The organism is Streptomyces hundungensis, assembly GCF_003627815.1.
GTDB lineage: Bacteria > Actinomycetota > Actinomycetes > Streptomycetales > Streptomycetaceae > Streptomyces > Streptomyces hundungensis_A.
Genome location: NZ_CP032698.1, coordinates 973,976 through 1,029,226, shown reverse-complemented (window position 1 = coordinate 1,029,226; position 55,251 = coordinate 973,976). Strand labels below are relative to the sequence as shown.

The following is a 55,251-nucleotide window of genomic DNA, read 5'->3' as shown; positions in this document are numbered from 1 at the left end:
CGCCTCGTCCCCCGCGCGTCCTGGCACACCCCCCGAACAGGGTGCGGGCGCGGACGCCCCCGGCCCTTCGGCCGAGGTCTCCGCGGGCGGCGACCAACAGCAGCTCTTCCTCAACACGTTCAGCATCGGCGTGTACTCGGAGCTCGTCCACGCCAGGGAGCGCCTGGAGAAGCGCATCGGCAAGTGGCCCGCGGTCTTCGTGGGCCTGGCCAAGGTCCTTGCCACGGGCAGCCCGCTCTCGGTCGTCATCAACGGCCGTCCCCGCCGCCTCTGGCTGCTCTTCGCGGGCAACGGGATCTACCACCCCGCCGGTTTCGCGCCCACGTACCGCACCCAGCTCGACGACGGGCTCCTCGACGTACGCGCTGTGGAGGCCGGCACCCCGTTCGCCCGCACCCGGCTGCTGCTGGCCGTTCTGACGGGCACCCTGCACAGCTCCCGGGTGCTGACGACGGCCCAGGTGCGTCGGCTGGACCTCGAAGTCCTGGAGGGGGAGCCGCACTTCGCGTACGACGGCGAAGTCACCGACGCCACGTACCGGCATCTGGTTCTCGACAAACTTCGTCAGGCGGTCACGCTGTACCGACCCGCCGATCAGGACCAGTGGCTGCGTTGACGCCCGGGCGGCCGGGAAGGCGGTAGGCCAATTCCGGCCGCCGGTCGCCGTGTTGCGCAGGTCACACGCATGGGGTGGGGGAGTGGGGGCATGAGGAAGTCACGGTCCGCGTGAACGGGGCTCCCCCCTCCCCGATCCGGGCTTGCGTGCCCCGCCATCCCTCTCCCCCCTGGGATGTGCGGGGCCGCCGCATGTCGGGGGTCAGCGGCCCAGGATGTTGCGCACAACCATCCAGGCGAGTGCCGTGCCCAGGACGAGAACGACCCCGCGGCGCCCGAGCGCGAGCCGATGGCCGCGTCCGCGCACTCCGGCCAGGGCCCAGCGGCCATAGGCGTACCCGGCGAAGGGAAGGGCGGCGAGGAGAACGGGGTTGGCGTGCAGAGCGCCGCCCAGGTCGCCGTGCAGCAGCGCGTAGGTCATCCGAGTCCCGCCGCAGGCCGGGCAGTTGAGGCCGGTCGCCCAGTGGAAGGGGCAGCGGGGTAGGAGTTGCGCGGGCTCGTACGGGGAGTGGCCGTAGAGATAGGCGAGGCCGGCCACCGCGCCCAGGGCGAGGACGAGCGGGGTCGCGACGGAGGGCGGGAGCAGACGGCGCCCAGGGAGCGACTCCCCGGGCGCCGTCCGGCGGTTGGGCTGTTCAGCCACGCAGCACGTGGCCGTCCGCGTCCGTCTTGCCTTCGCTGACCAGGAGCAGGACGCCGTCGATCAGCGCCCAGACGCCGAAGCCGCCGCAGGTGAGGAGCTGGGCGATGGCCATGCCGGTGTGCTTGGTGTAGAAGCGGCCGATGCCGAAGGTGCCGAGGAAGAGCTGGAGCACGCCCGCCACGATCTTCGACTTGTCCGAGTACGGGCGGCCGTAGGCGTCGTAGCCGTACGGAGTCGGAGCCGGAGGCATCCCGCCGGGCTGGGGAGCTCCGTGCGGGTTGGGGGACTGGGCGCTCATGAAATGTGTTCACTCTCAGAAATGGGTGACGCCCGGGGGCTGCCCGGACGCTGTTCGAACACCCTAGCCTTTGCTGATCCATCATCAAAAACTGACCTGAACCAGACCTTCCTGGTAGAGGGGGCTTCGGGTTCGTTCGGCGTCGCGCGGCGGTGGCCGTGACGGCGCGCACCCCGGCGAGCTCCGCTCAGGTCATGCCGCCCCCGATCTCCGCTGTTCGGCCGCGCGGGCCTGACGGCGCAGCTCGGTGCGGGCCGCCGGGGAGTGACCGGCTCCGGCGCTCCAGTACGCGTGCTGGGCGATGCGGCAGGACAGCAGTTGCAGGCGCCGCCGCAGCACGGTGCGGAACGGGGTGCGGGCGAGCGCCTCGTATGTGCGGATCCAGTCGCGCTGTGTTTCTACAAGGTCCGGAGGAAAGGTTCGCGCCATGGCTCGATTAGAGCACGTGTTCGAATTCTTGCGCACGTCCGGGATGCGGCGTTGCGCGACGGGGATCGGCACGCCCCTGCTCCTCCCGGATGACCCGCCGCGCCCGGCCGTCGAGGGGGCCGTAGCGTTTCGGCCATGTGCTGGAGTGCGACGGCCGATCTCATCGCCGGTGGCGCCATCACGGCCGTCGGCATGGCCTCGGTTGCCTCGGCGGCCCGGCGTCCGCTCGACCTGCCGCTGGCGGCGCTGCCCCTTCTGCTCGGCGGCCATCAGATCGTCGAAGTCGTGGTCTGGCACAACGGTGGCGGCACCGGCCCCGCCACGGTGATCTGGGCCGTCATCGCGCTTCCCCTGGTGGCGCTGTGGGTTCCGGCGGCCGTACTCTGCGCGGCGCCGCCCGGTGCCCGCCGCCGTCTGCTCATTCTCCTGGTGGCGGGGGTCGCGACGTGTGCGGCGCTCGCCCACGCCCTGGCGAGCCGTCCCGTGACGGCCGAGATCCGGGGCCATACCGTCGGGTACTCCCTCGGGCTGCCGTGGGCCGGCCTGATCGTGCTCGGCTACCTCTTCGCCACCATCGGCTCCCTGCTCCTCTCCGGTGACCGGGGCCTGGTCCTGTTCGGGGTGCTGGTGGCGGTCGGGGCCGCGGTCTCCTTCGGCCTGTGGCGCCAGGAGTACATCTCGACGTGGTGCGCCTTCGCCGCGCTCTGCTCGGTGGTCCTGTGGTTCTGGGTCGGGCGACGTCGTCCGCGCACACCGGTGCCGTCGGCAGAGCCCGCACCCTGAAGGACGTGCCGGGCTGTGCCATCCGCCTAGCCCGGGCCGGACCGGGGGTCAGCGGGCGCGGCGGATGCGGATCGGGCCACGAGCCGTCGTCGGCTCGACCGGGCTTCCGGCCTGGGTGATCTCCACCTCGCCGGCCGCGACCAGGCGCCGGGCCGCGCGGCGGGCCGGCTCCATGAGGGCGCGCCAGCCGTCGTCATCGCCTTCGTACGCCGCCCGCGCGGCGTCGGAAGGGCAGATCGAGGCGGTCGGGGCGCGGGACGCCAGGAGATCGAGGATGGTGCGTTCCAGGCGCCGCTCCGTCGCCCGTTCGATGTCCGTCACTCCGCCAGTGTCACACCGGGGCTCCCGCGCGTCAGGGCAGGACGGCTCAGTCGGCCTTCTCGTACGCGCGGGCGAGGTGGCGCTGGAGACGGGCGTGACGGAACTGGTAGACCGCGCCCGCCTGGCGCAGCACACCGCGCCGGTGCGCGTCCTCCAGGAACGCCACGACGGACCACGGAAGCCGGCCGGTCAGCGGCAGCCAGATGCGGGAGAAGACCGTCCACTGGCCCCAGGAGGTCAGGCAGAACATGTACCCGAGGGCGCCGCTGAGCCCGCTGATCACCCCGAGCTTGAGCGCGGCCGTCAGATGCCACACGACCGGCCCGAGCACCGCCGACAGGGGACCCATCATCGCCATGGACCCGACTCCGATGAGCAGGCCGAACACCGGTGTCCAGATGAGGAGTTGGGTCGCCACCGTCCGGCCGTTGGTCCGCAGGAGGCTGACCGGGTCGACGGCCGAGCGGATGTCCAGGGAGGTCTCGAAGAGCGTGAGCAGTCCGATGGTGGGGCCGGTCGCGACGGCGAACATGAGGCTGTAGATGAGGCCGTCGGTGAGGCTGCCGACCAGGACGTCATGGAGGGCGCCGTGGTAGGCGATGCCGTTGATCGCGCCGCGCACGAAGCCATAGCCGATCCCGAAGAGCACACCGCACAGGGCTCCGGTCACCAGGCGCCGGAGCATGTGCCGCAGTGATCCGCGCTGTCTGCCGCGCACCCTCATGCGGACGACGGACGGCTCCACCGCCGCGTCCCTGGCGGCGACCATCACCCAGTACGCGATCCCGAAAAGGAGCCCGGCCAGGGGCCCCGCCACCAGACCGTCCACGAGTTGGTAGGCGAGCGGATCGAAGGGGAGGCCCGCGACGCCGTCGACGACCGCGACGGCCAGACAGACCACCAGCGCGGTCACCGCGGTCCGGGCCAGGCGGCCCATTCCGTGCCCAAGCCGCCACCATTCGAGGTTGGGGGTGTCGAGCCGGTTCAGGTGGTGGGCGAGATACCCCAGCCAGTACCGGGCGCGCTCCGGATCCCAGGTGTGGTGCGGACCGCCGTCGCGGCGGTTCCCAGGGCGGGGGCGGTAGGCGGCCGTGGTGAAGTTGTCGAGAAGGTGCTCCTCCAGCGCCTCGGGGGTGCCGAAGCGGCCGGTGTCAAGGAGCGCCGCCGGGTCGCCGCCCGGGGTGTCGCTGTAGACGGCGCGGGCCAGGGTGACCATCAGCGGAGTGGTCAGGACCGCGGCGAGGTGGGCGGCCGCAGGGCCGGGACGGGGCTCGCGCAGTTCGTTCAGGACGGGCTCCCAGGCCGTCGCCGAACGGTCCCGGCCACCGGACTTGCGGGTGGTACGGGGGAGATAGGCGGCCAGATCGTCCAGGGTGAGGTCGGTCAGTTCGATCGCCGCGGCCGAGGTGAGGACATCGGTCTCCTCCACCGCGGCGGCGTACTCGGACGGACGGCTCGTCAGGAGCAGGGGCAGCGTGGTGGCGTTGAGGGCTTCCAGCGCCGGGCGGCGCAGACCGTCGGCTATCTCGTCGAACCCGTCGAGGACGGGGAGTATGTGGCCGGTCTCTACGAGTCCGCCGGCCAGGGTGGTTCCCCCGGGCCCCGGGACGACGAGACCGGGGTGGTCGCGGGTGAGCTGGGCGGCGAGCCAGTCCCGGAGGGTGAGCGCGGTCGGGTCCCAGGAGCCGACGCTGAAGATCACCGGGACGGGGTCGGCGCGCCCCCGGGACTTCAGGAAATCGAGGACGAAGCGCACCGCGAGGATCGTCTTGCCGGAGCCCGAGCGGCCCAGCACCACAAGACGCCCGGACGGGATCCGCCCGTACACGTCCACGATCGCGTCCAACTGCCCGCTGAGGTCCAGGGGTTGATGGCTGCTGCCCGGCGGCAGACGGCGGATGTTGGCCCAGTGGTCGGTCAGTTCCTCGGCGACCGGCCGCCAGCGCACCGGCAGCGGATAGGGGTCGTGGACCTGGCGCCGCTCCTCCTCGTGCCGCCACCGGCCGGCCACCGTCTGCGCGACCTCGTCGGCGACATCGGCCAGCACGTGGCGCAGCGGCGACACCGGCGGCACACCCGCGGAGCGTGGCGGCCCGCCCGGCCCGGAGGCATCGGCCGGAACAGATGATTCCGGCGGTGTGCCGGCGCCGTCCGCGGTCCGGCGGACGGCGGAGGCCAGCAACCGTTCACGGCCCTCGGAGTTCAGGCCGAGCGCGTCCGCCAGTAACCGGACGGTGGTCATCCGGGGGTCGGCGCGCTCACCGGTCTCCAGGCCGCGGATGGTACGGACGCCGACTCCGGCGCGTTCCGCCAACGCCTCCTGCGTCAGGTTCGCCTCGTGCCGCAGCTCCCTCAACAGGGCACTGAACTCACTGGTCACCGGTCGGCCTTCCCCCTCGGCATGGACGATTTCCCCAGGTGAGGGACTCTAGCGCGGCCACCGGCCGTAAACGGCCGGTCGGTCGGCCTGTCCCGTTCCACCCCCCACGACCAACGTCGACGGCAACAGCCCCCACCTCACCCCAGGAGGATCCGCGATGCCGACGACCTCGACCCGCGGCCGGCCGGCCGCCGCCGAGCTCACGTGCCAGGAGCGCGAGGTGCTCCGCGGAGTCGGCTGCGGCCTGACGGACCACGAGATCGCCCATGCCCTCGCGCTCCCCGAACGCGCGGTGCACGACCAACTCGGCCGGATCCTGACCAAACTCGGGCTGCGCGACCGGACCGCCGCCATCGTCCACGCCTTCGACAGCGGCCTCGTCGAGCCCGGCCGGGGCCGACGCGCGGCCTCCCGTCCGGCGCACCGGGCGCCCGTCCGTCCGTCCCGCACCCAGCGCGTACGGATCTCCGTGCTCGGGCCGCTGCGGGCGTGGCGCGACGGCCGGCCGGTGGACCTGGGGCATCTGCGCCAGCAGGCCGTGCTGGCGTCGCTGGCCCTGTGCTGGGACCGGACGGTGAGCAAGGACGAACTCCTCGACGGCATCTGGGGGATGGAGCCGCCGCTCACCAAAGTCGTGCCGGTGTACATCTACCGGCTGCGCCAGGTCCTGCACGTCGAGAACCGGGCGGACTCGGTCATCCGGCGCGACCGCTGCGGCTACCAACTGGTCCCGGACACGGTCGCGGTGGACGTCGAGCGCATGGAGGAACTGGTCGCCGACGCCGGGGCGGCCGAACGGGCCGGTGCGCTCGACGAAGCGGTCCGGGTCTGCGCCCAGGCGCTGGACCTGTTCCGCGGCGAGCCCCTGGCCGGGCTGCCGGGCCCTTTCGCGGAGCTGGAACGAGTACGCCTCACCGAACGCAGGACCGGTATCACCCTGCGCAAGCTGGACCTGCAACTGCGGCTGGGGCGCCACGCCCAGGCGGTCGGTGAGCTGTGGGCCCTGGCCGTGGCCCGGCCCCTGGACGAATCCGTCGCCGCGATGCTGATGCGCGCCTTGTGCCTCAGCGACCGGCAGGCCGACGCGCTGACCGTGTTCGAGCGCACCCGCCGCCGACTGGCCGACGAACTGGGCGTGACCCCGAGCCGGCTCCTGCGCGGGACACACCGCACGATCATGCTCGGCCGCGACATCGGCCCCACCCCGGCCACGCCATGACGGGCCCCACCACGCCCCGTACCTGCGACGACGAGCTGCTCCTGGCGCGGATCTCCGCCGCGGCGGGCCGCGCGGGCCTCGGCAAGCGGCTGGCCACCTATGCCGCGACCGCGTACCGCCCCCGCACCCGGGCCGGCCTGCATCGGGCGATCCGCCGCCTGTCGGCCCGCGCGCCGGACGGCCGCTACCGGGCGGCGGGGGCGCGACCCAACGCACGACTCGATCTGTACGAAGGCGGGATGACGGTGGCCGTGAAGGGCCGGATCCACATCGTCCGCTACGACGAGACCGCGGTGTTCCGGCGCAGCAGGCGATCGCGCGGCCCTTCCCCGTTCGAGACCGCCCTCATCCACCTGCTCACCGACGTCGAGCGCAAGCGCTTGGTGCTGCACGCCAACCCGGAAGGCGGTGACGCGGAGGCCTGGCAGCACGAACTGCGACGAGCCGTCACCCGTGCCCAACTGCCCGCCGCTCTCGCCGCCCTGCACCGGGGTGAGCGCGTCTTTTTCGCCGGCATCTGGCTGACCACCGAGCACATCGGCTTCCGCGACCTGCGTCTGCCGTGGCCGCAGGTGCAGCGGATCGGCATGAGCGGGGGGTTCCTCACCGTCACGGTGGGCGGGCGCCGACACCGACTCGGACCGGAGGCGTCGACCATCCCGAACGTCTTCGTCCTGCGCACCCTCGCCGAGTGCTGCCGCGCCGGCGGCAGCGGGGTCGCCGACGGCGGGTGACCCTCGCCGGTCACTCCTGGCCCCTCAACTGCGGTTGAGATCAAGCAGGTTCGGCTTCAGCACCTCCGCGCACCATCGGCGGAAGTCGGTCGGAGCGGCCGATGGGGTGGCCTTATGCTCGGCGTCGTAGATGCCGCCGTTCTGTGCGGCGGCCATGTCGACCAGGCCCTGCGCCCAGGCGGCGCTCATGCCGTACCGCGTCATCGTCTCCTGGTACGCCCGCTCGTCGACCTGCTGGAAGCCGATCGGGCGCTCCAGTACCTCGGACAGGACGTGTGCCATGGCGTCCGGGGACAGCGTGTCGCCGATCACCGGAACGGTGTCCTGCCCGCTCCAGGAACCGTCGACCAGCAGGGCGGCGGCGGTCGCGGCTATGTCGCGAGTGGCGACGGTGGCCAGCGGACGGTCGGCGGTGTTCGGGAGGGAGAACGTGCCATGGGCCTTGATCGACTCGGCCTGGTGCAGGAGATTCTCCATGAAGAACGGCATGGCCAGAGCGCGGTAGTGCACTCCGGTCCGCTCGATCATGTCGTCCATCGCGAACGCGGGCGACAGCAAGCCCGCGGGCCTGCCGTAGGCGCGACCCAGGCTGGTGACGCCGACGACGCGCTCGACGCCGTGGTCCGCGAGGGCCTCGCAGGCCGGGCGGGTGAAGCCGAGGTAGTGCTCGTGGATGTCGTCGGCGGCGGGGTTCGGGGGGACCAGCCACAGCATGCTGTCGGCTCCCCGCAGGGCATCGGCGAGCGTCGCCGGGTCACGGTGCGAGCCCCGTACGACCTCGGCGCGCTCGCGCGTGCGCGGGGTCAGGCGGGAGGGATCGCGAGCGATCACCCGGACCCGGACCGAATGCCCGCCGTCCAGCAGCGCATCGAGAACCTGGCTGCCGATCTGGCCGGTGGGAGCGGTGATGACGATCAAGGGGGGGCCTCCTGCGGTGCGGCGATCGCTGTTTCCATCGCTAACACTCACACGTTTCCGCTGTTTATGCAAACCGCTAACGGTGGTCGGTTATCATCGGAAACATGGCCATCGACCGCTCCGCCGCGCCGGAGAGCAACCGTGAACGGATCATCGCCGCCGCCGTCCACCTTCTCGCCGAGGGCGGGCGCGAAGCGGTGTCGACGCGTGCGGTGAGCAGCGCGGCAGGCGTGCAGGCGCCCACCATCTACCGCCTCTTCGGCGACAAACAGGGTCTGCTCGACGCCGTCGCCGCGCACGGCTTCGCGACGCACCTCGGCACCAAGGCCCGGCTCGAACCGTCGGATGATCCGGTCGAGGACCTCCGCGTCGGCTGGACCCTCAACCTGGAATTCGGCCTCGCCCACCCGGCCCTGTACACCCTCATGTACGCCGAACCCCGCCCGGGCGCCATGCCGCCCGCCGCCGTGGCCGCGCTGGAGATCCTCGGGGAGCACATCCACCGGATCGCCGAGGCCGGCCGGCTCCGGGTCGACGAAGCGCGGGCGGCCCAGCTGGTCCATGCCGTCGGCGGAGGCGTCACCCTCGCTCTGATCGCCACGCCCGAGGACCGCCGTGATCTCTCCGTGTCCCGACTGGCCAGGGAGGCGGTCATCGGCGCGATCACCACCGACGCCCCCGGCCCGACGCCACCGGGCCCCGCCGGCGCGGCCCTCGCCCTGCGCGCCCTCCTGCCGGCGACCGACGTACTGACACCGGGCGAGCGCGGCCTGCTCATCGAACTGCTCGACCGCATCGCGCGAGCCGGGTAGTCCCGGGCCCGCTGTGCGCGCGTTTTTCTACAGCTCCAACAGGGGCTCAAGGGCCCGCAGTTGGCGGCGGATGTCGTCCAGCGGAAGGGTCCGGTCGCGTTCCAGGACGAGATAGATGAAGATGCCGCCTTCGCGCAGACGCGGCAGTGGCCGGATTATGTGCAGCTCCGCGCCGAGTGTGATGAGGATGTCCTCGACGCTGTCCTGGGGGTAGCCGAGAAGCTCCAGGGTGTAGAGCTTGGCGCGCATGACGTCGCTGTCGCCGTAGGCCACCTTGTCCATGTCCAACCCGCTGCCGCGGTCCAGCGCGCCGAGAACCCGGCGCTGCTGGAAGTCGACGATCGCGACGCCCGTGGCCCCCTCGATCGCCAATGCCTTCATTAAGACACCGTTGAGGCTGTCCATCCGTGTACGCCCTTCTTCCACGGGAAGCGAAAAGGGGCGCGGTGCCGCCCGGACTCCCTGGTACTTCAAAGCCTGCACGCTGACGGGCGGGTCACACCTCGTGCGCCGGGCGCAGGAGTGTTCGGAGGGTCAGCGGTCGGCGAAGATGGGGCTCCGCCCGTTGGCCGTCCGAGCAGAGGAGTGCTTGCGCAGATGCCCGCTTCCGGTTCCCCCTCCGATGCACCCTCGGGTTCCAGTTCCAAGCCCCCGACGATCGCCGATGTCGCGCGCGTCGCGGGGGTGTCGCGTACGACGGTCTCGCACGCGCTCAACGGCCTGGGCAAGGTGGACCCCCGTACCAGGCAGCGGATCAAGGACATCGCCCTGGACCTGGGATACCGGCCCAACCTGCGGGCCCAGCGGCTGCGAACCGGCCAGGCGAAGGCCGTCGCCCTGGTGTCGTCGATGCCGTTCGCGGTGGCCGGGGGCCCGTCGCGGCTCGGCTTCTACATGGAGGTGGCCGCCGCCGCAGCCGAGAGCGCGCTCGTCCACGACTACGCCCTGGTGCTCGTGCCGCCCGTGCAGTCCGGGACCGCGCTCTACTCCCTGGACATCGACGGGGCCATCGTGGTCGAGCCCGACATCGACGACGCGGCGGTCACCCAACTACGCGCCCGGGGGCTGCCGTACGTCGCCCTGGGCCGGCCGGTCGCGGCGGACGACGACGCCCCGTACGTGGATCTGTGGGGCGACGAGGTGACGACCCTGCTCCTCGCGCACCTGCGGGAACAGGGCGCCGAACGGCCGGCGCTCATCGTGGGCTCGGGCTCGCGGCATTCGTCGGTCGACGCCCGGACCGCGTACGGACGGATGGCCGCGCAACAGGGCTGGCCCCCCGTCGTCGAGGCGTGGCCCGAGACGGGGGGCGAGAAGGAGGCGTACGAGCGCTGTACGGCGCTGCTCGCCGCGCACCCCGAGACCGACGCGATCTGCGCGCTGGTGGACGCGTTCGCGGTGGGGGCGGTCCGTGCCATCCAGGACAGCGGACGCTCCATCCCGGACGACGTCCTGGTCGCCACCCGCTACGACGGGCTGCGCGCCCGCACCTGTCAACCACCCCTCACCGCCGTCGATCTGCATCTGGACCGGGCGGCGTCCGACGCGGTGGAGCTGCTGCTCGCGGGGTTGCGCGGCGCGACGGCCGCGCCGGCTGCGGCCACGGCCCCCGCGCCCACGCTGATCGCGCGCGCCTCCTCACTCAGGGGACCACGCTGATCGCGCGCCTCCTCACTCAGGGGCTCGCGATGAGGACGGTCCCGGAGACCAGCGCGAAGACCAGCACGAACAGCCGCATCCTGCGGGCATCGATGCGCTGATGCACCACCCGGCTCAGCCACGCCCCCGCGGCGATCGCCGGGAGCAGGGCGACCGCCCAACCCAGATCCGCCGCACGCCCCTGTCCGGTGCCGAACAGGAGCGCCAGCGACGCCACTTCACCCACCAGGAAGCAGGCGGCGACGGTGGAGCGGAGCTCGGCGGGCGGCCGGTGCTGGTAGACCAGCGCGAGCGGGGGACCGCCGACTCCGGTCGCGGTCTCGGTGAGGCCGGTCACCAGTCCCGCGCCGACATACGCGACGCGGCCGGGGGCGAAGGCGGGCGCGGCCAGGCTGACGAGCGCCGCAAGCACCGTGGCGCCGCCCACGAACAGCCCGATGTCACGGTCCGGGATGAGCCGGAGCAACACGAGCCCGCCCGGCGTCGCGACCAGTCGGGCCACGGTGATCCAGCGGGCCCCGCGCAGATCCAGCGAACCGCGTTCACGCCAGGCGACGTACAGGTTCAGCGGAATCATCGACGCGAGGACGAACACGGGCAGCAGCGACGGATCGAGGATCCCGGCCACCGGGGCCACGACCAGCGCGAACCCGAGCCCGCTGCCGCCCTGGACGAACGCGGCGATCCCGACCGTGACGGCGAGGATCACCAGGGTCTGAAGGCTCACTGTGCTGTGCTCCCGTTCCGTGCCGTGGAGGTTCGTGCGACCCACTTCTCCGCGACCGTCCCTGCGGCGGACTCCCGAACGGCCTTGTTCCGCGCGGTCGTTGAGGTCGGGTGTGCGCGGGAGACGGGCGCCCGTGACACGGCGGTCCGGGCCAGGGCCGTGGCGCGGCGCACCAGCGCGGGCCCGTCCCAGTCGGTGGGCCGGCCGTGCCACATCCGCAGGCGGCCCGCCACGAACACGGCATTGATCTGGTCCCGGTTGCCGCGCCGCACCAACTCCCAGGGCAGGTCCCAGGACAACGCCAGCTCGGGCGTCGCTATGTCGACCAGGAGGAAGTCGGCCGCCATTCCGGCCGCGATGCTGCCGGTGTGCCCGCCGAGGCCGACCGCGTCCGCGCCCCCGGCGGTGGCGTGCTCCAGCCAGGTCCAGCCCGCCCCGCAGGACGAGTCGCCGGTGGTCAGCCCGTACGCCAGTCGCTGAGCGAACTCGGCCGCCTCGACGAGCCGGAACCCGTCGCCGCGGGTTCCGTCGCTGCCGATGCCGAACCGGACGCCGCGCTCGGTGAACGTGGTCGCGGGTGCCACCGCGTTGCCCTTCCAGGCGCTCGCAACGGGGTTGTAACTGACGGCAGTTCCCGTGTCGGCGAGCAGGGACACCTCGCGGGGCGTCAGGAGGGTGGTGTGGGCGGCGAGCAGGTGGGGGCCGAGCGCGCCGACGCCGGCCAGGTTCTCCAGCGGCCTGAGTCCATGGCGCAGCAGGGAGCGTTCGACCGCCGCCAGATGCTCGTTGACATGCATCTGGACCACCACCTTGGCTTCCGCGGCGAGGCGGTGCGTGGCATGCAGGGTGGCGGGGGTGGCGGCGTCGGGGATGGAGATCGCGAGGGAGGGATGGATCAGCGGATCGTCGGTGTACGCGGCCAGATGCCGCTCCGCCCGCCGCATCACCACCGCGGAATCGGTGTCCGCGCCGGTGCCGGTGTCGTCGCAGATCAGCCCGAGAACACAACGGATGCCGGCGTCCCGTGCGGCGCAGGCGACCACATCGGTGTCCACGGCGGCCCGCGTCCCGGCATCGGTGACGGTGGTGAATCCGCCGCGCAGGGACTCCAACGCGGCGAGTTTCGCCGCCACATAGGCCGATTCCTCGTCGAGGGCGCCTTCGAGCGGCACCCACACCCGGCGGAATATCTCCGAGGGCTCGCCAAAGGCGAGGGCCGCGCCGAAGCTCTGGGTCAGGTGGTGGTGGCTGTCGACGAAGCCCGGCATGAGCAGCTGACCGGGCAGCCGCAGGGCCTGGAGGTGCGGATGGGTACGCTCCACTTCCTCGGTCGGCCCGACCGCCTCGAACGAGCCCGCGGAGACGACCACCGCGTACAGCTCCATGACTCCTTCCGGCAGCAGGACCGCGTCGGGGACGAGGAGCAGCGGACCGCGCGTGCGCAGCCGCTCCCGGATGTGCTGGTTCATCGGTTGCCTTCGGTGCGCAGATCGGGGCCGGGGCGTACGGACAGCCGGGCGGCCAGGGCCGGCCCGACGTGATGGAAGAGGACGTTGAGGACGGCCGCCACGAACGCGCCGACCGCGACGCCGCTTTCGAGCAGGATGCGGACGGAGGCGGGGAACCCCTGGTAGACGTCGGGGACGAGGATCGGCAGCAGGCCGAGCGCGAGGGCGACGGCACAGATGAACGTGTTGGTGTGTCGGTCCAGGTCGCAGCGGGCGAGCATCTGCACACCGAGCACGGTGATCACCGCGAAGACGACCATGGCGGTGCCCCCGACGACCGGCGCCGGGACGACGCTGATGGCCCGGGTCACCGGTGCCAGGAACCCGATGGCGATGAGGAAGACCCCCGCGGCCGCCGTGACGAAGCGGCTGCGTACACCGGTGACGCGGACGATGCCGATGTTCTCGCCGCTCGTCACCATCAACGGCAGCCCGAACAGGCCGCCGAAGGCCGAGACCAGGGCGTCGCCGCGGATCGTTTTGGGCACGGCGACCCGTTGGTCGATCTCCTTGCCCACCGCCTCGGCGTTGATGACGGTCTGACCGGTCGCCTCCGCCATGGACGCCAGGCTGTAGAGCATGAGCGGCAGGGCGGCCAGCACGTCGAACCGCGGCGAGCCGAACGGCATCAGCCGCGGCACGTCGACCCAGCCGCCCTGGCCCAGGTGGCCGAGGCTCACGTCCCCGAGGGCCAGCGCGAGGACCGTACCGGCCACGAGGCCGAGCATGACCGAGAGTTGACGCAGTACGCCGCGCAGGAGCAGATGGCCGACGACCGTGAAGCCGATGGTCGCCAGGCCCAGCGCGAGATGGCCGGGCGCGGCGAAGTCGTGCTCGCCGGGGCGCCCGGTGACCAGCAGCGCCCCGACCTTGACCAGGTTGATGCCGACGATCACGATCATCGTGCCGATGACGAGGGGCGGGAAGTACGTCAACAGCCGTGCGAACAGGGGCAGTACGGCGAAGGTGAAGACGGCCGTCAGGACGACCGCGCCCGTCGCGACCCGCAACCCGTGCTCGTCGGCGATGGCCAGGAAGAGGATCAGGGGCGCGCCGCCCGGCAGCATGACGAACGGCAGCCGGGGCCCGAACTTCCAGAGCCCCAGGGACTGGATCAGCGATCCCACGCCGGACAGTACGAAGGCGGCGGAGAGCAGATCGACGGTCAGCCCCGCGTTGAGCCGCAAGGTGGCGCTCATCAGGAAGATGGCGGAGATGGGGGTGGCCGCCATGACGAGCACGTGCTGCACCCCGAAGAGCAGGATCCGCCCCAGCGGACGGCGCTCGTCCACCGGGTGGACGCCGGCGTTCCCGGCCGCCGAGGGGGGTGCGGGCGGGGGCGTGGGGTCGGTGGTTCCGGCTTCCGTACGGGGCGGAGAGGCGGGGGAGTGGTCCGGGGCGGTGGCTGGGTCGGGGGCGGCGGGCAGGGAGCGGCGGCGACGGGACACGTGCGAGCTCCATTCGGGGTCGCGAGCGCGAAATTCAGCCGTGGACCGGCCCGGACGGGAGCCACACACGATCGGCCAAATCGATTTGGCCGTCAGTATGGGGAGGGTGAAGAGGGGGAGTCAAGGGGTGGGGCGGGGCTCGGCGACACGGGAGGGGTGCGCTCGGCAGCCTGCCCTCGCGGGGGCCCCCGGCACGGCGTCGCGGGGCAGCGGCGTGCCGAGCGGGGCCCCGTCCATGGGACCGGCCGGTGGCGTGCCGAGGAGGCGGGCCCAACTCATGGAACCGGCGGGTGGCGTGCCGAGGAGGCGGGCCCAACTCATGGAACCGGCGGGTGGCGTGCCGAGGAGGCGGGCCCAACTCATGGAACCGGCGGGTGGCGTGCCGAGGAGGCGGGCCCAACTCATGGAACCGGCGGGTGGCGTGCCGAGGAGGCGGGCCCAACTCATGGAACCGGCGGGTGGCGTGCCGAGGAGGCGGGCCCAACTCATGGAACGGGTCGGCGGCCTATCGAGGGGGCGGGGTCCCACTCGTGGAACCGCCTGGTGGCGTGCCGAGCGGGGCGGGGGCCCGCCCATGGAACCGACCGGGGGCGCGCCGAGCGGCGGGGCCCCGCCCGTGGAACCGACCGGCGGCGTACCGACCCCGCGACGCCGCCCGGTCCCATGGCTGGGCCCCGCTCCCTACGCGCGCCGAGCCCTCGGCCCGCCGGGCTAACGGGACAGCAGCGCGCAGACGAAGTCCTCCTCGACGGCGCGCAGATGCGCGAGCAGGTCGGGGTTGGTCCTCTGGCTCACCTGGGTGGTGATGGAGAGGGTGAGGCTGCGGCGGCCGTCCGGGGTGCCCACGCCGAGTTGGGTGTAGCCCGCCGTGTTGCCGGTGTGCCCGTACACGACACCGCACCGGGTGGTGTACTCGAAGATCGCCAGCCCCGCCCGGTTGGCGCCGGGGCCCGCCGGCTCCGACGCGCCTTTCACGAAGGTCCGCTGCTGCCTGCGGGTCGCGTCGCTGATCAGCCTGCCACCCGCGTAGCCGGCCATGAAGGTGTTGAAGTCCGCCGGGGTGGAGACCAGGCCGCCCGATGCCCAGGAACCGGACGCGCCGAACAGGGTGGAGACGTCCTCGGGCCGTTCCCCCGGCTCGACGCCATAGCCGTGCAGATAGGGCTCGGGCAAGCGGTAGCCGGACGGGAGGCTGGTGCCGGTGAGGCCGAGCGGCTTGAAGACCTCCGAAGCCAGCAGCTCTTCGTAGCTGCGCCCGGTCGCCGCCTCGGCCAGGAGGGCGATGGCGATGTTGTCGGAGTTGGAGTACTGGTAGCGGGACCCGGGGGCGAACTCCAGGTCCTGGTCGGCGACGAAGTCGAGCAGGTGCCGGGGGTCGAACACATGGTGCGGATCGGCCCGGAGCAGATCGGCGAACTCCGGTGCCTGGCTGTAATCGGGCAACCCACTGGTGTGGTTGAGCAGTTGACGCAGCGTCACCTCGCCCCAGGAGGCAGGCAGGGAGGGCAGTCGGTGGGCGATGGTGTCGTTCAGGCGGAGCCGCCCGCGGTCGACCAGACGGAGCGCGACCGCGCCGCTGAACGCCTTCGCGGCGCTGGCCAGCCGCATGTGGTCGGTGGCGCGGGGCGGACGGCCGGTGTCGGTGTCGGCCACTCCGGCCCGGACCACCCGTACGCGTCCGCCCTCCCGGAGCACCGCGATGGCGCCGGGCGGCCCGTCCGGGCGGTGGACCAGTTCCCGCAGCTCGCCCTGGAGGGCATCGTCCCCGTTGCCGTGGGGGTGTGCTCCGGCCCGGCCGGTCGGAACCCCGGGCTCATGGGGCGCCGCCCCGGCCTGGCCGGTCAGCGCGAGCGAGGCGGCGAGCAGGACGACAACCCCGCGCCCGCCGTGGCGGGAGAGCGGCGAACGACGGCAGCGCAGTGACACGAAGGGCCTCCGAATGACGACGCGGCGGGAGCGGCGGCTGTTCCGGCCGCCCCGTACCACCCGCCGGTACGCCATGCATCACCTGTCACCCCGGCGCCGAAACGCCCCGACCTGCGAAGTGACCCGCCCAGCGCAGCACACGAGCCCCCGGGGGAGCGCGGGAAGTCACGGGCCCTGACCCAGGTCCCGACCCCGGCCCCGCCGCCGTCCGTACGTACTGCGTCCCCGGGGGACCCGCCACATAGGTGCGCGCCATAGATCCCGGACGAGGCCGGTGAGACCGGCACATGGTCCGGCCCGACGGCCCTCCCTACTGTGATCCGAATCCACCAGCTCATCCCGGTATCCGCCGGGCATCCGTCAACTCAGCCCCGCCGTACAGCACTTCACCCCCCCAGGAGAACCCATGACAGTTCACGCCACCGGCCCGGGCACCCATACCGGCCCCGGCCCGGGCACCCATACCGGCCCCGGCCCGGGCACCGGCACCCACACCGGCACCGGCCGTCAAAGGCGCAGGGCGTGGTTGCGCCGCGCGTCCGCGCCACTCGCGGTCGCGTTGCTCGCCCTGCTGGGGCCGGCGGCCTCGCCACAACAGGCCTCTGCCGCAAGCGAATTGACCCGAGTGACGAACTTCGGCTCCAATCCGGGCAACCTCGCCATGTACGCATACGCTCCGGCGAACCTCCCGGCCAACGCGCCTCTGGTCATAGCCCTGCACGGCTGCACGCAGTCGGCGGCCGACTACCACAGCCACGCGGGATGGCAGAAGTTCGCGGACCAATGGGGCTTCGCGGTGGTGTACCCGGAGACCAACAGCGCCAACAACAGCCTCTCGTGCTTCAGTTGGTTCGACGCGACCAAGAGCACGCGGGACAGGGGCGAGGCCGCCTCCGTCAAGCAGATGGTCGACCACGCCCTGGCCCAGTACCGGTCGGACCCGGGGCGCGTCTTCGTCACGGGCCTTTCCGCGGGTGGCGGCATGGCCGCCGACCTGCTCGCCGACTACCCGGACGTCTTCGCGGGCGGCTCCATCGACTCCGGCCTGCCCGCGCAGTGCGCCACCACGTCGTCCGGCGCCGGCGCCTGCCAGTACCAGAAGCAGAACCTCACGCCGAAGCAGTGGGGCGACAAGGTCCGGGGCTCCGACCCCGGCTATGCGGGGCCGTGGCCGCGGGTCGCGATCTGGCAGGGCGGCGCGGACACCACCGTGGTCCCGGCCAACGGCACCGAGTCGCGCGACCAGTGGACCGACGCCTGGGGCATCGGCCAGACCCCGTCCACCACCGAGAACCTGCCGGGCTCGACGACACGGATCACCTACAACGACAGCACCGGCCGAGCCGCCGTCGCGCTCTACTCGATCGCCGGTATGCAACACGGTCTGGCCGTTCACCCCGGCTCGGCCGCCGACCAGTGCGGCACGACCGGGACCTACTACCTCGACACCATTTGCTCGACCTACTACACCGCGAAGTTCTGGGACCTCGACGGATCCGACGGCACCCCCGGCGGGCTGCCCGCCCCCACCGGCTTGAAGGTCACCGCCGTCACCGATGCCTCCGTCTCGCTGTCCTGGGACGCGATGGACCGGGCCGGTTCCTATGTCGTCCTGCGCGACGGAGCCAGGGCAGGCACCACGAACACGACAACCTTCACCGAAGGCGCGCTCGCTCCGGGCACTTCCTACCGGTACACCGTCGCCGCCGTGGACTCCGCCGGGGTGCAGGGCCCGGCCTCCGCGGCCGTGACGGCGACCACCTCCGGCGGCGGCACGCACCCGTGCTTCACCGACAACAACTACCGCCAGGTGGCTGCCGGGCGCGCCCATCAGAGCGGCGGCTATGCCTACGCCGACGGCTCGAACCAGAACATGGGCCTGTACAACGTGGCCGTCACACACACCCTTGAGCAGACGTCCCCCGGCTCCTACATCATCGCCGACGCGGGCTGCCCCTCCCGGTGACGTCGAACGGCACCTCTTGGCGCGCGGGGCGCCAGGGCCGCCACGACCCCCCCGGGATGGTGGCGGCACCTACCCCCGTGGCGTCGAACATGGTGTGCCCAACCGTGTCGGCCCGCGCCGCTCGCGCCCTAACCTCCGGATCAACCCTTCCCCCCAGCGCCTGGAGGCTCCCCCGATGCCCCGATCCGTACCTCGCCCAAGGATCCGGCCGGCCGCGATCGCCGTCGCGGTCTGCGGGCTTGTGGCTCTCGCCGTTCCGGTGGCGGCCGCCGAGACCCCGCACGACCCCGCCGGGACAGGTCACTGCGCCCGAATGCAGGCGCTGCGCGTACCGGGCGCCGAGCGTCAACAAACCGCCTGCCTGGGGGAGTTGACCACTGCGGGCACGGTGGCGTCCGGGCACACCGATCCCGCCGACTGGGCCGGGCTCACCCCCAAGGACCTACCGACTCCCGCCGGGGTACCGGGCGTTCAGATCGACGGGTACTTCCCCGACAGGTCCACCAGCAACACCCATCACGGCTGGAACCACGACGCCCAGTACGTCATCCGGCTGCCCGACCACTGGAACGGCGGTCTCGTCGTCTCGGGCAGCTCGGGCGTGCGGGGACAGTACGCCAACGACCGGGCGATCGGCGACTGGGTCCTGTCCCGCGGATACGCCTTCGCCGCCACCGACAAGGGCAACACCGGCGCCGCCTTCTACCGCGACGGACGGGCACCCGGCGCCGCCCTGGCCGAGTGGAACGCGCGCCTCGCCCAGCTCACCCGGGCGGCCCGCTCCGTAGTGGCCCAGCGCTACCACCGCCCCCCTGTCCGCACCCTGGCCACCGGACTGTCCAACGGCGGTTACCTGGTGCGCTGGCAGCTGGAGAACCACCCCGAGCTGTACGACGGGGGAGTGGACTGGGAAGGCACCCTGTGGCGGGCCGACGGCCCGAACCTGTTCACGTTCCTGCCGCAGACGCTGCGCGACTATCCCGCCTACGCGGCGGGCGGAACGGATGCGGCCCGCGCCCACGATGCGATCGTCGCCGCCGGATTCCCGGCCGGATCGGAGTTCCTGTGGCCGTTCCACCACCAGTACTACTGGGACCTCACCCAGCGCATCTACCGGGAGGAGTTCGATCCGCGGTTCGACGGAGCGACCGAGGCCGGCACCCCCTTCTGCGCTTCCGGGACGCCCGCCTGCGACGCGGACTACGACTACGCCTCGCGCCCGGCCGCGGTACGCGCGGCCGTGGCGAAGATCGCGCTGACCGGCCGGATCGGCAAGCCCCTGATCACCCTGCACGGCACGCTCGACGTGCTGCTGCCCATCGCCCAGGACTCCGATGTGTACGCGCGCATGGTCCAGGAATCCGGCCGGGCCGGCCTGTTCCGCTACTACCGGATCCAGGACGGCACCCACGTGGACTCGCTGGTCGACGTCTTCCCCGACCGGCTACGGCCCCTGACCCCTTGTCACCATTCCGCCTTCGAGGCGATGGAGCGGTGGTTGGCACACGGCGAGCAGCCCCCGCCCAGCCACACCGTCACCAAGCCGGCCGCAGCCGACCAGGCCACTCTGCTGAACAGTTGCCCTCTTCTGTAGGCGGGCGCCGTACGTCCTCGCCTCGGATCGTCCCGGGTGGAGCGCGAGCGTGGGCCTAGGCGGCGGGTACGCGCACAGCGGCCAGCACCGGGAGGTGGTCCGTGGCCCGGCGCAGGTCGTGTTCCGCGACCCCGGGCAGCCCCATCGGCACCCCGCAGCCCAGCACCGACACCCCGGGCGTCGCGAAGACGGCGTCGATCCTCTGGAGGGGATCGCCGAGGCGGGTGGTGTGCTCCCGCCCCCAGGGCGCGGTCACCCAGCCGTCCTGCAAGGAGCGCGCGAGCAGACCGAAGGTGCGGCCGTCGGGCCGGTCGTTGAAGTCGCCCCCGACCACCGCGTACGGCACATCCAGGGCGGACAGCCGGTCGAGGAGCAGTCGGCCCTGCTCGTAGCGCTCCGTGTCGCTGATGCTCAGATGACAACTGAGCACCCCGAGCCGGGCCCGACCGAACCTCAACACGGCGGTGGAGAAGCCGCGTTGGTGCAATCCGGGGGTTCGCGGCAGCAGGACGTCCTCGGTGTGCTCCACATGGGCGCGGAGCGAGGAGAGAATCATGGGCCCCGAGGCGGTGGCGCCCCCCGAGACGTACACGAGCCCGGAGGACTTGGCGAGGCGGGCCGCGGCTTTGCGCCAGCGGAAGAACCGCGGCGCCTCCTGAACGCAGACGACATCCGGTCGGCAGGCCCGGATCACCCGGGCCAGGGCGGCGACGTCGTCGCGCAGGGAACGGACGTTGTAACTGAGCACCCGCACGACCGCGGACCCGTCGGGCTCCGTCGCGGACCCGGGCAGATCCCGCAGGCTCTCTCGCTCCACGCTCTCCACGCCTTCCACTTCAACGCCCTTTCCCGCCCGTGCCTGCCCGGCGCCGCCGGACGGCACTGTGGCCGTTCACATCCGCTCCACGGAGCACGTCGGCGGCCGACGCAGACAGGCCGCTCCCACCGTCGCGAGACTACCCCCGACCGAGGTCGCGGTCGGCGGTGTCCCGCGGCGATAGGGGTATGTCGGTGCCGGTGCCTAGGTGAAGAGGCGGTCGGCGCCGGTGGCCATGCGGTGGGTGGAGCCGTGCCGGTTGACCCAGTCCCGTACGAGGTTGATGGCGTTGGCGCACTGCCAGCTGTCGTCGTACTCGCGCACTCCGGTGAAGGCTCCGTAGCCGGCGATGATGCCGTCCACGCGCGCGTCACCCAGCAACTTGTCGACGTACCAGGGGTCGTTGTAGGTGGTCGTCCAGGACAGCGTGGCCGCGAGCCTCCCGGCGGCGCGGTCCGAGGCGCCCTTCTTCAGCTCCGCGCAGGTGACGCGGTCGGCTTCGGTGCAATTGCCGAACCCCTTGGTGATGTCGGAGTCGCCGTAGTCCATCACCCGGCGGCCGTTGGGGAAGCCCGAACCGGACCGGTTGAAGGCGCCCGTGACCTGGTCGCGGGTTCCGGTCGTCGTGATGCCCTCCAGGGGGCCGAGCCTGTTCTCCAGGCTCTGCCAGCCCCGGCCGCCGACGTCGGGCGTGCTGCCGCCGTGGTACTCGTAGAACCCGTAGAGCACCTGAATCCCGGCGGCCGTCAGGCGCTGCGCCTTGTCCCGGAGCCCGGCCACGCTGCACGTGCGGTTGGGCGCTTCGCCGCAGTAGTTGGGGTCCTTGATGTCCAGCCAGACCAGCGCCAGTCGGCGGCCTGCCTTGGCGTTGGACAGGATGCGGTCGATCATGCCGTCGAAGCTGGGACCGTGCCGGGTTTCACCGGCCGAGGAGCAGTCGTGATAGGCGCGCCACTCGTTCGGGTCGTACCAGGCGCAGACGTCGATCTCGATGCCGTTGGCGCCGTGCTTGAGCGCGGCGTCCACCCCGTCCAGGGTGTCGACACGGTGCGCGATGGCGTAGATCGCGTGCCGCTGGTCGGCTGCCGCGGCCGGGGTCGCGGCGAGCGCGGTGGCACCCACGAGGGCGCACAGAGCGGTGAGCAGCGCGAGTAACCTCCGCGCGCCGACGGTGTTTCGCAGTTGGGCGGTCAAGAAGCACACTCCTTCGTCGTCCCTCCGTCTGGCACGGCGCCCGGGGCGTCCTGCCACGCGACTAGATGCGACACGGGGCAGACGCGTTCCGCCCGCATGACGCATATGTCCGCCTGAACGCCCTTTGGCGGAAACGGAGTTGAGGATGGCGGGGACGGGAGGCGCGGGTCGGCGGGTGAGCCCTAGGGGACGTCCCAGAGGCTGACGTGCTCATCACCGAGCCGGGTGGTGCTTCCGCTCTCGGCCGCCAGGGTGGCGCCGTCAGGGCTGAAGACCACGTCGGTGATGGCCTGGTCGGACGCGGGTTGGCCGGGCCGGTCCATGGTCAGGGTCGCTGTGATCGTCTTGGTGGAGACGTTCCACAGTTCGACTTCGGAGCCGCGCGCGACGGCGAGCGCACCTCGGGAGCTGAAGGCGAGGGCGCGGGCCGTGCCCGTCAGGGGGCTCGCCTCATGGGTCCGGGTGTCCCACAGCTGCACCGAACCGGGTGTGGGCGCCGAGTTGTCGACCGTCCGGCTTGCGGTGGCCAGGGTCGTGCCGTCGGGGCTGTAGGCGAGGGAGTACACCAGGTTGCCGGTGGTGTGAAGGGTGGCGGTGGTGTGCGCGGTGGCGGGATCGAGCAGATCGACGCGCCCGCCGCCCTTGGAGTCCACGCCGTCGCCGCCACCGACCGCCAGGACGCGGCCATCGGGACTGAAGGCCACCTGATAGACCGTCTCCCCGGCGAAGGGCCGGGTGGCGCGAGCCGCGTGTGTGGTGGTGTCCCACACCTCCACCGTGTCCTGTGTGGTGGCGCTCGCGCCTGCGGCGGACAGGGCGAGGAGCCGGCCGTCGGAGCTGTAGACGATCGAGGACCCCTCGCTGACGCCGTTGGTTCCCGTGAGGGTGGTGATGGTGTCGCCGACCTGGCCCGTGGCCGAGTCCCGCAAGGTGAACACCAGGCTGCCGCCGCTGGACCCGGCTCCGCTGGCCACGGTTCGGCCGTCGGGGCTGAAGCCCACCGCGGACACTCCTCGTCCCGTCGTGGCGAAGGTGGCACCGGGTGTGCCGGTGGAGGCGTTCCACAGCTGGACGCTGTAGTCGCTGCCGTTCTGCTCCGGGCTGACCAGGGTGGCGAGCTGGGCGCCGTCGGGGCTGAAGGCAAGGGAGTTGTTGCCGACGAAGAAGCGGCTGAGGACCGTCCGGGGCGGCACCGGCCGGGCCGCGACGGTTGTCGCCGGGGGAGCGGAAGGCGTCGAGCGGGCGACCGGGGTGTCGCTGTCCCCCGAGGGGCGGTGCTGGTAGAGCGCGAAACCGAGGAGCAGAAGCAGGGGAAGGCCCATGGCGACCGGGACCCGCAGGCGCCGGCCGAGCGACCGGGCCGCGTTCTCCTCGCTCGACTCCGTCGTCCCGTCCTCGGGGGACCGCGGCGAACGGGGCACGCCGGGCAAGGGTGTTGAGGGTAGGGGCGTGCTGTCACCGACCTCGCGGAGCGTGTCCTGGAACCTGTCCCGCAGCTCGCCCGCGAAGACCAGCGGGAGGAGAGCGGGTGCGTAGCGGGCCACCAGGGTGGTCTGCAAGGGGCCGCACGTCCGGCAGTTTCCGCATTCGGGGCACGTGTCGAAGTGGCGGTGGATGTCCTCGCGGAGCCGCCGCGTGAACACCTCGCCGTCCCGCTCGATCGCCGCCCGCACCAGGGCGTCCAGCTCCGCGCACGCTCCTCTTCCCGCGGCATAGAGCGCGAAGGCGGCGAAGGCGCGTACGACCGTGGTGCGGACATGGTGCGCGTTGTTCTTCGCCCGGTCGGCGCTCATCCCCAGGGCTTCGGCGAGCGCTTCGCCCGTCAGACGCCGCCGCACCGTGTGGTCGTAGATCACTTGGTGGCGCGGATGGAGGGAGGGCACCACCTGCTCGTCCAGGAGCCGCCGCAACCGTTCGAGGCCGAGGTCGTCCTCCGCGTCGAGAAGCGCCGAGTCCGCCGCCGGGACATCCGGCACGTCCCCCAGGGCGAGCGGGTCCAGTACGGACTTGTGGCCTTTGCCCGGGGTGCCGCCGCGCATGTACGTCATGCACGCGCGGTGCGCGATCGTTCTCAGGTACGCGCCCAGCGCGGCCGGGTTCTGGAGGTGTCCGCCGCCGACGAAGTGTGCGGTGAGGGAGGCGAACGCGTCGTGCGCCGCGTCCAACGCGTGCTCCTTCTCCCGCAGTTCGCCGGCGCAGAACCGCAGGACGCGCCGCTCGTAGCGGTCGTAGATCGCGCTCAACGCGTCCCGTCTGCTCTCCCGGCGTTCGGCGAGCGCCACGAGCTCCGCGTCGGAAAGGTCCTCCAGCGCACCGTCGGACATCATCGTCACCCCACCTGACCAGGAGGTTCGGTCGCATCGACCGATCTGGAAAAGAATCTTGGATTTCGCTCGGACCTGAGCCGGCAAGGCGCCTCAACCCTCCACACGGTTCTTGACCGAAGGAGGAGGGGTCGATGAAACGACCCGCGTTGAGCGCACTGGCGGGTGGAGCGGCGGGGGTTCCCGCGACCGCGGTCCTCACGGAGCACGGCGCCGCGGCCACGACCGTCATCGCCGCGGCCGGCCTCGCGGCGTTGATCGGGGCGCTGGTGCCCGAACTGTTCTGGCTGCTCGCGCTGATCCTCGCCACACGTCAACGGCGTTGGGAGATGCGCCACTTGGGAGACGTACGGCTCGATCTGCTGGACCACCTCGTCGCCCGCGACGGCGTCGGCGATGTCGCCAGGGCGCGTTCGGGCGGGTCCGGCGAAGCGCCTGAGGCGCGAGCGGCCGCGAACCGTGGCGTCGCCGCGCGTGGCGGAAGAAGGCGCCGCCGCTGAGTCTTCGTCGTCCATGAGCCGCCCCCGGCGTTCGCTCCGTGCGGGCGAACGTCGGGCCATGGTGGCGCAGCGATCGCGCGGCCGTCTGCGTTTCGGGTGAATTGGGCGGTGGGGAGCGGCAGTTCGGGGACTCAGACCGCGCTGAAGTGCGAGACCAGGAGCGCGAGTCGGCGGTCGTGCGCGCGCTCGGGAAGGCGGCCGCTCCGGGTGAGGGCGGCCAGGCCGTGCAGGCTCGCCCAGTACGTCTCGGTGAGGAGGTCGACGTCGTCGCCGTCGGCGGCCATCGGGGCGACCGCCTGACGCAGTTCACCGAAGGACGTGCGCAGTTCGACCGGAGCGTCGGCCGTGGCGAAGGGCAGGTCCACGGCGAGCGTGAACATGGCGTCGTACAGCGCCGACCGGCGCCGTGCGAACCGCGTGTACGCCTCCGCGACGGCGGCGAGCGCGCCCCGTTCGTCCGGTGCGCCGGTGCGGGCCGCCCGCAGGTCCCGCCCCAGTTCGGCGAAGCCCTGGACCGCGACCGCGGCCATGATGGCGTCCTTGCCCTTGAAGTGGCTGTAGAGGACCGGCTGGCTGTACTCGACCTCGGCGGAGAGGCGCCGGGTGGTCACCGCGCTCCAGCCCTCCGTCTCCGCGAGGTTCCGGGCGGCCTCCACGATCAGCCGCTCACGCTCTGCCCGTTCGCGTTCTCGGCGCGTCTGAATAGTCACGAGAGAAACTCTAGCAGCGCTAGCCAACAGAGTGCCACTCTGATAGCTTCGCTCGTGCCTCTAGCGCCGCTAGCGCCAACCGGGCTGAGCGCCACCCGGACTGAGCATCACCCGGGCTGAGCACCACCGGACTGAGCAGCAGCCACCCCAAGGAGCCGGACATGACCGTCACCGCCTACACCCTCGCCGTCGTGCTCGACCTGTTCGTCGTGTTCATCGGGGCCCGCTTCCTCCTCCAGCCCGCACCGGCCGCCGCCGGCTATGGCGTACCCGCGGCGCGCGGTGGCGGCGACCCCGCCTACCTCACGATCAAGGGACTCAGGGACCTCACCTTCGGCCTGATGGGTCTGGCCCTGCTCGCGTTCGCCGGAGCGCGGGCCGAGGCGTGGTTCATGCTCCTCGTGACCCTGGTCCCCCTGGGCGACACACTGATAGTGCTGCGCCACGGAGGGGCGAAGGCGGTCGCGTACGGCATCCACTTCGCCACCGCCGTCGTCGTCCTCATCGGTGCCGTCCTGCTGTTCTTCGTCTGAGCCCGACCAGGACCGACCCGCCCCGAGGAGCGTCAAGTGTCCTTCGTCCAGCCGGAGTTCTACCCTCACCGACGGCGCGAACGGAGCCGCCCCGCACCACCAGAGCAACCACTTCCTGGCCGGCGAGGTGTGGGACAAGCGCCGCTGAGGAGCGCGGTCCAAGCCCTCACCCGGCCGTGCGCGCAACCGGCCCGCATGAGGTCCGCGTCCTCCCCGAGTCAGCAGCATCGAGTTCACCGAAGGACTGGCTCATGACCGGTACGGCCGCCCGTTACCTCTATCTGACCCGCCACGGCGAGGCGTTGCCCGACGAGAGCGGCCTGACGGAGGCGGGATGTCGCCAGGCCGAGCTGCTGGGGAAGCGGCTCCACAAGGTCCCGCTGACGGCGATCCACCACGGGCCGCTCAACCGTGCGGAACAGACGGCGCGGATCATCGGCGACCAGCTCGACGGCGTTCCGTTGCGTTGCTCCGAGGTGGCCGGGGACTACGTCCCGTATCTGCCCACACGCGAAGAGCTGCCGCCGGAGGCAGCCGACGCCTGGATGGAGTTCCTCGCCCAGTTGACGGCCGAGGAACGTGAACAGGGCCCCGGCCTCGCACCGGCCGCGCTCGCACGATTCACCGGCCCCGTGAGCGGCGACGTACCGCGCCACGAGCTCCTCGTCACCCACAACTTCCTCGTCGGCTGGCTCGTCCGAGCCGCCCTCGGCGCACCGAACTGGCGATGGCTGGGCATCAACCACGCCAACGCGGCCCTGACCGTCATCCGGTACGCACCCGACCGCCCCCCGGCGATGCTCCTCTTCAACGACACCGGCCACCTCCCCGTCGAACTCCGCTGGACCGGCTTCCCGCAGGAACTCCACGTGTGAGGCCCCGGGCACGCCGATGCCGAGGGTGAACTGAGCTGCGCGGTACGGGAGTTCGGGGTGTCGGACCGGGCGCGGCTGCCGATGTACGAAGTCGAGGTCGCGGGGGCGGAGCTACGGCTGCTCGGCTCGGCCGCTCACGGCGACGGCCGCACCGAGCCCGATCATGGCCAGCCCACCGGTACCGCCGATCAGTGCCATCTTGCGAGGGGAGCGGCCGAGCCAGGTTCGGGCGGCGGAGGCGGTCAACCCCCAAATCCCGTCGGACATCAGTTGCAGCAGAGCTCCGGCCGCGCCGAGGACGAGCATCTGAACGCCGGCGTGGCCGGCGTCGCGGTCGACGAACTGCGGCAGTACCGCGGTCAGGAAGACGACACTCTTCGGATTCGTCACCCCGACCGTGAACCCCGCCCACACGGACCGCCGTCCATCCGAGTGCGGGGCGGCGACATCGGCCGCCTCGGACCGCCCCCGCCAACTCGCCCACAGCGCCCGCGCGCCGAGAACCACCAGGTAGGCGGCGCCCAGCAGCTTGATCGCTTGGAAGACGAGTACCGACCTTTCGACGATGCTGCCGACTCCCAGAGCCACCGCGGCAACCAGCACGCACCCGCCCAACGCGTTGCCCAGCACCGAGGCGAGCGCCGTCCGACGGCCATGGGCGAGGGCGCGCCCGATCACGAACAGCACGCTCGGCCCGGGAATGGCGGACAGAAGAACGGACATGGCGCAGAAGGCCAGCAGCTGATGGACGTCGATCATGAGCCGGATTCTTCTCCGCCCGGGTCCCTCGGCACAAGACCGCCTTTTGGCCTAGGACCAGGTCAACGCCTGAAGTGGTGAGGACGGGGAGTGAGGGGTAAGGGGCGAGTTATGGGATCTCTGAGTTCGCCGGTGTTGTTGGCGCTGTTCGTGGCCAGCGCGGCAGTGATTTGGTACGCGGGCATCAAGCTGTCCGACACGACGGACGTCCTGTCCGAACGGCTGCACCTGGGCAGCGCCCTGGGCGGCCTGATCATGCTGGCCATCGCGACGAACCTGCCCGAGGTCGCCATCACGGCGAGCGCCGCCATGAGCGGGCAGCTCGATGTGGCGGTGGGCAACATCCTGGGCGGCATCGCGCTCCAGACCGTGGTGCTGGTGGTGTTGGACGCCGCCGGGGTGCGCCCGAGGGCCCCGCTGACGCGGCTCGCGGCGAGTCTCGTACTGGTCCTGGAGGGCGTGCTGGTGATCGTCGTGCTGGCGGTCGTCGTCATGGGCACCCAACTGCCCGGCGACCTGTCGTTCGCCCGCGTCGACCCCGCGTCCTTGTCCATCACCGCGCTGTGGATCGTCGGCCTGCTGCTGCTCAACCGGGCGGGCAAGGGCCTGCCCTGGCACGAGGGCGGCGACGCGCCCGGCGCGCAGCCGGAACCGCGGGGCCATTCCAAGGGCAAGAAGGAGAAGTCCGCCTCCGACAAGGGAATCGGCACCACCCGAGCCGCGCTCGTCTTCGGAGCGGCTGCCGTGGCGACCCTGGTGGCCGGTGTGGTCATCGAGCGCAGCGGCGAGGAGTTCTTCGGCCGCCAGGGCCTCTCCGGCATCCTCTTCGGCGCCACCGTGCTGGCCGCGGCGACCTCCCTGCCCGAGGTCAGCACCGGCCTGACCTCCACGAAGCTGGGTGACTACCAGCTCGCCATCAGCGACATCTTCGGCGGCAACGCGTTCCTGCCGGTGCTGTTCCTGCTGGCCACGCTCATCTCCGGCAAGCCGGTCCTGCCCACCGCCCACCACACCGACATCTATCTGACCGCCCTCGGCATCGTCCTGACCGCCGTCTATGTGGCGGGCCTGGTCTTCCGGCCGCAGCGCCAGTTCCTCCGCATGGGCGTCGACAGCCTTGCCGTACTGGTCATGTACGCAGCCGGAATCGCCGGGCTCGCCACGATCAGCGGCTGACGTGCAGGGGCCCCGCCACGATCAGTGGCCGACGTGGCGAGGCGGGTCGTGGGCGGACCCGTCGGCGGGTGGGGTCACTTCCGCCAGAACAGGTGGTGCTTCACCCCGCTGGGGCTGGGCACGACCTCCAGGTGGAACCGGTCGAGCAACTCGTCCGGCGACTCCCAGAGGCGTACCCCGGACCCGAACTTCACCGGCGAGACCGCCACATGCAGGGTGTCGACGAGATCGGCGTCGAGGAACTCCCGGATCGTGGTGGCTCCGCCGCCGAGCCGGACGTCCTTGCCCTGCGCCGCTTCCCGAGCCTGTTCAAGAACCGTGGCCGGGTCCCCGTCCACGAAGTGGAACGTGGTGTCGGAGAGCGTGAACGAAGGACGCTTGTGGTGGGTCATGACGAACACCGGGGTCCGGAACGGGGGTTCGTCCCCCCACCAACCGCACCACTCGTGGTCCTGCCAGGGCCCGCGCTGGGGGCCGAACTTGTTGCGGCCCATGATCTCGGCGCCGATGTTGCGGGCGTAGTCCCGGGTGATGTAGTCGTCCAGGCCACGGCTCCCCCCGGGGTCGGTGCGCATGGGCCAGCTCGCCGTGGCGCCTGCCCAGGCGAACAGGCTCCCGGGGTCGACATGACCGAACGGCCTCTCCAGGGTCTGGTCCTCGCCGGCACCGATCCCGTCGCTCGAAACGTTGAAGTTCTGGACTCTCAACAGCTGAACCATATGTTCCTCCTGGGGCGACCGTAACGGTGATGAGACTCCCCGAGCCGGACAAACTCATCGCCGTGCCGGTGACCGCCGGAAGTCGCTTGCGACGGCGGCCCGGCGGAAGCCCTCAGTCGGGAAGCGAGCCGACGTCGACGACGATCTGCCCGGCGGGAAGGAGCCCCCTCGCGCGTCGAACTTCCGCGCCGATGGCCGCAGTCGTCGTGCGGGCCGCCCGTTCACACGTCCGGGTGAGGGCGACTCACACCTCCGGGTGAGCGCCGCCGGTTTCCGCGTCCGTCCTGGTCGATCCCGTCTACCGTGGACGACCAGGTGGTCGCCGCCGACTGCCCCCGTGTCTCATGCTGGAGGGTGCCGGGTGCAGTACCTCGCGTCCATGTGGCGGCGGCTGCAATACCGGTTCGACAACCTGGTCTCACGCAGCACGTCCGCTCTCATCGGCTGGCTCCTGCTCATCTGCCTGGCCGCCGTCGTTCCCACGAGCGTGCTGCTCGTGCAGACGGGCCGTCGGCCACCCGCCACCCTGACCGAACAGGCGGTGGCGGTGTGGGTGAGCGTCGGGCAGACGTTGAAGATCGGTGGAGCGGTCGGCCCGCCTCTGTATGTGCTGGCCTCCGTGCTGCTGGCACTGGTGGCGCTGCTGTTCGTGTCGACGCTGGTCAGTCTGATCACCACCGGGATCAACCGGCGGATCATGCGGCTGCGTCTGGGGCACTCCACGGTGCTGGAGGTCGGGCACACCGTGGTGCTCGGCTGGTCCGACCAGATCTTCCCCGTCGTCTCCGAGCTGGTGTCGGCCAACTCCAACCGGCCGCGAGCCGCCATCGCCCTCCTCGCCCCCAAGGACAAGGTGGAGATGGAGGACGAGATCAGTGCCCGGATCACCACGACCGGCACCACGACCATCGTCTGCCGCAACGGCTGCACCACCGACCCCGCGGTCCTGGCGAGGGTCAGCCCGCACACCGCGAAGGCCGTTCTCGTACTGGCCCCCGGGACGGATGACGGTGACGCCCATGTCGTGAAGACGCTGCTGGCTCTCAACGCGCCCGCCCTGGGCGCCGCCGCGGAGCAGAGCGCCGCACGCCCCGCCATCCGCAAGCGGGACGAGTCCCGCGAAGACGCGGACACCGACCCGAAGCGCCATGCCGCCGCCGGGGCCGGTATTTCTGAAGTCGGCGCGGGGATCGGCACCGCCGTCGTGGTCGCGGCCGTCCGTGACACCCGGAACCGGCTGACCGCCACCCTGGCCGCCGGACCCCATGGACGCGTCCTGGCCGTCGACGACATCGTCGCGCGTCTCCTGGTGCAGACCGCGCGCCAGCCCGGTCTCTCGCTCGTGTACCAGGAGTTACTGGACTTCGCCGGCGACGAGTTCTACGCCGTGCCCGCCGACGCGCTCGCGGGCCGCACCTTCGGGGACGCCCTCCTCGCGTTCCTCACGTCCTCGGTGGTCGGCCTGCTGCGCGCCGATGACGAGGTCGTCCTCAACCCGGACGCCGAGACGACGATCACGGCCGACGACCGGATCATCGTGGTCACCCGCGACGACGACACGGCCGTACTGGAGGACGCCACGCCGTACGTCGACGCGGACGCCTTCGCCACCGCGGCCCCTCGCGCACCCCGCCCGGAGCGGCTGCTCCTGCTCGGCTGGAACCGTCGCGCTCCCCTCGTCGTCGGCCAGCTCGCCTCGTACGCGAGCGCCGGGACCACGCTGGACATCGTGGCCCTGGAGGACGGCGAGACCATGTCTGTCGCGCACGAGGTGGCGGCCGAACAGGGCCCGATCGAGGTGCGGTTGCACTGCGCGGACATCACGGACCCGGTCGTCCTCGACGCGCTGGACGTGCCGTCCTACGACAGCGTGATCGTCATCGCCGACCCGGGCACCGTGGCGGCCGAGCACCTCGACTCCGGCCCGGTCAGGCCGGATGTGGACGACGGGACGCTGGTCACGCTGCTGCATCTGCGGGCGATCGAGGAGAGGACGGGCCAGGAGATCGCGCTGACGACGGAGATGTCCGACGACCGCAACCGGCTGCTCGCACCGGCGCGGGAGGGTGCCGACTTCATCGTCAGCGGACGCCTCATCAGCCTCCTCATGTGCCAGATCTCGGAGAGCCCCTATCTGGCCGTCCTCTTCGACGAGTTGTTCACTTCGGAGGGAAGCGAGCTGTATCTGAGGCCCGCCACGGACTACGTCCGGCCGGGGGGCGAGGTCACGTTCGCCACGGTCGTCGCCTCGGCGCGACGCCGCAAGGAGTGCGCCGTCGGCTACCGTCTCCGCGCGCAGTCCGCGCAGAGCCCGATGTACGGGGTCCGGCTCAACCCCGACAAGCGTGAGCCGGTGCGGCTGACGGCGGAGGACTGGGTGATCGTGGTCGCCGAGGACTGAAGGGCCGCCGCCCGAGCTGTGGCAGAGGAATCAACTGGACTAATTGCGCGCCGAGTTGGCGGGCTGGTGGCACCCCGCCACGGAGGATCACTGGCCGTTCGATATCTCAAGAGACCGCGCATGGATGGCTCGCAGCACGTCCGTATACGCGACGTAGAGCTCCCACATGACATTTCCCGTCTGGGTGACCCACGCCTTGAAGGCCGACTTGTTGACTCCGTTCTCCTTCTCCTTCCGGTCGTGAGCGTCCTTGTCGAAGATGATGTCGAGGAGTTGCTGTTTGGTCGTCACCGCGAGCACCACCGCGGCCCCCGGTGAATCCGGCCAGCCATAGAGGTACTCGAGTTCGGCGACGGCGGTCCTCATGGAGCCGGCGAACGTTCCGTAGCTCCGGGAGTTCGTGTCGCCCGCCCGCCCGGAGCCGCCGCCCTTCACGGCCATGGCCGACTCGAACGCGTGGTTCGCCCGCTGCACCTTGGCGTTCTGGGCGAGATTGGCCAGCGCCGTGATGGCGGCCGACTGCCCTCCCGCCGCCAGGGCTGCGGGAGACCCCTCGTCAAGCGCTGCGATGTCGTCAATCACCTTGAGAACCGTGTCACCCAGGCCGTTGAAGAGATGATCTCCCTGTTTCGGCCCGTCGACCTGGTCCCTGGAACTGCCTTGGGCAGTCTTCTTTCCCGCGGCCTTCGCGCTTTTGGTGTCCTTCGCTCGCTGTATTTCGGTACCGGGCGCCGAGTGCGCGTTCTCGACGTCCTGTGTGCCGCTCCGGTCTCCGCCGCTCTGCGACCGCTGGAGCGAGGGGGCTCCCGCCATCACCCGATGCGCGTTGGCCTCTGCTTCTCTCTCGTACCGGTCGGACGGGTCGGAGACCTTGAGCCCGGAACCGTTGTCGGTGCCCGCGACGGGGCCCCGACGCTGTTGGATGACATGGGTGAGCTCGTGCGCCAGGGTGTGTTTGTCGGCGCCGCCGTCGCCGATGACGACATGGCTGCCGCTGGTGTAGGCGCGGGCCCCGACTTCCGCGGCGGAGGCCTTGGCGGCGGAGTCGTTGTGGATGCGGACATCGGAGAAGTCGGCTCCGAGCCGGCTTTCCATGTCGGTGCGGGTCGCGTCGTCGAGGGGGCGTCCGGTGGTGCGCAGGACGTCGTGGACGGCGGAACGCTGCACGGCAGGATGTGACGCCTGTTCGGTCTGCTGATGGCCGCAGCCGGCACCGTGCTGGTGCTGGTCCTGCGCCCAGGCGTGGCCCGCCTGCCGAAGCATCTGGACGACGGCGGCGTTGCCCGCGCTGCTGTGCAGGGCGGCGAGCCCCTCGGGTACAACGGCGCCCCTGCCCGGCGTACGGGCGGCGGAACGGACGGACTTCATGCCCTCGTGAGTCTGGGCCTGGTCGTTGGCGTGCATCGAGTCCTCTCACGAGCGGCTGCCCGCGGTGCTGGGCGGGGGAGCGTCCGTCGACGGGAGGCTGGTGCTGTGTCGAGGGAGGCTTCCCGAGGGAACGCGTGATGGTTTCAGCCGGCACCAACGTTTCCCTAACCCCATTGCGGGTGCCGCGTTAGTGGCTCACCTACGCGGGCGAGAGCCCTGCGGTGCGCGCTGCCCACGCCTGAAGCCCGCTGAAACCGCGGTAATGCCCCGCTGAAACCTGCGGCGCGCATGGTCCTCATCAACGCGGTGGACGCAGCCGCGGAGGACAACGAGTCACAGGAGAGCATCATGCAGAAGTTCGCCACCGCCGCCCCGATGACCGCCGTCATCGCCATCCCGGCGGGCCGGGTCCGGATCATCGCCGGCGACCAGGAGTACACCACGGTCGAGGTCAAGCCCGCGCAGGCCGGTAAGAGCCGGGACGTGAAGGCGGCCGAACAGGCCGCGGTCGCCTACGACAACGGCGTCCTGCGCGTCGAATCCCTGGTGGGCAACGAGTACTTCGGCCCTTCGGGCAGCCTGGACGTGACGGTCGAGCTGCCCGCCGGTTCCCGTATCGAGGCGACGGCGGGCAGCGCCGAGTTCCGCACCCTGGGCCGCCTGGGCGATGTCATCTTCGACGGCGCCCACGGCAGCGTCCACCTGGAAGAGACAGCCGCGTTGCGCCTCACCGTGCAGGCGGCGGACGTCACGGTCGGCCGCGTCGCCGGCGACAGCCGGATCACCGTGGCCAACGGCGACATCCACATCACCGAAGCCCTCCACGGCACCCTCGCCCTGCACACCCAGGCGGGCCACATCACCGTCGGCGCCGCTCGTGGGGTGTCCGCGACCCTGGACGCGGGCACGTCATACGGCCGCGTCGAGAACGCCCTCCGCAACACCCAGGGCGCCGAGTCCACTTTGAACATCCACGCGACCACCTCCTACGGCGACATCACCGCCCGCAGCGTGTGAAGCAGGGGCCCGCTCAACTACGGCGCAGCCCGCGCTCGATCCGGTACTGCTCGACGAGTTCCTCGAAGTCCTCGGCGTCGCCCTCGCGCACCAGGACGGGCCGCCCCTCGCCCACGAGGGCGCGTACCTTCTCCGCCACCTGCATGGCCCGGTGAGGGGATGCGTACACCCCCAGGATCAGCACCATAGAGGTGTCACGGGGGCCGTCGGCCTGCTCGGCGAGGCTGAAGCTCCAGGGGACTTCGCAGGGTGGCTCATGGTCGGGGTCCGGACACAGCAGGCGCTCCACGGGCTCCTGGAGCCCGAGTGCTTCTTCCGTGTCCGTGCAGTCCTGGATCCGGATCTCATGGACACGCGGCTCGGCTCCGGTCGGCGGCACACATCCTCCTCATGCGGTTGCGTCCGGCACACCATAGGGCGTGGGGCCCGGACAGTGTCAGTAGGACCACCCCCCATCCGGTGTTCAGGCCCAGCGACGGGGTGCGCCGGGAGCAGCAGAATTCAGGTCGCCGGATCGGTGATGAGCGAGCTGTGAGCGGCAGCCCACCATCCGGGCCCACGACCCCAGGGGGACGAGCATGAACGAACACTTCGCCAGGCGCCTGACGGGACTTGCCGGCATCGCGACCGCGGCCGCCTTCATCGTGGAAGTGCCCCTGTACTTCATCTACTCCGGCCCGCCGCCGGACGCCAACGTCCTCGCCCGGCTGCTGATCGGGATCCTCGCGCTGGCGTTCCTGGTCGTCTTCGTGACGGCCTTCCGTGAACTGGTCAAAGCGGCGCACCCCGCCTACGAATGGGTCGGCACGATGGCTTTTGCCAGCGGGCTGGTCTACGCGACGATCGTCCTGGTCTCCAGCGGGCTGGAAGCCGGCGCCGTCATCGCCGCCGACCACCCGATCGACCCGACCATCACGGTCAGCGGCACCTACATCCTGTACGGGTCCATCAGCCGGCTCATGCTGGCGCTGTTCCTGACCGCGCTGGGCTACGCAATCGCCCGTACGCGCCTGCTGCCGCGCTGGGCGGGCCGTTCGGCCTTCGTCCTCGCGGGAATCAACCTGTTCTTCGTGCCGTCCCTGTTCTTCGGCAACGACCCAGCGCACTTCTACGCGGCGAACGGCTGGGGCACCACGGCCCTGATGGGCGCGATCTTCAGCTACTGGATGCTGGGCCTGGGCGTTTCCACCTACCGCAGTGCCACCCGCGGCAGCGTCGCGTCCTCACGCCTCGGAGGGCGATCGCGTACCCGCTGGTGACGGCTCCGGGGCGCCCGTCACCCGTTCGCCCTTCGTGTGACCTCCTGCCTGCTCCGCTCGGCCTCCTACTGTGTGCCGGGGCCGAGCGGAAGGTGCGGAGGATGGGTTCTTCTGATGTGCAGGGGAGGCTCTGGGGACAGGCCTCCGAGGACTGGTTGGGTGTCGAGCGTTTCGCTGTTCCGTCGTACGAGGCGGTGTTCGACCTCCTGCGGATCGGTGCAGGGGTGCGTCTGCTGGATGTGGGGTGCGGGGCCGGTCTGGCGCTGCGGATGGCGGTGGAACGCGGGGCCGACGTAACCGGTCTGGACGCGTCCGAGGGGCTGCTCGACATCGCCCGCCGACGCCTGCCGGGAGCCGATCTGCGCCAGGGCGAACTGGAGGAACTCCCTTACGCCGACGCCTCCTTCGACGCGGTGACCTCGTTCAACGCCGTTCAGTTCGCCGCCGACCCGGTGGCGGCGCTGAGGGAAACGAAACGCGTCACCGCTCCCGGCGGCCGGGTGGCGGTGTTGACCTGGGGCGATCCCGCGCGGTGCGAGACCCGGCACGTCTTCGAGGCCATCGCGGAACTCCTGCCGCCACCGCCGGCGGGTGCGGCCGGTCCGTTCGCCCTCAGCGCCCCCGGCGCGCTGGAGGCTCTCGTCCAGCGCGCCGGCCTCACCCCCGAGGACGACGGCGAGGCCGAAGCCCCCTTCACCTTCCCCGACGTGGACTCAGCGGTACGGATCCAGATGTCGGCGGGGCCGTTTCGATGTGCCATCGAGGTGGCGGGCGAGGACGCGACCCGCGAGACGTTGCGAAAGGCCTTCGCGCCCGCTCGCCAACCCGACGGCTCGTACCGTCAGGAGAACGTCTTCCGGTACCTCATCTGTCGCTGAGAGCCGGGCGGCACCGAGAGGGTCTGCCCACCTCACGTCGGCAAGCCTCAACCCTGGGCGGTGGGGCGGACGTTGATCTCGCCGATCTCGACATCCCCGGGCTGCTCGATGGCGAAGGCCACCGCGCGGGCGACCGCGGCCGGTGGGATGCCCATCGCGTCCATGTTCCGGCGCGTCCGCTCGCGGAAGTGCGGGTCCGCCATGGAGTCGGCGAGATCGGTGCGGACGTACCCCGGAGAGATGGCCGTCGTGCGCACCACTCCGTCAGTGGACTCCGCCCGCAGCCCTTCGTGCACGGTGCGCACCGCGTTCTTGGTCGCGGCGTAGACGGCCATCGAGGGAGATACGGACAGGCCGGCCACGGAGACGATGCTGACCAGGTGGCCCGAACCCTGCTCCCGGAAGACGGGCAGTGCGGCGGCGACACCGTTGAGCATGCCACGGAGGTTCACGTCGATCATGGCCGTCCACCCCTCGGTGTCGAGGGCGGCGAGCGGACTGATCGGGGCGATGCCCGCGTTGTTCACCAGGACATCGAGCCGGCCGTACGCCTCGACGGCGGTGGAGACCAGGCGTTGCAGGTCCTCGGCCTCGGTGACGTCGACGGCGCACGAGACCGCCCGGCCACCCTCCTCCCGGATGTCCCGCGCTATCGCGTCGACCCGCTCGGCGCGTCGTGCCGAGAGGACGACCGCGGCGCCGCGCCGCGCGAGAAGGCGGGCCGTGGCTTCGCCGATGCCGCCGCTCGCGCCGGTGATGGCCACGGTCTTGTCGTGAAGAGAGTCGTGAAATGAGTCGTGACGTGAGTCGTGAAGAGAGAGCACTGGCGTCTCCAGGAAAGGTAAAGTGGACACGTGTCCACCGCGCGATCGACTGTATCGGACACGTGTCCGCTTGTCAGGTGTGAACGTCAGGAGAGGTCCATGAGCACGACGGGGCGCCGTCCGGATGCGGCGCAGAATCGGACCCGCATCGTGGAGGCCGCCCGGGCGGCCCTGGCCGAGTCCCAGCACGTCCACCTCAACGAGATCGCCAAGCGGGCCGGGGTGGGGCAGGGGACGCTCTACCGGAATTTTTCCAACCGCGAAGCGCTGCTTGCCGAGGTCTACCGACGTGACGTCGATGAACTCGTCGCCGCCGCCACCGACCTGCTGGCGGCGCACGAGCCCGGGGAGGCCCTACGGAAGTGGCTCGACCGGGTGATCGACTACGCCGAGGTCAAGCGGGGTGTCCTGGCGGCGCTCGAACCGGAGGCGTGGCAGGACCTCGTCGCCCACAGCCACAACCCCATCGAAGGAGCCCTCGGCCTACTGCTGGACGCCGCGAAGGCGGCCGGCTCCATCCGTACGGATGTGGGCGCGCGCGGGGTCCTTCTGCTCATCGCCTACCTCAGTCGGGTGCGTCACGACGAGTGGGAAGCGATGGCGCGGCCACTGATGAACGTCATCTTCGACGGCCTCCGCCGTCAAGGCGCGGATGGCTGAGGGTAGTTGGGGCGCGGGCGCTGGCCCTGGGACGGCGGCCGATCGGCGGACGGCCCCGCCCTCGCGAGAACGTCGCGAAGACGGGGCCGTACGGAGCGGGATGCGCGACCGTCAGTGGCAGAAGCGGGACCCGCCGAGGTCGAACCCGGCTTCCTTGTTGTAGTTGTCCCAGTTCTTGTCCACCACGCCGTCCAGGCCGCCGACGATGCTGAGGTTGCCGGCCGAGCCCTGGTTGGTGAAGCCGCCGCCGCAGTTGTCGTGGTCATTGTCGTAGTCGTGCGCGAAGGCGGTGCCGGTCGCGCCCAACAGGGCGGTCGCGGTCAGAGCGGTGGCGGCCAATACGGTACCGATACGCATGGGAATCCTTCCCTCATGACGAACATGCGGACGATAGGAGATCCCCCTTGCGCACCGTTCCCAGAGGGGCGACGGCAAGACTCCACCCGAACGGCGGGACGCACTCACCGCCTCGCACGAAACGGACCGGTCCACGAGCCGCCGAACGGCCGAGGCGCGACGCGGAGCTCGCCAGACCGGTCGCCGTCGGACCGGTCGTCGGCGGACCGGGACGGCTTGGGGCCGGCGTCCGGCCGGACCTCACGCGGACGGCGAGAGCTGTTCGCGCACCCACGCCGGGTCGGGGTTGGTGTGGGGCCGACCCGCCACGACGACCGTCGGCACGGTCTCGTTGCCGTCGTTGGCCGTTCTCACCTCTGCCGCGCCGTCGGGATCGCGCCAGATGTTGACCCAGTACAACTGACGGGCGCCGCGGCCCAATCGGATACGCAACCGGATGCAGTACTGGCAGCCCGGCCGCCAGAAGACGACGGGTCGGCCGTCGATCTCGCTGAGACGCCGTGCCTCCGACGCGCCGACCGACTTCGGAAAGATCAGCGGCGAATTCACACCCGCGAGCAGTACGAACAGCAGCAGGACGGCCGCAGCCGTCCCGGCCGTCCCACTGGAAACCAGTCCGGCCGCAAGGGCCGATCCACAGAGCATCAGCAGTATCGGCACAGTCCAAGCGCGCATCATGAGGACGAAGGCTACCGAGGACTCAGCTCAGTTGTTCGGCCAGTGCCAGGATGATCCCGCTCGGCCCGCGGAGGTAACAGAGCAGGTAGCTGTCCTCGAAGCGCGTCACCTCGCCGACGAGTTCGGCGCCGTGCGGGCGCAGGCGGGCGAGGGTGTCCTCGATGTCGTCCACGGCGAACATGACGCGATGCAGACCCAGCGTGTTCGCCGGCGTCACCGCCGGTTCAGGGGTGATCGCCTCAGGGCTGTGATACTTCGCCAGCTCCAGCCGCCCCGGCGCGTTCGGGATCCGCATCATCGCGATCTCGCTCCGCATCTCGTCGAGTCCGACGACGCTTCCCGCCCAGCGTCCGTCGATCGGCATCCTGCCTTCGAGCTCCATGCCGAGGGCGGTGAAGAAGGCGACGGCGGCGTCCAGGTCGTCGACGACGATGCCGACATTGTCCATGCGCTGAATGGTCATGCCGCCCACGATAGGGGCCGGGTCTGACATCGTCGGCGGAGCCGGCCGCCCCGGCCCGTCGCCGCCTTTCCTGATGGGCTGCCCGCCGTCGGCCCTGAGGCAACCACGCACGAGCGGAGAGCCGTCGCGGTCAACCAGCTTGCCGTGCAAGGGGGTTGACGGTGACGACGTGAGGGCCGGGTCCCCTCGGCGGTGGGGGGCCGGTGCGCTCCGTGCGCGGGACGCGAGGGGTCGTAGGACCGAAGGGCCGAAGGGCCGCCCGTGAGAAGGGTTGTCCGACCCGGCCTCTACCGTGGGGGCATGGTTGATCCGACGCCCCTGCCGCCCACCCTCCACCCGCTCTTCCCCGACGGCGCCGCCGAGCAGTCCTCGCTCGCTACTCCTCTGCCGCCGGGCCGGCTGATCACCCCGGCGGGATCCGAGGGGAACGCCCCGGTCATGTGGCTGAGCGACGGGCCGACTCCGACCGGGCTCTGGGAGAAGCTGCATCGGGAGCATGCGCGATCGGGGCTGTGGCCGCTGCTGCTGACCCATCCGGCAAACGACCCGGACTTCCGCCCCTGGGCCACGGGCGAACTCGCCCCGGGGCAGTCGTCCGCGCCCGACTTCCACGACCCCGAGGCCGTCCTGCGAGGCTGGTGGAACGCCTTGGTCGACGGCAGCCCGGACCATCCGCAGGACGCGGCGGAGCGGCTTCAGATGCTGGAGCCGTACGGTCCTGACTGGCCCGGCCTCGCGCCCACCCCGCGCCCGGCGGCCGGGGACGCTCCGGCCGATGCCGCCGATGCCGCCGATGCCGTGGCCGGCTGGCTGCTGGACCACGACCCCAAGCTACGGATCGGACTCGTCCGCGCGGACAGCGGCGCCGAAGCGCTGGCCGCCTGTGGCTGGACCGGAGCGGCCCGCCACGCGGACACCGGCGCGATCGCCGCGGTCCTGCGCGGGTGGGAGCAGCGGTATGGAGCCCGCCTTGTCGAGGTCGGCCCGGGCGGCCTGCGGCTGAGCGTGACGGCGCGGCCGGACGGCCTGGAAGAGGCGCTGCCGGTGGCGGCCGAGCATGTCGCGTTCTGCCCCGACAACGTCTTTCGCGGCACTGAGAGCCTCACCGACTACGCCGAGGAACTCGTCGAGGAGAAGTGCTGGTCCTTCTGGTGGCACTGACCGGTCCGGCGCCGAGCCGTGGGCGGATCCGCCCGGCCCGGCATTCGCTCGGGAACATCACCCGTTTCGGTAGTCCTTGGTAGACCACCCTCCCGGTCGGGGTAATCCCCGGAGGACCCACCACCGAACCGCTGGAGAAACCATGCGCATTCGTTCCGTATTGGCCGCTGCCGTATTCGCCGCCGTCACCACCCTCGTCGCGGCGCCCATCGCGACCGCCGCCGACGCCCCCGGCACGTTCCTCTACCAGCAGGGCGAGCGGACCGGCGCCTCTGTCGGACACGGAGCCGTGAACACGGGTAGCGAGGGTTTCCTGGCCATCAAGTTCACCCGCTGACGTAGCACCGGGACGTAGCAACGGGGCCTTGGCGCGATGCGCCGGGGCCCCGTTGCTACGTCGGGCTCCTCGACATTGGGTGGTGGGGTGGGGTGGTTTCCTTCGATTTTGGGGGTGGTGTGTGGTCCGGGCCACGCCTCTCGAAGGGTACGTACGGTGACATTGGGTGAGTTTCGGGCATTTGGGTGGTGAGGCGGCCCACAGGACCCACGTCACATACGGCCGGGGTTAGTGGGTTGAGGTGCCGCGAGACCGTGTGCGGGCAGGCCTGTCACCTGGGGGTTTGGTGCAGGCGGTGGGTGGGTCGGAGGTCCTTGGGTGTGGGGTGGGGTAGTAGGTGGGGGGCATTGCCAGGGGGCTGGGGGGTGGGTAGAACTGGATGAGTCGCCGGGCGGCACCGGGTGGTTTCACCCGCCGCAGACGAACCCCCTTGCTTGTGTGAGTGGTTTCCGCATGTCCCTGGCATGCCGCGACCGTCCTTGTTCCCTTTGGAAGGCTTCTCTGTGTCCAACGCTGTCATCCGCCGTATCGCCGCTTCGAAGAAGACTCTCGCGGGTACCGTCGTCGCCGTGGGTGTCGCCGGTTCTCTGTTCGCCACGGTTCCCGCTCAGGCGGCTCCGGTGAACGCGAAGGCGATCGCCCAGCAGATGATCAAGGACCCGGCTCAGTTCGCGGCGTTCAGCAAGATCGTGTCGCAGGAGAGTGGCTGGGACCACACCGCCACGAACTCCTCCTCGGGTGCGTATGGTCTGGTCCAGGCGCTGCCGGCGTCGAAGATGGCCTCTGCCGGTGCGGACTGGAAGACCAACCCCGCAACCCAGATCAAGTGGGGCCTGGACTACATGAACTCCCGCTACGGCAGCCCCGTCGGCGCCTGGAACTTCTGGCAGAACCACCACTGGTACTGAGCCACACCCAGCGACACCCAGACACACCACAACGCTCGGCCGGAACCCCCGGCCGAGCGTTGTCGTATCCCCGCCCCGAGACGACTGGGTCTGGACCTGACCATACGGACCATGGGCGGTGAGGGAGTGCCCCCCCGGTCTCAATCGGCGGCGGTCACGCCCCCCTCGTTCTCGTCCTCTTTTCGTCGTCGGCACACCTGGCAGCCGCCGCTGGGCCGCCCCAGGTCGGAGAGGCGGCCTCGCCCCACCGAGTTGCACCGGGTGCAACGGAAGGACCAGGGCGCCGTGAACCCGTGGAACGCCTCCAAGGGCTCAAGTCCCACGGCACGGAAGCTCGACGCGGCCCACTGGGCGCTGCCGCGGCCGCCCAGGGAAACGGCCGCGTCCGCCTTCCGTTCCGCGTAGTACGGGCTCTTGTACGTCGGTTCGGGCCGATGGCCGCGCTGCGCGGTCAGCCATGCGCGGACCCACTTGGGACGTTCGACGTCCGCGACCTGGCAGGCGGTGAGGAAGGCGTGGAGCTGCTTCTGGGTGCGGGGAACGGCACGCCGGCGAAGGATCCGGTGGGCTGCCGATCGGGAGAGCGGCCCGTGCTGCGAGGCTTTCGCCTCCGCGCGCTGCTCCATCAAGCGCATGGAAGGCGCTCCGTTGCGGTCGTGGAGTTCGATCAGCGCGTCGCTCAAATCCTTGAGGTCCGACACGAGATCGAGCAGAGGGCCGGTCGGCCGGGGGCCCGTCAGCTGTCTGCGCTGTTCGCGCTGCGCGGCCCGCCACAGCTCGCGTGCCTCGCCCTTCCCCCCGCAGGCCTGGTCGAAGGCGACGGCGACGGCCAGCGTGGGCAGGGTCGTTCCACTGGCGGCGCGTTGCAGGGTGGAGGGGCTGAGTTCCGCGCGTTCGCTGAGCTGTGTGTAAGTGAGGCCCATACGGGTTCGTTCGCTGCGCAGATACGTGGCCAGCCGGCCGAGCGCGCTGGTGGCGGAGGGCAGGGGAATCTCTGGACGCGCCATGGCAACCCCTCACCCCTGCGCGGCGAGATGGGCCATCACCCTGCCCGTCAGGCGCAGTGCCCTGGGCGGTCCGGCGGTCGCCAGACGGACTGCCCAGCCACCCAACACCGTTGCCACCAATGGGAGTTGGAGGGCGACGGCCTGCTGCGTTCCGGTCTGGGTCAGAACTCCTGACAGCACCACGATGACGATCACCACAGCGGTTTCGGCACCACCGAAGCGGCGGGTGGGGGTGGCTCCGTGCGCTAGGCACGAAGCCACCGGACGGCGGGGAAACACGATCGGCCTCCTGAAGGCTGGGGTCCGGTGGCCAAGCATCGGACACCGTCGGTATGTGGGCTCCAACTCGGTTCTCTGCAAGGGTGGTTGGCGCCACCCGGCTTTGCAGGACGGGGAGCATCGTGTCAGGCCCGCCGGGCCTGGGCGGCCAGTTGATTCCGATGTGTCTTGGCATGGAAATCGGCGGTCATCGTGACGAGGACGGCCGGTCCGTATGGGACAACGAATGGGTCAACTCGTCGTGCGGCTTGACCTGGGGCCGGAGAGAGGCCCCTCGGGCGCCGGGTGCCCAGAGCGCCGTAGCCCTCGGTGATCATCTCATTCTGTCCCAATTTCATTTGCTGCTGTTTGGGGACACTGCCACCATCCGGAGTGCGTCGGTGTACGGCGACGCCTCCCTGATCGCTCCTGGCTCCAACCACGGCAGAACGGGGAACACCGCACGGTCACGTTGGCGCGTGACCCTGCCGAAAGGGCCGACCCAGCACCCACGGGGTCGGCCCTTGTCGTGCTCGGGTCAGGCCGGCCGTGCATCCTCCTTGAGCATGTCGGCGCACTTCTCGCCGATCATCATCGTCGTGATGCACGGGTTGACCGTGACCAGGTCCGGCATCGCCGAGCCGTCCGCGACACGGAGCGCCTCGATGCCCTTGACGCGCAGCCGGGCGTCGAGCGGGGCGCTCGTGTCGTCGTCGGCGCCCATTTTCACCGTGCAGGACGGGTGGTAGACGGTGTTGTGGGTCTCCGCGATGTAATGAAGAAGCTCGGCGTCGGTCTGGACGTCCGGCCCCGGCGCGAGTTCGGCCCCGGCCCACGGGGCGAGTGCGGGCTGCGCGGCGATCCGGCGGGCCAGCCGCAGGCCGTACGTCATGACGCGTACGTCGTGCTCGTCGGTGAAGTAGCGCGGGTCGACGCGCGGCTTGTCGCGGTAGTCGCGTGTCCTCAGCCGTACGGTGCCGCGGGAGCGGGCGCGGGTGACGTTCGGTGTCAGGCAGAACGCGTTCTCGCTCGTCGGGTAGCCACGTCGGTAGGTGTTCATGTCGAAGGGCATCGAACCGTAGTGGAACATCAAGTCGGGCCGGTCCAGGCCGGGTTCGGTGTCGACGAAGATGCCGATCTCCCACCACTGCTGGGACGTGGCCACCATGGGTTGCTTGGCCTCCCACATGATCACCCCCTCCGGGTGGTCCTGGAGGTTCTCGCCCACGCCCGGTGCGTCCAGGACCACGTCCACGCCCACGTCGCGCAGGTGGTCGGCCGGGCCGATGCCCGAGAGCATCAGGAGCTTCGGGGTGTCGATGGCGCCGCAGCTGACGATGGTCTCGCGTCGCGCGGTGACCGTACGGGAGTGGACCAGGTCCGGGGCGAGGTAAGCCGCGCCCGTGCAGCGGCGGTCGGCGTCGATCAGCAGCCGCTGGGCCCGGATCCCGGTACGTACCTCGAGGTTCGGCCGCTTGCCGAGCACCGGGTGCAGATAGGCGACGGACGAGGACTGGCGCATGTTGTTCTCGTCGGAGTTGATCTGGAACCAGCCCGCGCCCCGCACCACGGTCGTGCCGGTGTTGAAGGAGGTGGTGGGGACGTCGGCCTGCGCACACGCCTCCAACAGGGCTGTTCCGCAAGGGTCGTTGGGCTGCACAGTGCGGATCGTGACGGGACCGGAGCGGCCGTGGTGGTCGCCGGGCCCGTCGTTGCTCTCCAGACGCCGGTAGAGCGGGAAGGTGTCGGCCGCGCCCCATCCCGTACAGCCGGCGGTGGCCCAGGCGTCGAGGTCCTCGGCGGGCGCCCAGAAGGCGATGCAGGAGTTGTGCGAGGAGCAGCCGCCGAGGACCCGGGCGCGGGCGTGCCGCATGAAGCTGTTGCCGTGCTCCTGCGGTTCGACCGGGTAGTCCCAGTCGTAACCGGACTCGAGCAGGCCCATCCAGCGCTCCAGACGCAGGACGTTGTCGTCGCCGACGTCGCTGGGCCCCGCCTCCAGGAGACAGACCGTGACCGACGGGTCCTCGCTCAGCCGGGCGGCGACGACGCATCCGGCGGTCCCGCCGCCGACCACGACATAGTCGAACTCGTCCACATCAGCTCCTTCTCGTACGGTCGGTGCCGCTACGGCCCGCCGTGGGCCATGGGTTCGGGGAGGTCGTCGACGGCGTGCTCGGCCAGTACGCCGGTCTGCCTGCGCTGGACGAACCAGTAGTAGAGGAAACCCCCGACACCGACAACACCGACGAACAGGACGCCGCCCCAGCGCAGATACCAGTGCTGCGGCCCGGTGGCGTTGTAGACGGCGGCGCGCGGCCACAGCAGGTTGACGGTCATCGCGGCGCCCCAGAGCACCGCCAGGATGTTGACGGGGATCCCGAACCGCCCCAGCGAGAAGCTGCCGGGCGCCGTGGTCCACTGGCCGCGCAGCCGCTGGACCAGCAGGGGCAGCGTCACCAGGAGATAGGCGACGTAGATCATGACGATGGCGATGCTGGTGACGACGGAGAAGATCTGCGGCTGGTTGATGTTGACGACCAGGATGACGACGGCCACGACCCCGATCAGACAGGTGGCGAGGACCGGCGTCTGGAACCTGGGGCTGATCCGGGCCAGTTTCGTGCCGCCCGGCAGGTTGTTGTCCCGGGCCATCGCGAACGCCAGCCGCAGCCCCGCCGTCTGCACGGAAAGGGCGCACACGGTGATGGCGATGACCACGCACCACAGCACGACCACGCCGATCGTATGGCCGAGCGCCGCCTTCACCACGTACTGAAGACCGTCCACGGACAGCTCCTTGGCGTGCAGGTCCGGAGCGGCCAGCAGCGCGAAGAGCAGGATCAGACCGCCGATCAGGAAGGAGGCGACGAGCGCGCGCAGAATGGCGCGGGGCGCGTTGTGGGCGGGGTCGATGGACTCCTCACCGAGCGAGGAGGCCGTGTCGAAGCCGTACATCACATACGCCGAAGCGAGCGAGGCGGTCAGGAACGCGCCGAGGTAGCCGAGCGACTGCCCCTGTCCATAACCACCGGTCTCCACGATGGCGCTCGGGCCCCGGGTGATGTGCACCCCGAGCAGCACCACCAGGGCGACGGCCGCGATCAGCTCGATGAAGACGCCACCGGAGTTGATGGTGGCCATGAGCTTGACGCCGAACGCGTTGACCAAGGTGGTGAACAGGATCAGGATGGCGCCGAGCAGCACCGCGTTGGCGGCCGCGTCGTACTTGCCGGTGCCGTCGCCGATCACCTGGAAGACGCTGGAGATCTGAGGGAGCGTCAGTTGGTAGGCGAGGGCCACGGCGGCCAGCGACACCATCGTCGCGACCGTCATCATCCAGCCCGCCAGCCATCCGACGTGCGGGCCGCCGCAGTGCTTGGACCAGTTGTAGACCGAGCCCGCGACGGGGAACCGTGCGGCGAGCTCACAGAAGCACAGGGCCACCATCAGCTGGCCGAGGAAGACCATCGGCCAGGACCACCAGTAGGCGGGCCCGCCGAAGCTGACGCCGAAGTAGAACAGCTGGAAGGTGCCGGTCAGGATGGAGATGTAGCTGATCCCGGCGGCGAAGGTGTGGAAGTTGCCGAGGGTTCGCTTGAGCCCGGGCTTGTAGCCCAGCTCGGTGAGCGCCGCGTCCTGGTCGGAGGACGCGCTCTCGGCCGGTCCCTCCGGACCGGGCGGGGTGTCCGCCATGGCAGGTCTCCTCGTTCCGTGCGGGCAGGGAGCAGGCCGGCGGTCAGTCGAACCAGCGCTGCGGTTCCGGCGCCGTGTTGCGCCAGATGTGCTTGGCCTCGGTGTACTCGGCGAGCCCGGCGGGACCCAGTTCGCGGCCCACACCGGACTGCTTCATCCCGCCCCACTCGGCCTGCGGGACATAGGGGTGGAAGTCGTTGATCCAGACCGTGCCGACACGCAGACCGGCGGCCATCCGGTGCGCCCGGCCCTCGTCCGTCGTCCACACCGCCCCGGCCAGGCCGTACACGGTGTCGTTCGCCAGCGCCAGCGCCTCCGCCTCGCCCCGGAACCGCTCGACCGTCACGACCGGGCCGAACGACTCGTCCTGGACGACGGACATCTGCGGGGTGCACTCGTCGAGGATGGTGGGCGGGTAGTAGAAGCCGTCGGCGAGTGCCGGGTCGTCGGGCCGGGCACCGCCGAGCCGCAGCACGGCGCCCTCCGCGACACCGGCGGCGACGTACGCCTCGACCTTGTCGCGGTGGGCGGCGGAGATGAGGGGGCCGGTGCGGGCGTGCTCGTCGAAGGGGCCGCCCATGCGGATCCGCCCGGCGCGCGCGGCGAGTTCGCCGACGAAGCGGTCGTGCAGCTCGTCCTCCACCAGCAGCCGGGCACCGGCCGAACAGACCTGCCCCGAATGCAGGAAGACGGCCATGAGCGCGTAGTCGACGGCGGTGTCGAAGTGGGCGTCGGCGAAGACGATGTTGGGGTTCTTGCCGCCGAGTTCGAGGGCCACCTTCTTCACCGTGGGAGCGGCGGCCGCCATGATGCTCCGGCCGGTGCTCAGGCCGCCGGTGAAGGAGACCAGGTCGACCCGCTCGTCCGTGGTCAGCGGCGCGCCGACCACCGCCCCTGGGCCGAGTACGAGATTGGCGGCCCCGTCCGGAAGGCCGGCCTCCTGAAGGAGCCGCATCAGCATGATCGCGGTGTGCGGGGTCAGCTCGCTCGGCTTGAGTACGAAGGTGTTGCCCGCGGCGAGCGCGGGCGCGACCTTCCACGCGGTTTGCAGCAGGGGGTAGTTCCACGGCGTGATCAGCGTGCAGACTCCGACCGGCTCGTGCACGACACGGCTGTCGACGGACGCGGTGCCGGTGTCGACGACCCGGTCCGTGCCGGCTGAGGCGACGAGGTTGCCGAAGTAGCGGAAGCAGTTCGCGATGTCGTCCATGTCGTACTCCGACTCGACCAGGCGCTTGCCCGTGTCGAGGGACTCCGCCCGGGCGAAATCGGCCTTGTCGCGGACGAGGAGGTCGGCCACCTTGACCAGCAGTGCGGCCCGGTCCGCGACGGAGGTGCGCGGCCACGGACCGCGGTCGAACGCGTCCCGCGCGGCGGCCACCGCCGCGGCCGCGTCCTTGGGCCCGGCCTCGTCCACCTGGGCGACCAGGGAGCCGTCCGCGGGGCACCGGATGTCCCGCTTGCCCCCTTCCGCGGCCGACGTCCACCGGCCGGCGATGAACAGCTCGGGCATGAATCCTCCAGGTCAGGCCGTACGGATCGGCCGGCACGGGCACACCGGCCGCTGCGACACGGGCCGTCCTCACGACGACATGTGACCTGCCACACCTAGCACGTACCGGCCCGTCCCGCGCGGCGGCACGGTGAGCACCCCTCGCTCACCCATGCCGCAGCGCCGGACCGGGGGACCGCCGCCATGCGGTCAGTACTGGGGGACCTGCTGGGGCATCGGCGGGTAGTGGGGTTCCTGGGGGAACGGAACGGCTGACGGCTGGGCGGGCACGGGGGCGATGAAGTACTCGCTGTCCTTGGGGCGTTGGTCCGGCTGGCGACGTCGGGGGCGCGCCGCCGGTTCGAGGTGGGGTATGTGCTTGGAGCAGTGGACGTACGCCTCCTGCACCGTGATGCGGATCCACAGTTCCGGTTTGCGCCCGGGCGCGAGGTCGGCGGGGATCCGGGCGTGGGCCGCGAGCGGGTCGTCGGCGGCCAGCAGCGCGGCCGTCCCGTTGATGTGCAGGCCGATGTGGTGCTGGGTGAAGTCCATGAAGAGCAGGCCGATATGGGGGTTCTCGGCGATGTTCCCGGCGCTGGCGAGGACGCCGTTGCCGCGGTATTCCGGATAGGTGAGGGTGCCGTCGTCGAGCACGGTGACGAAGCCGGGGGGCCCGGCCCGGAAGCTCGCGTCGCAGTGACCCGCCCGGTCGGCGGTGGAGAGGAACACCATCGACTGGCGGCCGATGAACTCCCGCATCGGCGGCGTCAGCGCCTGGTGCACCTGGCGCGAGTAGAAGGCGTCGGCACGTTCCTGCGTGGCGAGGTGGGCCTGGAGGGCGCGTTCCCCCGGAGAGGGCACGGGGTGGGGACTGGTCACAGTGGTGCGTTCTCCTGGGGGTGTCGTGCCGGGGCGAGCGGGGTGTTGAGGACGGGTGTTTCGAGCGGGTCGTAGTGGATCCGGGACGGGGGCACACCGTCATGGATCAGGGTGCGGGCGGCGGTGGTGACCATGGCGGGCGGCCCGCACAGGAACGCTTCGTGCTGGTCCCAGGGCCCGAATTCGTGCAGTACCTGCGGCAGCGTTCCCTCCCGGCCCACGATGTGCTGGTGGGAGACGGCGGCACGGACGGACAGCCAGTGCTGGCGCTGGGCCATGCGCAGCATGTCGTCGAGGCCGTAGAGCTCCTCCGCGGTACGGGCGCCGATGAAGAGGTCGACGTAACGGCGGATGCCCGTACGGGCCGCCTCCTCCAGGATGGCGCGGATAGGGGCCAGACCGGTGCCGCCGGCCACACACACCAGATCGCGGTCCTCGGCGGACGTGAGGGCCATCTCGCCCTGGGGAGAGCCGAGTTGGACGATGTCGCCCACCCTCGCGTGGTGGACGAGAGCACTGCTGACGGTGCCGCCGGAGACGGCCCGGACGTGGAAGGTGAGCGTGTTGTCCGGGCGCGGCGCGTTGGCCGGGGAGTAGTGCCGCCAGGCCTGTGGCCGCCACGGCGTTTCCATGGTGACGTACTGGCCCGCGACATAGGGGTACGCCTGGTCGGGGCGCACGGTTATCTCCGCGATGCCGTGGCCGCGGGGGAGGTGGCCGACGATTTCTGCCTTCCAGGTGGCGGGCCGTACGCGGCTGTCGTCCTGGGCCGCGAGAATCATCACGCGGGCCGCCGTGTTGTACGCGCGTGTCCAGGCCGCGGCCATCTCGTGGGTCCAGGCATCCCCGGCGTACCGGGCCAGCGCGGCCAGCAGGCACTCGCCGACCGCCGGATAGTGCGCGTCGACCGTTCCGAACTTGCGGTGGTCGCGGCCGAGGAGCGAGCAGAACTGCACGAGGCGGTGCGGGTCGTCGACCAGCTCGATGATGCGCAACAACCCCCGCAGCAGCCGGTCGCGCTGCACGTCCATGTCGGCGGGGAAGAGCTGGCGCACCTGGGGGTAGCGGGAGAAGAGGATGGCGTAGAAGTACACCGTCATCTCTGCTGCCTGCGATTCGACGACCGCCAGGCCGGCGCGTACCAGTTGGATCTCGCGCTCGGTCAGAGCCGCGATGTCCGGTACGGGGGGCGGGTCGTGGGGCTGAAAGGCAGCAGGGGGTTCTGCGGGATGCGTGGAGGCCGTTGGCCGCGTTGGGGACGGGCGCGACAGTCTTCGAGGCACAGAGTTGTCACAATCACAGAGATGCCGTTGCAGGCTTGCTGAACGCCGGATGGTCAGGAACGTGGTGGTTCAGGCGGTTCACCTTTCGGGCGGCAACGATGAGACGACAGAGGCCGTCTTCCCCTGAATTACTGCGCCAGTCCTCCCGGAGTCGTTACCTCTGTGGCGCGTGGGGCGGCCCGAGTACGCGGATGGCCAGCGCCAGGGTGTCGTCGGGATGGAGGACGACGGTGTGCATGTCGGCGGCGATGGCGCCCGGGATGTCCATGACGGGCTTGGTGGCGTGGAGGCGCGCCGCTTCGACGAGGCGGACCTCGCCCTCGCAGGGGTTGCGCCGGCTCTCGGTAAGACCGTCGGTGTACAGGAGGAGGAGGTCACCGGGCGCGAGCCGGGCCCGCAGCAGGCGCTCGCTGCCGGGGAGGGGGAAGCCCACACCCCTTCCGGGGACTTCGAGGTAGCGTGCGCCGCCGTCCGCCCGGAGCAGCAGTGCGGGCGGATGGCTTCCGTTGGCCAGCTCCACCTCGCCGGTGGCGGGATCGATCCGGACGAGCAGGGCCGTGGCCATGAGCCCCGGCGTCAGTGGGGTCAGCAGCTCGTGGGCGCGTCCCACGAGGGACCGCAGAGGGTGGCCTTCGAGGGCGAGGGTGCGGACGGCATGGGTCACGGCGAGGGCGGTTCTGGTACTGCCCACCCCGTGGCCGAGCGCGTCGACGACCGTGATGTGGAGCGTGCCGTCGGGCAGCGTGAACCAGTCGTAGAGATCGCCGCCGGTGGGAGCATGCGGGTCGGCGGGCGCGTAGTGGACGGCGAGTTCCAGACCTTCGACCGTCAACGGGGCGGGCCGCAGGGCGTCTTCGAGCTCCTGCAACATGGCACCGTGAGCCCGGCGCAACTGCTCGTCCCGCTCCTCGAGTTGGACGTACAGGGCGAGAACACCGCCGTTGGTCTCGGCCAGTTCGTGCTTGAGCCGGCGGTGCTCGGCCCTGAGGGCGTCCGTGATCGCGAGCGCGGCGCGCAGCTCCTCGTCCACGGTCCCCGCTTCGCTGTGCTGCACCACGCCGGAGTGCGCATCGTGTGCGGCGGGTACGGGCATGTGCCAGGTCAGCGTGGTGGACGGGGGCGCCGGGGCCGGGGGCAGCGGCAGGCCCATCCTGGCGAGCGGGCCAGGGGCTCCGGGCGCGGTCAGCGTGGCGGTCATGAAAGAGGTGCCGCTGTCGGGGTTCGTCTCGATGCCGGCGGCGAAGGTGACGGGGCGGCCCACGGTGACCTCGGCTTCCGCCGCATCGGCGACCGAGAGGACCAGGCGGGAACGGACCTCGGGGGCAGTCCATGGCGCCGCGCGGCGCTGCGCACGGCCGACCGGAGCGCCGCCAGGGAGTGGAACGTGCCGTTCATGGGTGCCTTCGCGGGGGTTGGATCGCGAGGACTGTCGCGTCGTCGCGGGTGTTGCGATGGTGGTGCGTCACCGAAGCGGTGAGCAGCTCCGGCGGCAGACGCAGCACGAACAGGGAGGGCGCCTGGGTCCAGCGGGCGTCTATGCCGTCGGAGTGCAGGAGCGCCGTGGCACCGGCGGACAGCGGGAAGGAGTGGGTTCGCGGGCTCGGCATCCGCCATCCGACGACGCCGGGTTGTCCGGTCAGGCGGTGATGGACGCCCTCGTGCGAGAGGGCCACCGCGCGGACGTTGCCGATTCCGCAGTACTGGGCCCGTTCTCCCTCGACCCGCAGGAGACCCACGGCCGCGCCGCGGGAGTGACGCAGCGCGCGGTGCATCGCGGTGAGAAGGTCGGGCAGGGGCGCCGCGGCCGCCGTACGAAAGGATCGCAGCGCGCTCTGTGCGGCTTCGGCGGCTTCGCTGCCGTGTCCGAGCCCGTCGATGACCGCGGCGGTGCGGACGGGGCCGGTGTCCACGATCGCGCCGGCGTCTCCGCAGTGTTCTTCGAGGTCGGCGGGGAGACAGGTCAACCCGGCGCGCTGCCGGGCCGCGTCGGCCGGGCCGGGTGGGACGAGGCGGGCGGACGCATAGGTGCCCACCCCGGCCTGGGTCCGGATGGTGAACTCCGTGGCTATGCGGTGAACGGCGCCCAGGCCCGCGCCCAGCGTTCCCACGGTGGTGTAGCCGTCCGTGAGACAGCGTTCGAGTTCGGGCATGCCCGGGCCGCGGTCCGCGGCGAGGATCTCCACTCCGCCGCCCACCGCGAGCGGCTGGATGTACAGGGCGCCGTCCCGGGCGTGCTTGTCGATGTTGCTGGCCAGTTCCGAGGCGAGCACCGCGGCTTGATCCGGCATGGCACCGGGCAGTCCGCATCGCTCCCCGAGGGAGCGGGCGGTCGCGGCGGCCAGGTGCACGGCGCTGTAGTGATCGATGCGGACATGGACTGTCGGCGTGCCGGCCAGGGTCACCGGCCGGCCCAGCGGGTGACGATCACGGTCGTGCCCCGGCCCGCGCCGGTGTGCACCTCGAAGTCGTGCATGAGGCGCCGCGCGCCGCCCAGCCCGTGGCCCAGGCCCGCGCCGGTGGTGAACCCGTCGGCGAGAGCCGCGTCGAGGTCGGGAATGCCCGGCCCGGAGTCGCTTATGGTCAGGCGCAACCCCTGGCCGGCGCCACGGCCCGGATACTCGATCGTCAGGGTCCCGCCACCGCCGTGGATGTAGGCGTTGCGCGCCAGTTCGCTGGCCGCGGTCACGACCCGGGTCTGGTCGATGATGCCGAAACCGGCCGTCACGCTGGCCGCGCGCACCGCGTGCCGTACCGCCAGCAGGTCCTCCTCCGAGTGCAGGACGAGACGTTCGCCAGCCGTGTCGTCGGTGGCGCGGGGTGCGGCGGTGGTGGCGTGACGGTTAGCGAGTTGGGTCATGTCCTGCCCCTCCCGGGGGCCGGGGGCCCTGGTGCCACCCGAGTGCGGCGATGCCCCGTTCCGCGTTCAGGGCTGTTTCGACGCCGTCGAGTTCCAGGCCCAGTTCGACCAGAGTGATGGCCACCGCGGGCCGCATGCCCGCCACGATGACCCGGGCTCCCAGCAGGCGCGCCATGGACGTCATTTCCATCAGCATGCGCGCGACGAAGGAGTCGATCATCTCCAGACGCGAGATGTCGATCAGAACACCGCTGGCCCGGTCCGAAGCGATGCGCTCCGTGAGCTCGTCGGTGAAGGCCAGCGCGGCCTTGTCGTCGAGCTCGTTGAGGAGACCGGTGATCAGGACGTCGCCCAGGCGCAGGATCGGGACGCCGCCGCTCTGCTGTGTCCTCACCGCAGGGCCCGCGATTCGACGGCGGGGTCCGCGGTCAGTTTGATGGCTTCGGACAGGGCGTCGGCCAGGCTGGCCCGCGTGAGGATCTTCGACAGGTCGATGCCCAGTTGCGCGATGGTCTGCGCGATCGGCGGACGGATGCCGCTGATGACGCAGTCCGCGCCCATCAGGCGTACCGCGTTGACCGTCTGCATCAGATGCTGGGCCACCGCCGTGTCGACGGTCGGCACCCCCGTGATGTCGATGATCGCCACCTGTGCCTCGTGGTCCTGGATCGCCTGGAGGAGGTTCTCCATGACGACCTGGGTGCGGGCGGTGTCGAGGGTGCCGATGAGCGGAACCGCCAGTACGTGCCGCCACAGCCGTACCACCGGCGTGGACAGCTCGAGGAGTTGCCGGCTCTGTCGGCGGATGATCTCTTCGCGGCCCTCGACATAGGTGTCGAACGACAGCGCCCCGGCCGCGTCCAGCAGACGGTTGATCAGCAGGGCGGCCCCGAAGAGTTCCCCCGCGTCATCGGTGGTGGTCTGCACCGTCTCCAGGACCGCCTCTTTGAGGACGAGGACGGCCAGCGACGTCGCGGTCGGCGTGGCACCGCCCCTGGCCCTGCGCAGCGACAGGTCGACGACGGCCTGTCGCAGCTCCTGGTGGGAGTTGACCACCTGGGTCACCGGCAGGCCGGTGGCAAGCCCCGCGGCGAGCGCAGCGACCAGGGCGTCGGCCTCTTCGCGCAGCTCGCGCTCGCCGACGCTCCCTCTCAACTCGCCCTGTGCCAGCTGTAGTTCGACCCATCGGTCGGACACCGCGTCGCCGCTGTCCCGCAACGCCTTCGCCACCCGCTGACGGACCACGGCCTCGCTGGCACCCACCCGGTCTCCCTTCATCAGTACCGATGCCGCGGCAGGTACTGGCGCCCCTCATAGGCTGAACGGCACGGCCCGCGTGCCAACTGTTGTCGTGCGGCAAATATACGCACGTGTGAGACGAACGCGGAACCCCCTCCCGTCTGCCGGTCGGGCAGCGGCCCCTTTCCTCACACCACCGCCACAATCAGGACACCCGGTCTCACCTCCGCCCCGCCCCACCGGAGGGTGGATGTCGGGAACGTGCGACGGGGAAGAGGTCGGGGCGTGTCATCATCCGCCCATGGAACTCGTTTCGCTGGAACTGGCCGTCAACCGTCTGCGCGATGCCCAGGAGGCACTGGACGCCGCGCGTGCCGATGTCGAACTGGAGGCGGTCGCGGCCCTGCGCAAGGGGGGCGCCGTGGACGCCATCTGCGACCTGTCCGGGCTCAACCCGCACGACCTGGTGCGCCTGGAGAAAGTCACGGGGCCCGTCCCGGCCAACTGACGCCACGGTTCTGTCCGTCGCGGCGCGCTCGAAAGGGGGGCCGGAGCGGGAGCTGGACACGCTCTGCGGTCCTGCGCGGCGGGCAGTGGCCGGGGCCGTGGAACGGAGCACGATTTAGTTTCCGTACGGAAATACTT

Annotated in this window: 56 protein-coding genes (1 of these 56 running past the window's edge); 21 read left to right on the top strand and 35 right to left on the bottom strand. The window is 71.0% G+C overall.

The annotated features are described in order from the left end of the window. Positions 1-616, top strand: the 3' portion of a protein-coding gene (locus DWB77_RS04660) for a diacylglycerol/lipid kinase family protein (RefSeq protein WP_120720015.1). 974 nt of this gene lie to the left of the window's left edge; the window shows 616 of its 1,590 coding nt (coding positions 975-1,590); its start codon lies off the left edge, out of view; it ends in the stop codon at positions 614-616. Positions 617-817: 201 nt separating this feature from the next. Here DWB77_RS04660 and DWB77_RS04655 read toward each other — a convergent pair whose 3' ends face one another. The 3 genes from DWB77_RS04655 to DWB77_RS04645 all read right to left on the bottom strand — a co-directional run bounded on the left by DWB77_RS04655 (position 818) and on the right by DWB77_RS04645 (position 1,985). Then, positions 818-1,258: a DUF2752 domain-containing protein gene (locus DWB77_RS04655; protein ID WP_246033410.1), complete on the bottom strand. Its 441-nt coding sequence runs from the start codon at positions 1,256-1,258 to the stop codon at positions 818-820. Continuing rightward, positions 1,251-1,556: a TM2 domain-containing protein gene (locus DWB77_RS04650; RefSeq protein ID WP_120720014.1), complete on the bottom strand. Its 306-nt coding sequence runs from the start codon at positions 1,554-1,556 to the stop codon at positions 1,251-1,253. Before DWB77_RS04650 ends, DWB77_RS04655 begins: the two co-directional genes overlap by 8 nt. A 192-nt stretch (positions 1,557-1,748) precedes the next feature. After that, positions 1,749-1,985 (bottom strand): hypothetical protein, encoded by a 237-nt coding sequence (locus DWB77_RS04645; protein ID WP_120720013.1) that lies wholly within the window; start codon positions 1,983-1,985, stop codon positions 1,749-1,751. Between the two features lie 135 nt (positions 1,986-2,120). On the opposite strand from DWB77_RS04645, the gene DWB77_RS04640 reads away from it, so the two are divergent. After that, the gene (locus DWB77_RS04640) at positions 2,121-2,768 is read left to right on the top strand and encodes a DUF6629 family protein (RefSeq protein ID WP_120720012.1); all 648 of its coding nucleotides are present in this window, start codon (positions 2,121-2,123) and stop codon (positions 2,766-2,768) included. A gap of 48 nt (positions 2,769-2,816) precedes the next feature. Here the strand turns inward: DWB77_RS04640 and DWB77_RS04635 are convergent, their stop codons facing one another. Both DWB77_RS04635 and DWB77_RS04630 read right to left on the bottom strand, forming a co-directional pair. Further along, positions 2,817-3,089, bottom strand: coding sequence for a DUF3253 domain-containing protein (locus tag DWB77_RS04635; RefSeq protein ID WP_120720011.1), 273 nt, complete (start codon positions 3,087-3,089; stop codon positions 2,817-2,819). A 46-nt stretch (positions 3,090-3,135) separates the two neighbouring features. Continuing rightward, entirely contained in the window at positions 3,136-5,469 is a 2,334-nt protein-coding gene (locus tag DWB77_RS04630; RefSeq protein WP_120720010.1) for a helix-turn-helix domain-containing protein, read from the bottom strand. Between the two features lie 157 nt (positions 5,470-5,626). On the opposite strand from DWB77_RS04630, the gene DWB77_RS04625 reads away from it, so the two are divergent. Together DWB77_RS04625 and DWB77_RS04620 are read left to right on the top strand one after the other, a co-directional pair. Then, positions 5,627-6,688 (top strand): BTAD domain-containing putative transcriptional regulator, encoded by a 1,062-nt coding sequence (locus DWB77_RS04625; protein WP_120720009.1) that lies wholly within the window; start codon positions 5,627-5,629, stop codon positions 6,686-6,688. Continuing rightward, entirely contained in the window at positions 6,685-7,422 is a 738-nt protein-coding gene (locus tag DWB77_RS04620; RefSeq protein ID WP_120720008.1) for a DUF6585 family protein, read from the top strand. The genes DWB77_RS04625 and DWB77_RS04620 overlap by 4 nt, the downstream gene beginning before the upstream one ends. A gap of 24 nt (positions 7,423-7,446) precedes the next feature. Here DWB77_RS04620 and DWB77_RS04615 read toward each other — a convergent pair whose 3' ends face one another. Further along, complete coding sequence (locus DWB77_RS04615; protein WP_120720007.1) at positions 7,447-8,340, bottom strand: NAD(P)H-binding protein; 894 nt, start codon at positions 8,338-8,340, stop codon at positions 7,447-7,449. A gap of 104 nt (positions 8,341-8,444) precedes the next feature. On the opposite strand from DWB77_RS04615, the gene DWB77_RS04610 reads away from it, so the two are divergent. Continuing rightward, positions 8,445-9,152 (top strand): TetR/AcrR family transcriptional regulator, encoded by a 708-nt coding sequence (locus tag DWB77_RS04610; protein ID WP_120720006.1) that lies wholly within the window; start codon positions 8,445-8,447, stop codon positions 9,150-9,152. A 27-nt stretch (positions 9,153-9,179) separates the two neighbouring features. Here the strand turns inward: DWB77_RS04610 and DWB77_RS04605 are convergent, their stop codons facing one another. Further along, positions 9,180-9,557: a hypothetical protein gene (locus DWB77_RS04605; RefSeq protein WP_216826829.1), complete on the bottom strand. Its 378-nt coding sequence runs from the start codon at positions 9,555-9,557 to the stop codon at positions 9,180-9,182. A gap of 192 nt (positions 9,558-9,749) precedes the next feature. On the opposite strand from DWB77_RS04605, the gene DWB77_RS04600 reads away from it, so the two are divergent. Further along, complete coding sequence (locus DWB77_RS04600) at positions 9,750-10,811, top strand: LacI family DNA-binding transcriptional regulator (protein ID WP_120720005.1); 1,062 nt, start codon at positions 9,750-9,752, stop codon at positions 10,809-10,811. 16 nt (positions 10,812-10,827) lie between these two features. Here the strand turns inward: DWB77_RS04600 and DWB77_RS04595 are convergent, their stop codons facing one another. The 4 genes from DWB77_RS04595 to DWB77_RS04580 form a co-directional block, all read right to left on the bottom strand. Further along, the gene (locus DWB77_RS04595) at positions 10,828-11,538 is read right to left on the bottom strand and encodes a sulfite exporter TauE/SafE family protein (protein ID WP_120720004.1); all 711 of its coding nucleotides are present in this window, start codon (positions 11,536-11,538) and stop codon (positions 10,828-10,830) included. Further along, positions 11,535-13,007: an amidohydrolase family protein gene (locus DWB77_RS04590; RefSeq protein WP_120720003.1), complete on the bottom strand. Its 1,473-nt coding sequence runs from the start codon at positions 13,005-13,007 to the stop codon at positions 11,535-11,537. The genes DWB77_RS04595 and DWB77_RS04590 overlap by 4 nt, the downstream gene beginning before the upstream one ends. Then, the gene (locus DWB77_RS04585) at positions 13,004-14,338 is read right to left on the bottom strand and encodes a uracil-xanthine permease family protein (protein ID WP_120727362.1); all 1,335 of its coding nucleotides are present in this window, start codon (positions 14,336-14,338) and stop codon (positions 13,004-13,006) included. Before DWB77_RS04585 ends, DWB77_RS04590 begins: the two co-directional genes overlap by 4 nt. A gap of 867 nt (positions 14,339-15,205) precedes the next feature. Then, entirely contained in the window at positions 15,206-16,420 is a 1,215-nt protein-coding gene (locus DWB77_RS04580; protein ID WP_246033408.1) for a serine hydrolase domain-containing protein, read from the bottom strand. A 406-nt stretch (positions 16,421-16,826) separates the two neighbouring features. On the opposite strand from DWB77_RS04580, the gene DWB77_RS04575 reads away from it, so the two are divergent. Then, positions 16,827-18,386 carry an extracellular catalytic domain type 1 short-chain-length polyhydroxyalkanoate depolymerase gene (locus tag DWB77_RS04575; RefSeq protein ID WP_120720001.1) on the top strand — a complete coding sequence of 520 codons (1,560 nt, stop codon included), beginning with the start codon at positions 16,827-16,829 and terminating at the stop codon, positions 18,384-18,386. Positions 18,387-18,561: 175 nt separating this feature from the next. Beyond that, a complete protein-coding gene (locus DWB77_RS04570; RefSeq protein ID WP_120720000.1) occupies positions 18,562-19,980 on the top strand; it encodes a 3-hydroxybutyrate oligomer hydrolase family protein in 1,419 nt (472 codons plus the stop codon). Between the two features lie 55 nt (positions 19,981-20,035). Here the strand turns inward: DWB77_RS04570 and DWB77_RS04565 are convergent, their stop codons facing one another. From DWB77_RS04565 to DWB77_RS04555, 3 genes are all read right to left on the bottom strand, one after another. Continuing rightward, complete coding sequence (locus tag DWB77_RS04565; RefSeq protein ID WP_246033407.1) at positions 20,036-20,797, bottom strand: endonuclease/exonuclease/phosphatase family protein; 762 nt, start codon at positions 20,795-20,797, stop codon at positions 20,036-20,038. Positions 20,798-21,001: 204 nt separating this feature from the next. Next, positions 21,002-21,991 carry a phospholipase gene (locus DWB77_RS04560; protein ID WP_246033406.1) on the bottom strand — a complete coding sequence of 330 codons (990 nt, stop codon included), beginning with the start codon at positions 21,989-21,991 and terminating at the stop codon, positions 21,002-21,004. Positions 21,992-22,173: 182 nt separating this feature from the next. Beyond that, a complete protein-coding gene (locus DWB77_RS04555) occupies positions 22,174-24,318 on the bottom strand; it encodes a hypothetical protein (RefSeq protein WP_120719999.1) in 2,145 nt (714 codons plus the stop codon). 131 nt (positions 24,319-24,449) lie between these two features. On the opposite strand from DWB77_RS04555, the gene DWB77_RS04550 reads away from it, so the two are divergent. Next, the gene (locus tag DWB77_RS04550) at positions 24,450-24,815 is read left to right on the top strand and encodes a hypothetical protein (protein WP_120719998.1); all 366 of its coding nucleotides are present in this window, start codon (positions 24,450-24,452) and stop codon (positions 24,813-24,815) included. Positions 24,816-24,946: 131 nt separating this feature from the next. Here DWB77_RS04550 and DWB77_RS04545 read toward each other — a convergent pair whose 3' ends face one another. Beyond that, the gene (locus tag DWB77_RS04545; protein ID WP_120719997.1) at positions 24,947-25,525 is read right to left on the bottom strand and encodes a TetR/AcrR family transcriptional regulator; all 579 of its coding nucleotides are present in this window, start codon (positions 25,523-25,525) and stop codon (positions 24,947-24,949) included. A gap of 161 nt (positions 25,526-25,686) precedes the next feature. Between DWB77_RS04545 and DWB77_RS04540 the strand changes: the two genes are divergently transcribed. Both DWB77_RS04540 and DWB77_RS04535 read left to right on the top strand, forming a co-directional pair. Further along, positions 25,687-26,058 (top strand): DUF4267 domain-containing protein, encoded by a 372-nt coding sequence (locus DWB77_RS04540; RefSeq protein ID WP_120719996.1) that lies wholly within the window; start codon positions 25,687-25,689, stop codon positions 26,056-26,058. Positions 26,059-26,309: 251 nt separating this feature from the next. Continuing rightward, complete coding sequence (locus DWB77_RS04535) at positions 26,310-26,933, top strand: histidine phosphatase family protein (protein ID WP_120719995.1); 624 nt, start codon at positions 26,310-26,312, stop codon at positions 26,931-26,933. 111 nt (positions 26,934-27,044) lie between these two features. Here the strand turns inward: DWB77_RS04535 and DWB77_RS04530 are convergent, their stop codons facing one another. Beyond that, a complete protein-coding gene (locus DWB77_RS04530) occupies positions 27,045-27,692 on the bottom strand; it encodes a LysE family translocator (protein ID WP_120719994.1) in 648 nt (215 codons plus the stop codon). A 111-nt stretch (positions 27,693-27,803) separates the two neighbouring features. Here DWB77_RS04530 and DWB77_RS04525 point away from each other — a divergent pair, with 111 nt between their 5' ends. Then, the gene (locus DWB77_RS04525) at positions 27,804-28,868 is read left to right on the top strand and encodes a sodium:calcium antiporter (protein ID WP_120719993.1); all 1,065 of its coding nucleotides are present in this window, start codon (positions 27,804-27,806) and stop codon (positions 28,866-28,868) included. A gap of 74 nt (positions 28,869-28,942) precedes the next feature. On the opposite strand, the gene DWB77_RS04520 is transcribed toward DWB77_RS04525, so the two are convergent. Continuing rightward, the gene (locus tag DWB77_RS04520) at positions 28,943-29,587 is read right to left on the bottom strand and encodes a dihydrofolate reductase family protein (protein ID WP_120719992.1); all 645 of its coding nucleotides are present in this window, start codon (positions 29,585-29,587) and stop codon (positions 28,943-28,945) included. A gap of 361 nt (positions 29,588-29,948) precedes the next feature. On the opposite strand from DWB77_RS04520, the gene DWB77_RS04515 reads away from it, so the two are divergent. Beyond that, positions 29,949-31,988, top strand: a complete 2,040-nt coding sequence (locus DWB77_RS04515) for a CASTOR/POLLUX-related putative ion channel (protein ID WP_246033405.1) — start codon at positions 29,949-29,951, stop codon at positions 31,986-31,988. An 87-nt stretch (positions 31,989-32,075) separates the two neighbouring features. Here DWB77_RS04515 and DWB77_RS38750 read toward each other — a convergent pair whose 3' ends face one another. Continuing rightward, a complete protein-coding gene (locus tag DWB77_RS38750; protein ID WP_428985099.1) occupies positions 32,076-33,392 on the bottom strand; it encodes a DUF4157 domain-containing protein in 1,317 nt (438 codons plus the stop codon). A gap of 312 nt (positions 33,393-33,704) precedes the next feature. Between DWB77_RS38750 and DWB77_RS04505 the strand changes: the two genes are divergently transcribed. Next, positions 33,705-34,373: a DUF4097 family beta strand repeat-containing protein gene (locus DWB77_RS04505; RefSeq protein WP_120727354.1), complete on the top strand. Its 669-nt coding sequence runs from the start codon at positions 33,705-33,707 to the stop codon at positions 34,371-34,373. A 13-nt stretch (positions 34,374-34,386) separates the two neighbouring features. On the opposite strand, the gene DWB77_RS04500 is transcribed toward DWB77_RS04505, so the two are convergent. Next, positions 34,387-34,752, bottom strand: coding sequence for a hypothetical protein (locus DWB77_RS04500; RefSeq protein WP_120719991.1), 366 nt, complete (start codon positions 34,750-34,752; stop codon positions 34,387-34,389). Positions 34,753-34,951: 199 nt separating this feature from the next. Between DWB77_RS04500 and DWB77_RS04495 the strand changes: the two genes are divergently transcribed. Both DWB77_RS04495 and DWB77_RS04490 read left to right on the top strand, forming a co-directional pair. Then, positions 34,952-35,632, top strand: a complete 681-nt coding sequence (locus DWB77_RS04495; RefSeq protein ID WP_120719990.1) for a hypothetical protein — start codon at positions 34,952-34,954, stop codon at positions 35,630-35,632. Between the two features lie 101 nt (positions 35,633-35,733). Continuing rightward, positions 35,734-36,510 (top strand): class I SAM-dependent methyltransferase, encoded by a 777-nt coding sequence (locus tag DWB77_RS04490; protein WP_120719989.1) that lies wholly within the window; start codon positions 35,734-35,736, stop codon positions 36,508-36,510. 47 nt (positions 36,511-36,557) lie between these two features. On the opposite strand, the gene DWB77_RS04485 is transcribed toward DWB77_RS04490, so the two are convergent. Then, on the bottom strand, positions 36,558-37,274 hold the full coding sequence (locus DWB77_RS04485) for an SDR family oxidoreductase (protein ID WP_246033404.1): 717 nt from the start codon (positions 37,272-37,274) through the stop codon (positions 36,558-36,560). A gap of 159 nt (positions 37,275-37,433) precedes the next feature. On the opposite strand from DWB77_RS04485, the gene DWB77_RS04480 reads away from it, so the two are divergent. Then, the gene (locus tag DWB77_RS04480; RefSeq protein ID WP_120719987.1) at positions 37,434-37,994 is read left to right on the top strand and encodes a TetR/AcrR family transcriptional regulator; all 561 of its coding nucleotides are present in this window, start codon (positions 37,434-37,436) and stop codon (positions 37,992-37,994) included. 111 nt (positions 37,995-38,105) lie between these two features. On the opposite strand, the gene DWB77_RS04475 is transcribed toward DWB77_RS04480, so the two are convergent. The 3 genes from DWB77_RS04475 to DWB77_RS04465 form a co-directional block, all read right to left on the bottom strand. Continuing rightward, complete coding sequence (locus tag DWB77_RS04475; protein ID WP_120719986.1) at positions 38,106-38,351, bottom strand: hypothetical protein; 246 nt, start codon at positions 38,349-38,351, stop codon at positions 38,106-38,108. A gap of 240 nt (positions 38,352-38,591) precedes the next feature. Then, positions 38,592-39,029 carry a glutaredoxin domain-containing protein gene (locus DWB77_RS04470; protein WP_120719985.1) on the bottom strand — a complete coding sequence of 146 codons (438 nt, stop codon included), beginning with the start codon at positions 39,027-39,029 and terminating at the stop codon, positions 38,592-38,594. Between the two features lie 22 nt (positions 39,030-39,051). Then, positions 39,052-39,492, bottom strand: a complete 441-nt coding sequence (locus tag DWB77_RS04465; protein WP_120719984.1) for a VOC family protein — start codon at positions 39,490-39,492, stop codon at positions 39,052-39,054. A 300-nt stretch (positions 39,493-39,792) separates the two neighbouring features. Between DWB77_RS04465 and DWB77_RS04460 the strand changes: the two genes are divergently transcribed. The 3 genes from DWB77_RS04460 to DWB77_RS04455 all read left to right on the top strand — a co-directional run bounded on the left by DWB77_RS04460 (position 39,793) and on the right by DWB77_RS04455 (position 41,898). Further along, positions 39,793-40,653, top strand: a complete 861-nt coding sequence (locus DWB77_RS04460) for a DUF4253 domain-containing protein (protein WP_120719983.1) — start codon at positions 39,793-39,795, stop codon at positions 40,651-40,653. A gap of 142 nt (positions 40,654-40,795) precedes the next feature. Next, positions 40,796-40,990 (top strand): hypothetical protein, encoded by a 195-nt coding sequence (locus DWB77_RS37615; protein ID WP_162952425.1) that lies wholly within the window; start codon positions 40,796-40,798, stop codon positions 40,988-40,990. A 464-nt stretch (positions 40,991-41,454) separates the two neighbouring features. Then, entirely contained in the window at positions 41,455-41,898 is a 444-nt protein-coding gene (locus DWB77_RS04455) for a transglycosylase SLT domain-containing protein (RefSeq protein WP_120719847.1), read from the top strand. A gap of 140 nt (positions 41,899-42,038) precedes the next feature. On the opposite strand, the gene DWB77_RS04450 is transcribed toward DWB77_RS04455, so the two are convergent. The 12 genes from DWB77_RS04450 to DWB77_RS04395 all read right to left on the bottom strand — a co-directional run bounded on the left by DWB77_RS04450 (position 42,039) and on the right by DWB77_RS04395 (position 54,630). Continuing rightward, positions 42,039-42,905, bottom strand: coding sequence for a helix-turn-helix domain-containing protein (locus tag DWB77_RS04450; protein ID WP_120719982.1), 867 nt, complete (start codon positions 42,903-42,905; stop codon positions 42,039-42,041). A 9-nt stretch (positions 42,906-42,914) separates the two neighbouring features. Then, the gene (locus DWB77_RS04445; protein ID WP_162952424.1) at positions 42,915-43,184 is read right to left on the bottom strand and encodes a hypothetical protein; all 270 of its coding nucleotides are present in this window, start codon (positions 43,182-43,184) and stop codon (positions 42,915-42,917) included. Between the two features lie 517 nt (positions 43,185-43,701). Then, positions 43,702-45,258: a GMC family oxidoreductase gene (locus DWB77_RS04440; protein WP_120719980.1), complete on the bottom strand. Its 1,557-nt coding sequence runs from the start codon at positions 45,256-45,258 to the stop codon at positions 43,702-43,704. A 29-nt stretch (positions 45,259-45,287) separates the two neighbouring features. Beyond that, a complete protein-coding gene (locus DWB77_RS04435; protein ID WP_120719979.1) occupies positions 45,288-46,856 on the bottom strand; it encodes an APC family permease in 1,569 nt (522 codons plus the stop codon). Positions 46,857-46,899: 43 nt separating this feature from the next. Then, positions 46,900-48,369 carry an aldehyde dehydrogenase family protein gene (locus tag DWB77_RS04430; protein WP_120719978.1) on the bottom strand — a complete coding sequence of 490 codons (1,470 nt, stop codon included), beginning with the start codon at positions 48,367-48,369 and terminating at the stop codon, positions 46,900-46,902. A gap of 189 nt (positions 48,370-48,558) precedes the next feature. Beyond that, on the bottom strand, positions 48,559-49,227 hold the full coding sequence (locus tag DWB77_RS04425; RefSeq protein ID WP_120719977.1) for a pyridoxamine 5'-phosphate oxidase family protein: 669 nt from the start codon (positions 49,225-49,227) through the stop codon (positions 48,559-48,561). Continuing rightward, positions 49,224-50,327 carry a globin domain-containing protein gene (locus DWB77_RS04420; protein WP_246033403.1) on the bottom strand — a complete coding sequence of 368 codons (1,104 nt, stop codon included), beginning with the start codon at positions 50,325-50,327 and terminating at the stop codon, positions 49,224-49,226. Before DWB77_RS04420 ends, DWB77_RS04425 begins: the two co-directional genes overlap by 4 nt. Positions 50,328-50,664: 337 nt before the next feature. Next, positions 50,665-51,771, bottom strand: coding sequence for a PP2C family protein-serine/threonine phosphatase (locus DWB77_RS04415; RefSeq protein ID WP_342777910.1), 1,107 nt, complete (start codon positions 51,769-51,771; stop codon positions 50,665-50,667). A 130-nt stretch (positions 51,772-51,901) separates the two neighbouring features. Then, positions 51,902-52,912 (bottom strand): SpoIIE family protein phosphatase, encoded by a 1,011-nt coding sequence (locus tag DWB77_RS04410; RefSeq protein ID WP_246033402.1) that lies wholly within the window; start codon positions 52,910-52,912, stop codon positions 51,902-51,904. Further along, complete coding sequence (locus DWB77_RS04405; protein ID WP_120719975.1) at positions 52,909-53,367, bottom strand: ATP-binding protein; 459 nt, start codon at positions 53,365-53,367, stop codon at positions 52,909-52,911. Before DWB77_RS04405 ends, DWB77_RS04410 begins: the two co-directional genes overlap by 4 nt. Further along, positions 53,351-53,761, bottom strand: coding sequence for an STAS domain-containing protein (locus tag DWB77_RS04400; protein WP_120719974.1), 411 nt, complete (start codon positions 53,759-53,761; stop codon positions 53,351-53,353). The genes DWB77_RS04405 and DWB77_RS04400 overlap by 17 nt, the downstream gene beginning before the upstream one ends. Next, entirely contained in the window at positions 53,758-54,630 is an 873-nt protein-coding gene (locus DWB77_RS04395) for an STAS domain-containing protein (protein WP_120719973.1), read from the bottom strand. The genes DWB77_RS04400 and DWB77_RS04395 overlap by 4 nt, the downstream gene beginning before the upstream one ends. A 277-nt stretch (positions 54,631-54,907) precedes the next feature. Here DWB77_RS04395 and DWB77_RS04390 point away from each other — a divergent pair, with 277 nt between their 5' ends. Continuing rightward, complete coding sequence (locus DWB77_RS04390) at positions 54,908-55,114, top strand: hypothetical protein (RefSeq protein ID WP_120719972.1); 207 nt, start codon at positions 54,908-54,910, stop codon at positions 55,112-55,114. The last annotated feature ends 137 nt before the right edge of the window (positions 55,115-55,251 follow it).

Excerpts from the sequence above, each read along its gene's own strand:
- DWB77_RS04650 (WP_120720014.1), bottom strand. The coding sequence starts at position 1,556 with ATGAGCGCCCAGTCCCCCAACCCGCACGGAGCTCCCCAGCCCGGCGGG.
- DWB77_RS04645 (WP_120720013.1), bottom strand. The coding sequence starts at position 1,985 with ATGGCGCGAACCTTTCCTCCGGACCTTGTAGAAACACAGCGCGACTGG.
- DWB77_RS04640 (WP_120720012.1), top strand. The coding sequence starts at position 2,121 with ATGTGCTGGAGTGCGACGGCCGATCTCATCGCCGGTGGCGCCATCACG.
- DWB77_RS04625 (WP_120720009.1), top strand. The coding sequence starts at position 5,627 with ATGCCGACGACCTCGACCCGCGGCCGGCCGGCCGCCGCCGAGCTCACG.
- DWB77_RS04620 (WP_120720008.1), top strand. The coding sequence starts at position 6,685 with ATGACGGGCCCCACCACGCCCCGTACCTGCGACGACGAGCTGCTCCTG.
- DWB77_RS04610 (WP_120720006.1), top strand. The coding sequence starts at position 8,445 with ATGGCCATCGACCGCTCCGCCGCGCCGGAGAGCAACCGTGAACGGATC.
- DWB77_RS04605 (WP_216826829.1), bottom strand. The coding sequence starts at position 9,557 with ATGGACAGCCTCAACGGTGTCTTAATGAAGGCATTGGCGATCGAGGGG.
- DWB77_RS04600 (WP_120720005.1), top strand. The coding sequence starts at position 9,750 with ATGCCCGCTTCCGGTTCCCCCTCCGATGCACCCTCGGGTTCCAGTTCC.
- DWB77_RS04590 (WP_120720003.1), bottom strand. The coding sequence starts at position 13,007 with ATGAACCAGCACATCCGGGAGCGGCTGCGCACGCGCGGTCCGCTGCTC.
- DWB77_RS04575 (WP_120720001.1), top strand. The coding sequence starts at position 16,827 with ATGACAGTTCACGCCACCGGCCCGGGCACCCATACCGGCCCCGGCCCG.
- DWB77_RS04570 (WP_120720000.1), top strand. The coding sequence starts at position 18,562 with ATGCCCCGATCCGTACCTCGCCCAAGGATCCGGCCGGCCGCGATCGCC.
- DWB77_RS04555 (WP_120719999.1), bottom strand. The coding sequence starts at position 24,318 with ATGATGTCCGACGGTGCGCTGGAGGACCTTTCCGACGCGGAGCTCGTG.
- DWB77_RS04550 (WP_120719998.1), top strand. The coding sequence starts at position 24,450 with ATGAAACGACCCGCGTTGAGCGCACTGGCGGGTGGAGCGGCGGGGGTT.
- DWB77_RS04540 (WP_120719996.1), top strand. The coding sequence starts at position 25,687 with ATGACCGTCACCGCCTACACCCTCGCCGTCGTGCTCGACCTGTTCGTC.
- DWB77_RS04535 (WP_120719995.1), top strand. The coding sequence starts at position 26,310 with ATGACCGGTACGGCCGCCCGTTACCTCTATCTGACCCGCCACGGCGAG.
- DWB77_RS04530 (WP_120719994.1), bottom strand. The coding sequence starts at position 27,692 with ATGATCGACGTCCATCAGCTGCTGGCCTTCTGCGCCATGTCCGTTCTT.
- DWB77_RS04525 (WP_120719993.1), top strand. The coding sequence starts at position 27,804 with ATGGGATCTCTGAGTTCGCCGGTGTTGTTGGCGCTGTTCGTGGCCAGC.
- DWB77_RS04520 (WP_120719992.1), bottom strand. The coding sequence starts at position 29,587 with ATGGTTCAGCTGTTGAGAGTCCAGAACTTCAACGTTTCGAGCGACGGG.
- DWB77_RS38750 (WP_428985099.1), bottom strand. The coding sequence starts at position 33,392 with ATGCACGCCAACGACCAGGCCCAGACTCACGAGGGCATGAAGTCCGTC.
- DWB77_RS04505 (WP_120727354.1), top strand. The coding sequence starts at position 33,705 with ATGCAGAAGTTCGCCACCGCCGCCCCGATGACCGCCGTCATCGCCATC.
- DWB77_RS04495 (WP_120719990.1), top strand. The coding sequence starts at position 34,952 with ATGAACGAACACTTCGCCAGGCGCCTGACGGGACTTGCCGGCATCGCG.
- DWB77_RS04490 (WP_120719989.1), top strand. The coding sequence starts at position 35,734 with ATGGGTTCTTCTGATGTGCAGGGGAGGCTCTGGGGACAGGCCTCCGAG.
- DWB77_RS04480 (WP_120719987.1), top strand. The coding sequence starts at position 37,434 with ATGAGCACGACGGGGCGCCGTCCGGATGCGGCGCAGAATCGGACCCGC.
- DWB77_RS04475 (WP_120719986.1), bottom strand. The coding sequence starts at position 38,351 with ATGCGTATCGGTACCGTATTGGCCGCCACCGCTCTGACCGCGACCGCC.
- DWB77_RS04470 (WP_120719985.1), bottom strand. The coding sequence starts at position 39,029 with ATGATGCGCGCTTGGACTGTGCCGATACTGCTGATGCTCTGTGGATCG.
- DWB77_RS04465 (WP_120719984.1), bottom strand. The coding sequence starts at position 39,492 with ATGACCATTCAGCGCATGGACAATGTCGGCATCGTCGTCGACGACCTG.
- DWB77_RS04460 (WP_120719983.1), top strand. The coding sequence starts at position 39,793 with ATGGTTGATCCGACGCCCCTGCCGCCCACCCTCCACCCGCTCTTCCCC.
- DWB77_RS37615 (WP_162952425.1), top strand. The coding sequence starts at position 40,796 with ATGCGCATTCGTTCCGTATTGGCCGCTGCCGTATTCGCCGCCGTCACC.
- DWB77_RS04455 (WP_120719847.1), top strand. The coding sequence starts at position 41,455 with ATGCCGCGACCGTCCTTGTTCCCTTTGGAAGGCTTCTCTGTGTCCAAC.
- DWB77_RS04450 (WP_120719982.1), bottom strand. The coding sequence starts at position 42,905 with ATGGCGCGTCCAGAGATTCCCCTGCCCTCCGCCACCAGCGCGCTCGGC.
- DWB77_RS04435 (WP_120719979.1), bottom strand. The coding sequence starts at position 46,856 with ATGGCGGACACCCCGCCCGGTCCGGAGGGACCGGCCGAGAGCGCGTCC.
- DWB77_RS04430 (WP_120719978.1), bottom strand. The coding sequence starts at position 48,369 with ATGCCCGAGCTGTTCATCGCCGGCCGGTGGACGTCGGCCGCGGAAGGG.
- DWB77_RS04420 (WP_246033403.1), bottom strand. The coding sequence starts at position 50,327 with ATGACGGTGTACTTCTACGCCATCCTCTTCTCCCGCTACCCCCAGGTG.
- DWB77_RS04405 (WP_120719975.1), bottom strand. The coding sequence starts at position 53,367 with ATGACCCAACTCGCTAACCGTCACGCCACCACCGCCGCACCCCGCGCC.
- DWB77_RS04390 (WP_120719972.1), top strand. The coding sequence starts at position 54,908 with ATGGAACTCGTTTCGCTGGAACTGGCCGTCAACCGTCTGCGCGATGCC.